Raw genomic sequence first — 57,671 nt, 5'->3', positions numbered from 1 at the left:
AGAGCTGTTGGTGAGCTTGACGCCGTTGAACGCGCCGGGCCGCCAGGTCTCCATCGCGTCGTTGGTCGTCCCGGACAGGTTCCAGAAGTACGCGCGTGCGGCCAGGTTGTAGATCGGTAAGTCCGTGGGCAGTTTGGCCAGTGCCTCCGGCGTGACGTCGCCGAATCCGACGCCGTCGAGCATCACCACGCCGGCGAGTTTGCCGATTGTGCCGTTCTCGGTCATGTAACCGGCAGCGCCCGCCGACAGTCCGCCGCCGGCGGAATGCCCGATCAGCGCCACCTTCTGCACGCCGTCGAGCAGCGTGCTGCTGTAGCCCGCCGCCAACGCACTCTCGGCGAGCGCACTGTTGCCGTCGACGAACAGGTCGGCGACGGCCTTGTGCATCGGTGAGCCGCCGACCCAGCAGCCGTCGCACGACAGGAAGTTCGATGTCAGCGTCGTCGAGACGACGATGCTGTGGGTCGCCTCGGCGAGCCGGGCCGCGGTGTAGCTGTAGAAGGGACCTGCCGCCATGAAGCCATGCTGGAAGTAGATCAGCCGGGTCGGGGTCACACCTTCGGGGACGTACCAGTCGGCGGGGACCTCGTAGCCGTCGCCGCAGTCGATTTCCAGCTTGGCGGTCTTGACCGTGACGGTGCTGTTCGGTGGCAGGATCGGCGGGCCGCCGAGGACGCGGATGGCGACCGAGTAGATGTTGAAGATGACGGTGCCGATGAGGCTCAGGAGTGTCTGCCTGCGCGGCGTTGCCGCGGCCTCCTGGACGGCCCCCTGATGGGCCTCAGTGGCGGTGTCGAGCGCGGTGACCGTGGCGAGGCGTTCGGCGGTGACGGCCGATTCGGGATCGGCCTCCTGGGCCTCGGCTTCGACGACGGGCGGCGCGTGAACGACGGGCGGCGCCTCTACTGTCTCGTTCACCGGTTCTTCTTCGGTGATGGCTTCTTCTTCGACGACGGCTTCGTCGGTTACTTCTTCTGTGACGACTTCTTCTTCTGTGGCGACTTCGGTGACGTCTTCGTCGACGACGGTCGAGCCGTCGGCGTCCTCGTCGTCAGCCGACTCTTCGGGCTCGGCGGCGGTGTCGTCGTCAGCCGTTTCGCCGGTACCGGTTTCGGCGGCGGCCTCGTCGTCGTCTCGCCGGTCGGACGGCTTGACGGACTCGGACTTCGTCGTCGCACCGCCGCCCGACGTCGAGTCCGGCGATGCGACTGCGACGCCGGCACCGGCCAGCAGCGCCGCCGACACCCCGGCCGTGACCACGCCCGCACCAAGAAGCACCGATAGCCGGTCGCCCATTTATTGCCCCTCTGCCCGAAAACCTGGCAAACAATATCGCGGGGATTCGACGGCTAGAGTAATTTTGCCCAAACCAGGGCACGCGCCGTGCGGCGGCACCTACTCGGTTGCCGATTCATACGAAGAGCCGCAACCGTGTGCCGTTCAGCAATACGTGGTCCGAAAACGAACGTGGGGCCTAGGCACGCAGATCGGTTGATCCGCGCACGTAAGCCCCACGCTCGGGAAGTAAGGGTCAGCGCTCCCCGGAGACCGGGATGCGTCCGGTGGGCGCATCGTCCTCGTGGCCTTGGTGCGCGGCGACGTGGCCGGGCTCGTGGCTCGAGTACTGGTGTGTGCCCTCGAGGTCGTCGCGGATGGCTTCCTGGGCGGCCGGGGGTAGCGTGTGCATGATCTCGCGCACTCGGGCCTGGCGACGGGCCACGGCCTTGCGCTCGGGCATACCCGGGGTCGCGGACACCTGCGGCGGCACGCCTTCGATCTCCTCGACACCACCGTCGTGGTGGCCGGCATCGGCGAGGGCCTGCTCCTCGGCCATCGTCGACTCGTCCTTTTCCTCCGACATACCGATCGGGCCGAGACGGCGGCCGTTGAGGAACTGCTTGACGACCGGCTCGTCGGAGGTCAGCAGCACCTCACGAGGGCCGAACATCACCAGATGCTTCCGGAACAGCATGCCCATGTTGTCGGGCACGGTGCGGGCGATGTTGATGTTGTGCGTGACGATCAGGATCGTGCAGTCGATCTGGGCATTGATGTCGATCAGCAGCTGCGACAGGTAGGCGGTACGCACCGGATCCAGACCGGAGTCGGGCTCGTCGCAGAGGATGATCTGCGGGTCGAGCACCAGCGAGCGGGCCAGGCCGGCACGCTTGCGCATACCGCCGGAGATCTCACCGGGGAACTTGCCCTCGTCGCCGCCCAGACCCACCAGGTCCAGCTTCTCCATCACGATCTGACGGATCTCGGATTCCTTCTTCTTCGTGTGCTCACGAAGCGGGAACGCCGTGTTGTCGTAGAGGCTCATCGAGCCGAACAGCGCGCCGTCCTGGAACATGACGCCGAACAGCGTGCGGATCTCGTAGAGCTCCTTGGCCGAGCACTCGATGATGTTGGTGCCGTCGACGATGATCTTGCCGCGCTCAGGCCGCAGCAGACCGATCAGTGACTTCAGGAACACCGATTTGCCGGTACCGGAGGGCCCCAGCAGAACAGACACCTCACCAGCGGGAAGATCGAACGTGACATCTTCCCAGATTCGCTGGGAACCAAAGGACTTGGTCAGCCCCTCAACCTGAATACCGATGCCCACGCGAATTCCTCTCGCCAGTGCCAAAACGTGCACGCCACAGGCTCCCCGCCTGTGGCTTGAGTCACTGTAACCTACCCACCCGCGCCGCCACACAAGGTCTGCGAACACCGCGTAACACATACCTGCAGAAATGACTGTGGGGCCGGTCTGTTTGCCAGACCAGCCCCACAGCTGACGTCGATCGTCACGCTCGCGTCAAATACGACCCGCAAGCCGACGTGACCTTCGTTACGTGACTTACTTGACGGTGACCGAAGCGCCGGCGGCCTCGAGCTTGGCCTTGGCGTCGTCGGCGGCTTCCTTGGTGACCTTCTCCAGCAGCGGCTTGGGGGCGCTGTCGACGAGGTCCTTGGCTTCCTTGAGGCCGAGGCCGGAGACGATCTCGCGGACGACCTTGATGACGCCGATCTTCTTCTCGCCGGCACCTTCGAGGATGACGTCGAATTCCGACTGCTCCTCGGCGGCCTCGGCGGGGGCGCCACCGGCGGGGCCGGCAGCGGCGACGGCGACCGGAGCGGCCGCGGTGACGTCGAAGGTCTCCTCGAACTGCTTCACGAACTCGGAGAGCTCGAGCAGGGTCATTTCCTTGAACGCGTCGAGCAGGTCATCGGTGGACAGCTTGGCCATGTGAATGGTCCTTTCCTAATTACTTCTTTGGGTGGTTTGTCAGGCGGCGTTTTCTTCGCCGGCCTTCTTCTCTTGCAGAGCTGCGGCCAGACGGGCGATCTGGGACGCGGGCGCCACGAACAGCGCCGCGGTCTGGGACTGCTTCGCCTTCATCGCGCCGGCCAGCTTGGACAGCAGGACCTCGCGCGATTCGAGGTCGGCGATCTTGTCGACCTCGGCGACGGACAGCGCTTTGCCGTCCATGTAGCCGCCCTTGACGATCAGCGCCTTGTTGTCCTTGGCGAACTTCTTGATCGCCTTGGCGGCGTCGACCGGCTCACCCTCGATGAACGCGATGGCGGTCGGGCCGGCGAAGAGCTCGTCGAGCCCCTCGATGCCGGCTTCGGCCGCCGCACGCTTCACCAGGGTGTTCTTGGCGACGGTGTAGGTCGTGGACGAACCCAGCGACCTGCGCAGCTCGGCAAGGTTGGCCACTGACAGGCCGCGGTACTCGGTGACGACGGCGGCCGTCGCCTCCTTGAACTTCTCGGCGATGTCGGCGACCGCGGTGGCCTTTTCAGCATTGGCCATGCTTGCCTCCTCGTGATGGTTGGGATGTCCACCAACCGACGGTCACGAGGGACCGGAAATGACGAACGCCCCGACGCAGACAGGTCGGGGCGCACTTTGCAACAAGTGAAGCACGTGGAACACGCACTAGCCTCGTCCTCCTGCGTGGGCCGCCCGGAAATCCGGGACCTTCAACCGATGCTCAAACGCTCATCGGTGACCGACGGTCTTCGGTGGAACCGGGAAAGAATAGCGTGTCGTACCCAGATCAGCCAAAACGCATCAGGGCGGCCGCTCCGACCAGACCCGCGTCACCACCGAGTTCGGCGGCCTCGACCCGCAACCCGCGGATGAAGTCGAGGCCGGCGTACGTGGTCAGCGCTTCCCGCAGCGGATCGAACAGCAGCGCGCCCGCCTTCGCGACGCCGCCTCCGACGACGACGAGATCGAGGTCGCACACCGCTGCCACCGATGCGATCATGCGCGCGATCGCGTCGGCGCCCCGGCCGAACGCCCGCAGCGCCACGTCGTCGCCGCGTCCCGCGGCTCCGGACAGTTCTTTGGCATCGGCACCTGACCAGCCGTGATTCCGTGCCCACTGGGCCAGGTGCGGACCCGACGCCACCGTTTCTATGCAACCGCGTCCACCGCACGTGCACAGCGCACCGTCGGGTTCGACGACGACGTGCCCGACGTGCCCGGCGTTCCCGGAGCGCCCGTGGAACGGCGCCCCGTCGAGAACGAGCCCGCCGCCGATGCCCGTCGACACCACAATTCCGAGCATGAACCGGGCCCCGCGGCCGGCACCGCGCCACCACTCCCCCAGCGCCATGCACAATCCGTCGCCGCCCAGGCGTACCGGGAGCCCGGTGGCAGCAGCCACCCGATCGACGATCGGGAAGGCCATCCACTCGGTGATGTTGATGGGGCTGACCGTTCCTCCGGGAACGTCGATGGGTCCTGCTGAGGCGATGCCGGCCGCCGACACCGGGCCGTCGGCGGCGGCCAGCGTCTCGGACAGCAGCGACCGGACCGCCGCCCACACGGTTTCGGCATCACCGTCGGGGGTGGGTCGCTGGGCGCGGTGCACCAGCGTGCCGTCGGCGTCGACCAGTCCGGCGGCGATCTTGGTTCCGCCGACGTCCAGCGCGAGGATCAGTTCGCTCATCAGTGCCTGTGGGTGTTGTCGGGCTGGCGTGGATCACCGGGATGCTCGTACCCGGCGGCCAGGGTGGTGAGCTCGGCGCAACGCGCGTCGAGCCAGCGGCGGTAGTGACGGCGCCGCGCGGCGGCGAGCAGATGCGAAGCGATGTCGGCCCGCACGGCGAACCGGTGCGGGTTGCGGGCGTGGTAGTCGGCGACTTCCGTGTCGGTGACGGCGATGTCCGCGGTGATGGCGGCGAACACGGCCCTGCCGTGCGGGTCGGACAGGGTCGCCGCGGCGACGCTGCCGAGCTCCATGCGCGCGACGACATCGGGCAGGACGTCGGCTTCGGACGGGACCTGGCCTTCGCCGCGCGAGGACATCGCGACCACCCGCTCGGCGACGAGGACCTGCGTGAGCCAGCGGCGCATCTGCCGGGCCTCGCTGGTGCCGGGCCGGGGCAGCGCATGCCGGCGGTCGCCGGTCCTGAGCACTTGTTCGCGGGCGTCGACGTCGGCGACGGTAACGACCTCCGAGCCGACGTGGGCCGCGATCGCCGTCATCGCACGGTCACCGGGACGGCCTCGGAGTACACCAGCGCCCCAGCGCACGCCACCCGGATCAGGGCCCACCACTGGCCAGGCTCAGTGCCGTGCGGCGGCGCGACGTCGAAGGTCAGCTCCAGCGTCCCCCTCGCGGGAACGATTCCGCCAACGATGTTGGGGCTCAACCACTCCCAGGTTCCCCACGGGGAGATGGCGTGTGCTTCGACGGTGAGGTCGGCCTGGGCGTCGGTGCCGACTTCGACGCTCAGCCTCGCGGTGTCGCCGGCTGCGACGTCGACGGCTGCGGGCTCACCCACCAGTGTGAGCAACCGGTCGTCGTGGTGTCCGACCGAGATCACGGCGACGTCTTCGACCGTCTGGTGCCACGACGCCGGGATGGCGCCGCCGGTGGCGGCCAGTTCGGCGCGCACCGGATACACCCCGGGTGCGGCGGAGCCGGGGACGCTCACGTCGATCGCCGACTCCAGATACTCACCGGGCGGCAGCATGAACGGCAGTTCCGTCACGCCGATGTCCCAGCCGGGTGGTGCAACGAGGCGCACCCTGCCGTGCAGCGTGGCGTCGGTGGCGTCACTGGCCGCGGTGAGGCGCAGCGTGACGACATCGCCGGGCTCGGCCCGAAGCCGGTGGGGATGCAGGTGGGCGACGGCGGGTAGCCCGCCGAGCGGCGCCGGGCCCCGATTGTGCAGCCAGTACCGGGCATAGAGGGGCTGGACCGGTTCGGCCTCGGGTGCCAGCGACACCTGCTGGGCGTCGAGTACCCGCGGGAGGTTGAGTTCGGTTCGCAGCGTGGATATTTCGTAGCCCTGCAGAGTGACGCCGGCGATGTCCGCATCGAGCTCGCCTTCGACGAGGTCGAGCCGCCGCGGCGCCGTGAGGTGGCGCAGTCCGGATTGCACGGAGACCTCGGCGGGCCGGCCCAGGGTCTCGACCAGACGGACGGTGACGCCGACGGCCGGATCGGCGTGGTGTGCGCTGCCCCGGGCGGTCGGGTTGCCGAAAGCCTTGAGCGCGCCGACGCGCACGGCGCGTTCGGGTTGGACCTCCAGCAGTGAGCCCCAGGGTGGCAGCCCGCCACCGGCCGTGTCGTGGTGGGCCCGGACGGGCAGTAGCGGCTGGTTGAACTCTGCGCTCCGGGAGGGCATGTGGGTGTCCCGCCAGTCGCCGGGGCCCGTGACGACGGCGTAGTCGAAGGTGTGGGTCCAGTGCTGGAGTTGGAAGTTGGACCCGTCGGGATGGGTGCGCCGCGGCGGGTCGATCCACGTCCCGGACGGCCAGCCCGTGCAAGACCGCATCAGGGACATGTGCAGGGTGCCGTCGGCCTCGACCGCGAATCCTGGTACGCCCTTGTTGATTACCGCGACCGTGTGGGATTCGAACGGCGCCTCGACATCCTGGTCGACGGAGATCTCCGCGTCGGCGAGATCGTCGATCAGCGCGGCCAGTTCCTCTGCCGCGACCACGAGGACGGGAAGCGCCACCGGGCCGCGCAGATCGGCGCCGGGCACCCACACCTCGCGCAGCGGCCGGGCAGCGGGCACCCAGGTGCGCGATCCGGCGGCAGATCCGGCGAGAACCGCTGTCGTGAAGGAGCTCTCACCGACGCTGATCCGGACGTCCGGAAGGTTCGAGTCGACGGAAAGGTCGCCGTAGCGGGGCGCGTCGGCAGCCGTGCAGGTGACGGTGACACCGGCCCGTGCCAGGGCGGCGACGAGCTCACGCACCTCGGGTTCGGCGCCGGTGGGTGAGATCACCTCGGCCACCGAGACCGCTCGGACCGCTCCTGCGCGGAAGCGGATCCGCAGCGCCGACGACAGGCCGAACCAGCCGTAGGCGGGGTTGTCCAACGTGTACGGAAAGTTGGCGGTGTCAATCGATTCCGAAGAACCAGGGTGGTGCAGCAGCGCGAACCCGCGTCCGATCACGGCGTTGCCGACCTCGCTGACGGGCATCGCGCCGGGCACCGGACACGGCCACCTCAGCCGCAGCAGCTGGTCGGCGCCGGTGAACTCGTCGATCGTGGTGCGGCAGTCCACCCGGTCCACCCCGTGCCACAACGTCAGGGTCTGGGTGTACCGCATCAAACCCGGGATCTCACCGGACACTTCCAGCCGTTGGCCGAGGGCGCTGCGGTATCCGGACACCGCAGTCGCCGAGTGCTGCGACGATGTGACCACCGGTCCTTTGGGCAGCAGGTGCCAGGGCCCCTCTCCGACGGTGGGGTGCGCCGGGTACTCCTCGTATACGGCGAGCTCGTTGCCCAACTGCCCGTCGGCGATCAGTTCACGCCCGCCCACCGACATCGAGCTCACCCCGCCTCCGCGGGCCGGGGCGACCCGGAGACGACAGTGTTCGTTCGCGATTTCATTGCCGGGCAACGATTCCCATCCGGATGCCGGGTCTCCGGGGACCAGCCGGTAGGACCGCCAGCCCAGCGACGGCACGTCACAGGCCAGCCAGGTCAGCGTCCGCCCGCCGTGTTCGGCGAGCACCGCCACGTCGTGGCCGTCGTGGTCGACCATACGTCCCTCGAACGGGTCATCCAGGTGCAGCGTTACGACGTCGGTTCTGTTGTGTGACAACGGGTTCCATACGGCGACCGAGGCGTCGACCGCCCGCGACAGCAGGTTCAGGGCGGTATCGCGTGCATCGCGGCCGAGCTGCCATGCATCGCGCCAGCCCGTGAGCAGGTCGAGGTACACCTGGTCGGATTCCGATCCGGTGATCGCGTCGTGGTGGGCGCCGTAGGCAAGTTGCACCCAGGATTTGGCCAGCGCGGCCTCCGGATAGGTGGCGCCGGTCAGTACGCCCGCGAACACCGCGAACTGTTCGGCCTCCAGTGTCGCGTTCTCCGCCGCGCGGTTGGCCTGCTTGGTGTCGATGTAGGAGACGTCCTTGCCGGTGTAGATGGGGTTCATGTCCCGGGTCTGCGGCGAGGCCGCCGTGCCGCGTCCGGCGAGTTCGGCACGCACTGCGGCGAAGAACTCGCGGGGCAGCGCGCAGACGAACCGCGGCCACGTGTAGCGGGCGTTCCAGTCGCGGTGGATGTCGGTGACCCACTTGTTGGGCGGCGTGTAGTCGGTGCCGACGGGCAGCAGCACGTTGCGGGTCAGCGCGACCTTCTTCATCCTTGTGAAGAGCTCGAACGTCGCGGCTTCGGCTTCCTGCAGCGACGCCGCGGAATCCATCCACCATCCGGCCGCGTAGTGCGCGGGCATGTAGTGGGTGAGCAGGCCGCGCCCCGAGGGCGCCATCCACTCGAATTCGCTGGCGAACTGCATGCGTTCGGGCTCGCCGTCGTCCGCCATCGGTCCCCACTGGTGGTGCGGCCCGCGCGCCCACGAACTCGACGTCAGGCCCGCATCGGCGGCCATGCCGGGGAACTGCGGATCGTGCCCGAACACGTCGAGCTGCCAGGCGGTGTGCGGGTCGGCCCCCAGGACGTCACGCTGAAACCCGATGCCGTGCACGAAGTTCCGTATCGCGGTCTCCGGGCTGGTCAGATTGGTGTTGGGCTCGTTGTAGGTGCCGCCCATGATCTCGACTCGGCCGTCGGCGATCATCGTGCGCAGGTCCGCGCGCTCCCACGGGTGGGTGTCCCAGAATGGCTTGAGGTAATCGACTTCGGCCAACACGAACTTGTAAACCGGTTCCCGCCTTGCCATCTCGAGGTGCGCGCTGACGAGTTCGAAGCCGTTGGTCTGGCGGCAGCGGCCAGGTGGCTCTTCGGTCCACACACTGGTGTAGGCCGCCTGCGTGTTCCACCACACCGGGTCATAGTGGAAATGGCTGATCATGTACATGGTCCAGCCGGGTTCGGCGACGACGAAATCGAACTCGAGGGTGCTGCCGGAGGCCGAGGCGGCAGCGCGAAACCGCTGTCCGGGGACAGGTTCGGTGACGGACACGGCCACCTCGACGACGCCGTCGCCGACAACAGCGATGTGTTCTCCGGAAGTCCGCAGCCCCGCAACCTCGACGCGGACCGGCGTCGGCGCGATGCATCCGCGGTAATGCACTCGCACCACCTGCGACGGCGCATTTGACGGGCCAGTAAACAGCTCCGTCGACTCGGCGGAGGTGATGTCCACCCCAAAACCCTACGGCGTCACACCCCACAAATGTCGGCGATCGGATTGTCCTGTCGCCCACGGAAAGGCTCCTGCAGGTCACGGGCGCCGGCAGGTGTTGCGGTGCAGCCGGGTGCGAATCGGGAGCTCTTGCGCGAGCCGAGAACTGTGACAGCATCGCCAACCGCAAGCAACGAAACGCTGAATGACCCGTGACTGAAGGAGATTGCCGATGAGCGCCCCCACCCGAGCCCTCGCCCGTAGTGCGAAAGCATTGGGCATTGCGGGAATCGGCGCCGTCGGTGCGGCCGCTTCGATAGGTCTTGGCGCGGGCGTGGCGGCTGCCGAGGTCGAAGAGGTCGCCCCCGGGCCGATCGTGACGAGCCGTCAGGCCTCGGAGAACTCGGTGATCCGCATCAACGATTTCGGTGTCGCGCGAGGAACCTCGGAGGCGCGCCTGGGTGATGCGGGAGTGGTCAGCGCCCAGGGCGACGTCCGCGACAGCGTGAAGGCGGTGCCCGGCAGTTCCGCGGCAGACTTCGAGGGCAGCTTCCCCACCGGCCCGGCCATCGGCGACTGGTGATCTGACGTCAGCGCGCGCCCGCCTTGGCGATCCGTTCGCCGACGGCGCGCACGGCGTCGACAACCTCCTGCGGTTCCAGAACCTGGAAGTCACATCCGGGCATCGCCAGCCACGGCACCATCCGTTCGGGGTCGTCTGCGCCGACGGTGACGATGCACGCGTCCGGGCCGTCGGGCTCGATGTCCGCCGATGCCGCTGAAAACGTCTGTGCCACAACGTCAGCCGAGGCGAAGTACCTGACGCGGGCGACGTAGGGGTACGGCGACGACGTGATCGCTCTGCGCACGTACGCCGCCGCATCGGGCGCGTCGCGCGGCGCGAACGTCGTTCCGACGGCCGCCACCTGCGACATGCGGTCCAGCCGCAGGCTTCGCCAGTCGTCGCGGTCACGGTCGAAACACATCAGATACCAGCGGCGTCCCGTCGTCACCAGCTGGTAGGGCTCCAGCCGACGCTGCGTGACGTTGCCGCGGATGTCGGTGTATCCGGCGGTGACGTGCTCGTGGTCTCGACTGGCGCGGGCCAGCGTCATCAGCACGTCCGGTTCCACGGGGGTGTCGGTCGCCGCACCCAAGGTGACCGTCGCCTCGTGTACCGCCGTCACCTGCGACCGCAATCGCGCAGGCATGACCTGGTCAAGCTTGCTCAGCGCCCGTAGCGCGGACTCCCCGACGCCCGCCACGCTGCCGCCGGCTGCGACGCGCAGGCAGACGGCCATCGCGACGGCCTCCTCAGGGTCGAGCAGCAGCGGAGGCAGCGCAGCTCCGGCGCCGAGCTGGTAGCCGCCGCCGTGGCCGACGCTGGCGTGTACCGGATAGCCGAGCTCACGTAGCCGGTCGACGTCGCGGCGCACGCTCCGCGTCGTCACGCCGAGCCGTTCGGCGAGTTCCTCTCCGCTCCACACGCGTCTGGACTGCAGCAGGCCGAGGAGTTGGAGCACCCGGCCGGTGGTTTCGGACATGACAACAGTCTCCCTCGGTTTTAGGACGGGAACTGTCCTAAATAGGTGGAAGAGTGACGTTCATGAGCAACGAACTGGTTTCTCACCTGGCAGAACAGCTCGACTTCCACTGGATCAACCAACTGCGCCCGCGGCTCGACGGCCTCACCGACGAGGAGTACTTCTGGGAACCCGTAGCCGATTGCTGGACGGTGCACCGCGACGGAGCGATCGACTTCTCGATGCCGCCGCCGCAGCCCGAGCCGGTGACGACGATCGCGTGGCGGCTCGCGCACGTCATCGTCGGCGTGCTGGCGATGCGGACACACTCGCACTTCGGCGGGCCGCCCGCCGACTACCTGAGTTGGGACTATGCGACCGACGCAGCGTCCGCCCTCGCGCAACTCGACGCGGCGTACGCCGGCTGGATCAAGGGCGTGCGCGGTCTCGATGACGCCGACCTGTCCAAGCCTTGCGGACCTGCCGAAGGCCCGTACGCCGCGGAACCGATGACCGTCCTGGTCTTGCACATCAACCGCGAAATGATCCACCACGGAGCCGAAATCGCTTTGCTCCGTGACCTTTACCTGCACACCACCAACAATCCGGAAGGACACTGACACCATGGCCGCAATGCCCCCTCCCATCGCCGACGAACGCGCCGGGCTCAAGGAGTATCTGAAGGCGCAGCAGTACGCGTTCCACGCGATCGCGTTCGGACTCACCGACGATCAGGCCCGGTCGACGCCGTCGGTGAGCGCGCTGTCCATCGGCGGCCTCATCAAGCATGTGACGCACTGCCAGCACGGCTGGATGGAGCGGGTCTCCGCGGCGCCCGACCTGTGCGAGAGCGACAAGCGGCCGATGGAGGATCAAGCCGCCGACTACGGCGACGAGTTCGTGATGCGCGTCGACGAGACCCTCGCCGATGTCCTGGCGGCGTTCGATCGGCAGAACGCCGAGACGATCCGGTTGGTGGAGACGACGGATCTGAGTGCGGCAGTGCCGATTCCGCAGCACGTGCCGTGGTTCCCGAAGGACGTCCCCGCATGGTCGGTGCGGTGGGTGCTGTTCCACATGATCGAGGAGCTCGCCCGGCACGCGGGTCAGGGCGACATCATCCGAGAAAGCATCGACGGCGCAACGCTTTACGAGTTGCTGGCCGGGCTGGAGGGATGGCCCGAGACGGAGTGGCTCAAGCCTTTCAGCCCGGCCGGAGCGTGACTACCTCAGCACCAGTTGCAGTGCGTGGTCGACGACGGTGTCGAGGTCGTCTCCGAGGCTGCCCGCCAGCCACTGCTGCGCCACTTCGGCCATTGCACCCGTGTACATCGCGGCGCCGACGACGGCGGCGACGGGATCGGATCCGGGTTGAAGGCGCCAGCCTTCGGTGAGGACGGCCTCCCTGAGCAGGTCCTGGGTCGCGGCGCGGCGCTCGTTCAGTACCGGGTTGGACCGCGCGTCGGTGAACAGCACCCGGCCGCGACGCGGGTCGGCGGAGCTGAAGTGCAGGACGGCGGTCATACCGGCACGGGTGCGTGCGCGCAGTGAATCGCCCGCCCGCGTCATCGCGTCCTCGACGACCTCGGCCAGTTCGGCGCTGATCCTGTCGTAGACGGCTCCGAGCAGGTCGTCGGTGCCGGTGAAGCTCTCGTAGAAGTAGCGGGTGTTCAGGCCGCTCTCCCGGGACACCGACCGGACGGACAGCGCCGCTTCGCCTCCGTCACCGAACAGCCGGTAGGCGGCGGCGACGAGCAGGGCGCGGCGTTCGGTGCGGCGGTCGGTCAGCGGTACGCCGGCCCACCGGGTCGGGGTCGACGCCGCGCTGGACATCGTTACAGCCTAGGCGGTTCTCCTGTGGTTCTGGCCACATCCGTACCCAAGAGCTATTCTGGTGACGGCCGTAACCACTTTTGGGAGGCACCGTGTATCTGCCACATCAGATCGTCGGAAACGAACTGAACAAGCAGTTCGACGCCCGCGTGCGTAAGTACTTCTTCAAGGGCATGGACTTCGCGGGCCCCGCCGGCGACCCAGGCTGGTTCGGTCCGGGCAGCGCGGTGTGGCACGTGCACTCCCACGTGGAGGCGCTGATCTTCGGTCTGCAGTGCGCCGCGTTCATCGAACGGCTCGACCCGTCGATCTACTGGATGGGCGTCCATCACTCACGCCTTGTGAAGCCCGAGACCAAGAACGATCCGATGCCCGAACTCGACCCAGCGGGCTTCGGCGCGCGGCTCGGACACTCCGTCGCGTTCTTCACCGGCACCGCGTACGGCTCGACCCCGACGGCCGAGCGGCTTGCGCTGGCCGTGCGCTCAATGCACCACACCATCAAGGGCACGCGTCCCGATGGCGCCCGCTACGACGCCGACGACCCCGAGTGGCTGCGCTGGAACTACGCCACCGTGGTGTGGGGTATCGCCACCGCGCACGAGCTGTATCACCCGAACCCGTTGCGCGGCAAGAAGCTTGACGCCTACTACGGCGAGTTCGTGCGCGTCGGCCATGCTCTGGGCGGCACCGATCTGCCCACCACCAAGCAGGAGACGCTGGACTGCCTGAAGTCGTATCTGCCGAAACTCGCCGTCACCTACGGCGCCGCGATGGCGACGGGCCCAGGGCTGCCGCTGCCGCTGGCGGCGCTCAACTGGGCGGTCCGCGACACGATGCCGAACTGGGCCAAGGGGATGATCCAGCATCGCGACCCCAACATCGTCGAGCGCACCGCGCGCCGCGCCACGGTGTGGTCGGTGATCAACGGCATCCACGCCGCGTCAGGTCCGTTGCCGGAGTACGAGCAGGCCAAAGCCCGGGTCGCCGGCGGCCTGGACCCGGCCCTGGCACCGCACACACTGCCCACCTACACGCCGGGAAGCGACCCGGTGCGCACCCGGTCCGAGCTCGAGGACGCCTTCGCGTGAGGCTGTGAGCTGGTGCACAGCTTTTCCGCCCACGCGCGGCTTTTTGAGACACTGCGTCTATGAGTGCACCACGCAAGACACCACACCGCGAGGTTGCCAGGCTGGATCGGGTACCACTTCCGGTCGAGGCAGCCCGCATCGGAGTGACCGGCTGGCAGATCACCCGTACAGGTGCCCGCGTCCTGTCCAAGCTCACCGGGCGCGGCTCGCTGCAGCAGAAAGTCGTCAAGCAGATCCCGCAGACGTTCGCCGACCTGGGGCCCACCTACGTCAAGTTCGGGCAGATCATCGCGTCCAGCCCCGGCGCCTTCGGCGAACCGCTGAGCAAGGAGTTCCGCGGCCTGCTGGACCGGGTGCCGCCCGCTGACACCGACGCCGTCCACAAGCTCTTCCGTGAGGACCTCGGCGACGAGCCGCAGAACCTGTTCAAGTCGTTCGACGAGAAGCCGTTCGCGTCCGCGTCGATCGCCCAGGTGCACTATGCGACGCTGCACTCGGGTGAGGAGGTCGTGGTCAAGATCCAGCGGCCGGGCATCCGGCGGCGGGTCGCCGCCGACCTGCAGATCCTCAAGCGCGGTGCGCAGCTGGTGGAACTGGCCAAGATGGGCCGGCGCCTGTCCGCGCAGGACGTCGTCGCCGACTTCGCCGACAACCTGGCCGAGGAGCTCGACTTCCGGCTCGAAGCACAGTCCATGGACGCGTGGGTGGCGCACATGCACGCGTCGCCGTTGGGCGAGAACATCCGTGTGCCGCAGGTCTACTGGGATCTGACCAGCGAGCGGGTGCTGACGATGGAGCGCATCACCGGTGTGCGCATCGACGATGTGGCCGCGATCCGCAAGAAGGGCTTCGACGGCACCGAGTTGGTGAAGGCGTTGCTGTTCAGCGTGTTCGAGGGCGGCCTGCGCCACGGGCTGTTCCACGGCGACCTGCACGCGGGCAACCTCTACGTCGACGACGACGGCAAGATCGTGTTCTTCGATTTCGGCATCATGGGCCGCATCGATCCGCGCACCCGGTGGCTGCTGCGCGAACTCGTGTACGCGCTTCTGGTGAAGAAGGACCACGCCGCGGCGGGCAAGATCGTGGTGCTGATGGGCGCGGTCGGGACCGTCCGGCCCGAGGCCCAAGCCGCCAAGGATCTGGAGAAGTTCGCCGAGCCGTTGACGCTGAAGTCGTTGGGCGACTTGAGTTATGCCGAGATCGGTAAGCAACTGTCGACGCTGGCCGACGCGTACGACGTAAAGCTGCCGCGCGAACTCGTGCTGATCGGCAAGCAGTTCCTCTATGTGGAGCGCTACATGAAGCTGCTGGCGCCGAAGTGGCAGATGATGAGCGATCCCGCGTTGACCGGTTACTTCGCGAACTTCATGGTCGAGGTGTCCCGCGAGCATAAAGACGAGCTGGACGCGTAGTGCAGGTCCGCACCGGCACCGCGCCGTCGGGTGATCTGGAGATCTACTACGAGGACATGGGCGACCCGAACGACCCGGCCGTCCTGCTGATCATGGGCCTGGGCGCGCAATTGGTGTTCTGGCGCAACGGTTTCTGCGAGAAGTTGATCAATCAGGGCTTGCGGGTGATCAGGTTCGACAACCGCGATGTGGGCCTGTCGAGCAAGCTGCCCGGCCATTCTTCGGGCGCGCCGCTGCTGCCCCGGATGGCGCGGTCGTTCGTCGGAATGGCCAGCCCGGCCGCGTACACGCTCGAAGACATGAGCGACGACGCAGCGGCGTTGCTCGACCACCTCGGCATCGAGAATGCCCACGTGGTCGGCGGTTCGATGGGCGGCATGATCGCGCAGATCTTCGCGGCGCGCCACCGCGCCCGCACCAAGACGCTCGGGGTGATCTTCTCGAGCAATAACCGGGCAGTCTTGCCCCCGCCGGGTCCCCAGCAGCTGCTGGCGATCCTTCGGAAGCCCAACGGCGCGTCCCGCGAAGCGATCATCGACAACGCAGTGCGCGTCACCAGGATCATCGGCAGCCCGGGCTACCCCGTCCCGGAGGACACAGTTCGCGCCGACGCGGTCGAAGGCTATGACCGCAGCTACTACCCCGCCGGCGTCGGCCGACACTTCGCGGCGATTCTCGGCAGCGGCAGTCTGCGTCGTTACGACCGTCAGATCGTCGCGCCTACGGTGGTGATCCACGGCAAGGCGGACAAATTGATGCGTCCCTCGGGCGGGCGCGCCATCGCACGTGCCATTCCGAACTCCCGGCTGGTCCTGTTCGACGGGATGGGACACGAGCTTCCCGAGCCGCTGTGGGACGACATTGTCGGCGAGTTGAAGACCACGTTCTCCGAAGTTCTTTGACATACATGTCAATTCACAGTTGGGCCAATGCGCGTATTGTTCGCGCCATGGGCATGATCGCCGACTAACAGGAGATCCTCTTCGGGCTGTGTCCGCAGGAAGGCCTCCACGTGGCCTCACAACAAAACCGCGATCTCACACCTCATTTCGACGACGTTCAGGCGCATTACGACCTGTCGGATGAATTCTTCCGACTGTTCCTCGACCCGTCCCAGACCTACAGTTGCGCGTACTTCGAGCGCGACGACATGACACTGGAAGAAGCGCAGTCCGCCAAGGTCGATCTGGCTCTCGGAAAATTGGGGCTGCAGCCGGGAATGACGCTGCTCGACATCGGGTGCGGCTGGGGCGCCACGATGATGCGGGCGGTGGAACGCTACGACGTCGACACCATCGGGTTGACACTGAGCGAGAACCAGAAGTCCCATGTCGAAAAGGTTTTCGCGGGTTCAACCGATTCCCGAAGCAAAGAGATTCTGTTGCAAGGCTGGGAGCAGTTCGACCGTCCGGTCGACCGCATCGTGTCGATCGGCGCGTTCGAACACTTCGGACGGGATCGTTGGGACGACTTCTTCACAATGGCCTACCGGGCGCTGCCCGACGACGGCGTGATGCTGCTGCACACCATCACGGCGCTGACCTTGCCTCAGATGTCCGAGCGCGGGATGCCGCTGACGATCTCGGTGGCGCGGTTCGTGAAGTTCATCCTCAGCGAGATCTTCCCTGGCGGCTACCTGCCGACCATCGAGCTGGTCGGCGAGCATGCAGAGAAGGCCGGATTCACGCTGACCAGGACACAGTCTCTACAGCCCCATTACGCCCGGACCCTGGACTGCTGGGCGCAGGCCCTAGAAGCCCACCGCGATGAGGCGATCGCCGTGCAGTCAGAAGAGGTCTACGACCGTTACATGCGCTACCTGACGGGATGCGCCGACGGATTCCGCATCGGCTACATCGACGTCAACCAGTTCACGCTCACGAAGTAACGGCGCCGAGCGGATTACATCGTTCGACAGGCAGGACGCTAGGCTGTTTCCCTCAAGGCGCGTGTTTGCAGAAGGTCGAGCGGCGTCTTCGGTACGGTCGTGGACATCTCTATCGGGGTGATGTCCAACTGCACGGAAACAGAGGAACTATGTCTGACCAATCCACCGGCACAAAGGATATGACGCCTCATTTTGAGGACATCCAGGCTCATTACGACCTGTCAGACGACTTTTTCGGGGTGTTTCAGGATCCGACCCGCAAGTACAGCAGCGGCTTCTTCACCGGCCCGAACTGCACACTCTCCGAAGCGCAGATCGCCAACGTCGACCAGCATCTCGACAAGCTCGACCTCAAGCCCGGCATGACGCTGCTCGAAGTCGGCTGCGGTTGGGGTCTGACCATGCAGCGCGCGATGGAGAAGTACGACGTCAATGTCATCGGACTGACCCTGTCGAAGAACCAACAGGCCTACTGCGAACAACTGCTGGGCAAGCTGGACTCCGGACGCACGTTCGATGTTCGACTGGAGGGCTGGGAGCAGTTCGGCAGTTCGGTTGACAGGATCGTGTCGATCGAGGCCTTCGAGCATTTCGGGTTCGAGCGCTACGACGACTTCTTCAAGATGTGTTACGACGTGCTGCCCGAAGACGGCCGGATGACGATTCAGAGCAGCGTCGGCTACCACCCGTATGACCTGGCCGAGCGCGGTAAGAAACTGACCTTCGAGTTGGCCCGCTTCATCAAGTTCATGATCACCGAGATCTTCCCGGGCGGGCGCCTGCCGACCACCGAGATGATGGTGGAGCACGGTGAGAAGGCCGGCTTCGTCGTTCCGGAAACCTTGTCGCTGCGCAACCACTACATCAAGACGCTCGGCATCTGGGCCGACCGCCTGGAGGCCCACAAGGACCAGGCGATCGCGGCGACCGACGAGGAGAACTACGAGCGGTACATGCGCTACCTCAAAGGCTGCCAGTACTACTTCATCGACGAGGCGATCGACGTGAGCCTGGTGACATACCTGAAGCAGGCCGCCGCCGCGTAGGCCGCGCTTCAGAAGGAAGAATCCCCCGCACGCCTGAATGCGGGGGATTCTCCATACCGGCCCAGGGGCCGCGGCTCTCGGATGCCACTGCTCGTGATTGCCACCGCCAGTATCGCCGGAAAAGTTTAGGGAAACACCCGATTCGTCAAAGCTGCGCCGTGGCTACCGTCGGGGAATGGGCGATGTCGGTGGCACGATGAGCTTCCTCGCGGAGTGGTACCTACCCGACCTGGCCGAGGCGACCGTCGACCACATCGTCACGCAGCTCCACACCGCTGCGGCGGCGCTCACCGGGGAGGGCGCATCGGTGCGTCTGGTGGCGACGCTGTCGGTGCCGACGGACGAGGTTCTGTACGGGGTCTTCGAGGCTGCCTCGAAGGACTTGGTCGAGACCACCTGTGAGCGCGCGGGCTTCCCGCAACAGCGCCTGTCCGAGGACGTCGTCGCGCGCTTCGTATCTGGCGCGGCGTGAAGAGTTTGCTATCCCGAGCAAGTTGCCCAACTAAGCCTGTGAAAACTGGGGCCACAGCGATGCCTGCGACAATGTTCACCATTCAACGACGGAATTGACGGGCTCGGTGCTATGTTGCTGCGCGAGGGTGCTTCTCGGTCGCCGCGTCGCGGTTCACCAGGGGGATACCGTCGACATCTGACCGTCGCGCCTGGTCCGCCGTTCGTGGGGGACAAAGGATCGGGCGAGGCCAGGACGGCGACCGAGGAGCACTCACATTCGCTCGAATGCAAGAAACCCCGCACCGATGGTGCGGGGTTTCTTGTTGGGGTGACGGCTTACGCCGACTCCTCCGTGAAGTTGCGGGTCACCGCCGGATCCACCGGGATGCCGGGGCCGGTGGTCGTGGAGACGACGACCTTCTTCAGGTAGCGGCCCTTCGACGACGACGGCTTGGCCCGAAGGATCTCGTCGAGCGCGGCGCCGTAGTTCTCGGCGAGCGCCTTCTCGTCGAACGATGCCTTGCCGATGACGAAGTGCAGGTTGGCCTGCTTGTCGACACGGAAGTTGATCTTGCCGCCCTTGATGTCGTTCACAGCCTTCGCGACATCGGGGGTGACCGTTCCGGTCTTCGGGTTCGGCATCAGGCCACGCGGGCCGAGGATGCGGGCGATGCGGCCGACCTTGGCCATCTGGTCGGGCGTCGCGATCGCGGCGTCGAAGTCGAGGAACCCTCCCTGGATCTTCTCGATCAGGTCGTCGCTGCCGACGATGTCGGCGCCGGCGGCCTCGGCGGCCTCGGCCTTGTCACCGACGGCGAAGACGGCAACGCGCGCGGTCTTGCCGGTGCCGTTGGGCAGGTTCACGGTGCCGCGGACCATCTGGTCGGCCTTGCGCGGGTCGACGCCCAGCCGGATCGCGACCTCGACGGTGGCGTCCTGCTTCTTCGACGACGTCTCCTTGGCCAGCTTCGCGGCCTCCAGCGGCGAGTAGAGACGGGCCTTGTCGACCTTCTCGGCCGCTTCCTTGTATGCCTTGCTGTTCTTGCTCATTGGTTTCTCCTGAGTGATGAGTTCGTGGTTCCCGAGCCGAGCCGGCTCTCCCACGCGTTCGGGTACTGCGTACTACTCGACTGCGGTCTGGTCGATCCGCAAGCTACTCGACCGTGATGCCCATGGACCGGGCAGTGCCGGCGATGATCTTGGCGGCCTGATCGATGTCGTTGGCGTTGAGATCTTCCTTCTTGGTCTCGGCGATCTCGCGCACCTGATCCCAGGTCACCTTGGCGACCTTGGTCTTGTGCGGCTCGCCGGAACCCTTCGGCACGCCGGCGGCCTTGAGCAGCAGCTTGGCGGCGGGCGGGGTCTTCAGCGCGAACGTGAAGCTGCGGTCCTCGTAGACGGTGATCTCCACGGGGATGACGTTGCCGCGCTGCGACTCGGTCGCGGCGTTGTACGCCTTGCAGAACTCCATGATGTTGACGCCGTGCTGGCCGAGCGCGGGACCGACCGGCGGGGCGGGGTTGGCCTGCCCGGCCTGGATCTGCAGCTTGATCAGCCCGACGACCTTCTTCTTCGGGGGCATGGCTGTGCTTTCTCTTTCTCTTCCTGGTGGGCTCGGGGCCCGTCTTAAATCTTGGCGACCTGGTTGAAGGTCAGTTCGACCGGCGTTTCACGTCCAAAGATGGACACCAGCACCTTGAGCTTCTGTTGCTCGGCGTTGACCTCGCTGATGGACGCGGGGAGCGTCGCGAACGGGCCGTCCATGACGGTGACCGACTCGCCGACCTCGAAGTCCACCAGGATGACCGGGCGCTCGATGCCGCCGGCTTCCGATGTCGCAGCCGCGGCGGCCGCGGTGGACTTGCCAGGCTTCTTGGCCGCGGCGGGCGGAAGCAGGAACTTCACCACGTCGTCCAGCGACAGCGGCGACGGACGCGAGGTCGCGCCGACGAAGCCCGTCACGCCGGGGGTGTTGCGCACCGCGCCCCACGACTCGTCGATGAGTTCCATGCGGACGAGGATGTAGCCGGGCAGCACCTTGCGGTTGACCTGCTTGCGCTGGCCGTTCTTGATCTCGGTGACCTCTTCGGTGGGCACCTCGACCTGGAAGATGTAGTCGCCGACGTCGAGGTTCTGCACGCGGGTCTCGAGGTTGGCCTTCACCTTGTTCTCGTAGCCGGCGTAGGAGTGGATGACGTACCACTCGCCGGGCAGGAGCCGCAGTTCCTTCTTGAGCGCAACGGCCGGGTCTTCGTCTTCCTCGGCGTCTGCTGCTTCCGCGATCTCGGTGCTCTCGCCGGCATCGCTGCCCTCGATGACGTCAGTCACGTCCGTGGGTGCGGCGTCGTCAACGGCCTCGGCCGGGGTGCTGCTCTCGAGATGCTCGGCAGCCTCGTCAGCGATCACGACCGCCGGGTCTGCGGCCTCAACGCGCGCCTCGGACACGCTCGCGGCTGTCTCGCCGTCGAAGCTAGTCACAGGTCAGTCCTCTCTCAATGTCTTTCGTGCCGGTCAGGCGAAGATCCAGGTCACGAGCTTGGCAAGGCCCAGGTCGACCCCGCCGATCAACGCCACCATGAAGATCAGGAACAGGAGCACGACGGTCGTGTAGCTAACCATCTGCTTGCGGTTCGGCCAGATGACCTTCCGCAGCTCACCGACAACTTCCTTCAGGTAGTTGATGATGTAGGTGATCGGGTTGCGCGACGGCCCGTCCTTGGGCTTCTTGGCCGTCTTCTTCTTGCGCTTCGGACCGTCGCCGTCGTCCTTGGACCCCGAACTGTCCGTGTCGGGCGCGTCGTCGGTGTCGTCGGCGTCGTCGACGGCGCGCCTCGACCGCTTGCCGGTCGGCCGCAGCGGCCGCGTCACCACCGCGGTCTGCCCGCGGTTGTCACCGTCGTCGGTCTCCGCGCCGCTGTCGGTGTCCGCGGAGCTGACACCGTCGCGCTCGTCGCTCACCGCATGCCTTTCGTTCGTTGCCGGATGTTCACTTCCAGTATGACAACCGGGGGATCCAGTTGAGCAGGGGCGACAGGACTTGAACCTGCAACCTGCGGTTTTGGAGACCGCTGCTCTGCCAGTTGAGCTACGCCCCTTCAGTGATGCATTTCAGGGCTCACACAATTCGCGCGCTCCCCGTTCGGTCGATCAGAGCCGACGGACAGCGCGCTTAACTGGGAAAACCCCGAAGCCCGAGTGTAGCGCGACCCGGGTCTGTCTTACTAATCCGTTCCCGTCGCGGCAGGCTCGTCGTGGCGCACGGGAGTCCGCACGACCTGGCCGGTCTCGGGGTCCCAACCGGCCGAGATGGAGTTGTCACCTTCGTGGCCCATCAGCGTGGTGAACGCTTCCATGACGACCTCGCCGTGCTGGTCGGTCAGGATGTTCCGCGTCGTGACGATGTCGGCACCGAAGCGCTCGTCGACCGTCTCGATGTGCATGACACCGGTGAGGCTGTCCCCTTCCCTGATCGGCCGGTGGAAGAGGAACTTCTGGTCGACCTGAACGATCTGCATGGTCTCCATGCCGATGTCGACGTTCTGGAAGAAGTGCCGCTGGATCATCACGGCGAAGATCGACAGGAACGTCGGGCCGGCGACCAGCCCCTCGTGCCCGAGCGCGCTGGCGGCGTCGACGTCCAGCGATGCGGGATCGGTCGCTTTGACCGAGTGCGCGTACTGCCGGATCTGTTCGCGTCCGACGACGAAAGGGTCGGGGTACTTGTAGACCATCCCGCGGATGTCTGTCTTGAGGGCCATGCCTGGGTCCTTATGCCAGCTTGGCGACCGCGATCGCGCGGCCGAAGATCTTCTTGCCGCCCGAGGTTGCGCTCAGGGCGATCGTCACGGACTTCGCGTCGGCGTCGACGGACTTCACCCGTCCGCTGAACACGATCTCGGCACCCTTGCCGTCGTTGGGGACGGGCACGACGGCGGTGAAGCGGACGTTGTATTCGGTCACGGCGGCCGGGTCGCCGACCCACTCGGTGATGAATCCTCCGCCGAGGCCCATGGTCAGCATGCCGTGGGCGATCGCGGTGTCGAGGCCGACCTGCTTGGCGATCTCGTCGTCCCAGTGGATCGGGTTGAGGTCACCGGATACGCCGGCGTAGTTGACCAGGTCGGCCCGCGTCAGCGGGATGACTTTCTCGGGCAGTTGGTCGCCGACAGTGACCGAACTGAACTCACGAAGTGCCATCTGTGAAGCCACTCTCTCCGTCTTCTTCGCTACGCCCGGCCAGGGTGGTGTAGCTCTCCTGGACGACGTCGCCGTTTTCTCTGCTGACGATGTTCTTGGTGACGATGATGTCGGTGCCGTGCGCCTTGCGGACCGAGTCGATCCACACATCGCACACGAGGATGTCGCCGGCCTTGATCGGCTGGATGAACTTCAGCGCCTGGTCGACCTGGACGATCTGCGCGTCGGCGATGCCGATTCCGGCGGCCGCGAACATCGCGGATTGGGCTTGATAGCCGAAGATCGAGATGAAGGTCAAGGGTGCAGGCAGCGAGTCGTGCCCCAGGTCGGCGGCGACGGCCTCGTCGAAGAATTCGGCGCCGTCGTTCTTGACCGCGACGGCATACTCGCGAATCTTCTCGCGGCCCACCGAGTAGTGGTCGGGAAAGCGGAAATGCGTTCCGACGTAGTCAGCCAGCGACGACACGAGAGTTGAACCTACCTAGTAGGCCTCAGCGCGACTCTTTGTGGGCCTGGTGCTTGCCGCAGTTCGGGCAGAACTTCTTGATCTCGAGGCGATCGGGATCGTTACGGCGGTTCTTCTTGGTGATGTAGTTGCGGTGCTTGCACACCTCGCAGGCCAAGGTGATCTTGGGCCGTACGTCTGTACTGGAGGCCACGTCAGTCGTCTCTTTCTTTCACGTCATTCACGCATTGCACGGTCTTGTAGCGGTGGGGAGGCTCGATCTCCCGACCTCACGATTATGAGTCGTGCGCTCTAACCAGCTGAGCTACACCGCCCCGGCTCCCGGGCCACAGCCCGTTTCCACCGAGCCCCCTAACGGAATCGAACCGTTGACCTTTTCCTTACCATGGAAACGCTCTACCGACTGAGCTAAGGGGGCCTGCGCTCGCGCAAGTGCCGCAAGCCTTAAAGAGGGTACATTCTCACCGTTTCCGGCGCCAAACCGCTGGTCATCGCGGGCCTTTCGAGGCCGAAACCACCGTACGCGCTATTAAGGCGATCTGTTGTCTGCCTACGCTGACGGGTATGGCCGACACCGACCGCCTCTATTTCAAGCAGCTGCTCTCCGGACGTGACTTCGCGGCAAGCGACATGATCGCCCAGCAGATGCGCAATTTCGCCTATCTGATCGGGGACCGGGAGACCGGTGACACCGTGGTCGTGGATCCTGCGTATGCGGCACAGGATCTGGTGGATGCGCTGGAAGCCGACGGCATGCATCTGTCCGGGGTTCTCGTCACCCACCACCACCCCGACCACGTCGGCGGGTCGATGATGGGGTTCACCCTCGCCGGGCTGGCCGAACTGCTGGAACGGGTCAGTGTGCCGGTGCACGTCAACGCCCATGAGGCCGACTGGGTTTCGCGGGTCACCGGCATCGCCGAAAGCGAGTTGACCTCGCACCAGCACGGCGACAAGGTCTCGGTCGGTGCCATCGACATCGAGTTGCTGCACACTCCGGGGCACACCCCGGGCAGCCAGTGCTTCCTGCTCGACGGTCGCCTGGTCGCCGGCGACACCCTGTTCCTGGAGGGTTGCGGGCGGACCGACTTCCCCGGCGGCGACGTCGACGAGATGTTCCGCAGCCTGCAGGCGCTGGCGCAGCTGCCCGGCGATCCCACGGTCTTCCCCGGCCACTGGTATTCGGCCGAGCCGAGCGCGTCGCTGTCCGATGTGCGCAACACCAACTACGTCTATCGGGCGAGCAATCTGGACCAGTGGCGGATGCTGATGGGCGGCTGACGGTGGCGGCACCGCCGCCGGCGGACGGCTCCGGGGGTCTGCTGGTCCGCTATCTCTCTGTATGCGCCGCGCTGTTCGTGGTCCTGATCGGCGTGGTCATCTACAGCGTTGTGAGTGCGGGAAGCGGAGACGTCACGATCAGCGCGGCCGACGGTTCGACGACGCAGGTCACGGAGCCGACCGGGCCGGCATCTCCCCCTCCGGCCGGCGGCACGACGGACGGGCCGATGGAGTTCTCGGTGTCCTCTGCCGAATTCCGGCCGACGGTCACCTCGCCCGACGCTCCGGTCGAGAAGACAGCGGCCGGCATGTTCATCGTCGTGCAGCTGACCGTCACGAACACCAGCGACGCCCCGACGACATTCCTCGGGACCTTCCAGAAGCTCAGGGCCTCGGGAGAGGTGTTCTCGATCGACGATGAGGCCACTTTCTATGCCGGCGGCGGCAGCGCCGAACTCAATGCCGGTGATTCGGTCGACGTCGGGCTGGTCTTCGATGTGCCGCCCGGCACGGTCCCCGAATCGGTCGAGCTGCATGCCGACCCGACGAGCCGCGGCGTCGAGATGTCGCTGCTGCCGTAACCACGCCAGAACAATCCGTAAACCGCGGACGCCCACCGGCAGTTCTGGCAAACTCAATGGTCAGCGCTATCCGCCACTCACGTCGGGGGTCTTCGTGAAGAACATCGCGCTGTGCTTCGACCATGCCCGTGGCCTTCGCGGTGTCGGGGGAACCACCAACGCCACGGTGCTGGCAGACCTGATGCGCCCGGATGACGGGCAGATCGTGTGGTCGCCGTCCGGCATCGGCCGCACCCGCCTGAGCCGGCTCCATCGTCGACACATCCAGGCGAACGCGGCCAGGACAGCCGTCACCGAAGCGTATGGCTTCCTGGTTGCCGAATGGTCGCCCGGCGACCGACTTTTCCTGCTGGGCGCCGGTCTCGGCGCCGCCTGCGCGCGGGCGCTGGCCCGATTGCTCGGCACGGTCGGCGTCATCGACGCCGACGTGCCCGGTTGGACGGCCGCGGAGTTCCGGGAGTACGTGCTGGCCAACTATGTCCTGCCCCGCACCGGTCGCGACGACACGGACTGGGAGCGGTTCGGCCGGTTGGCCGTCGCTTTGTCGGGCGGCGACGACGTGGCGGTCGACGTAAATTTCCTCGGGCTGTGGGACACGGTCGCGGTACCCGGGTCTGGGTGCGCAGCACCGGTGCTCGGCAACGTTCTGGCGGCCCGGCACGCCGTCGCGATCGACGGCGGTTCCCGCGACGCGCAGCTGACGGGAAACGCCGGCGAGGCGGTGCAGGAGGTGTGGTTCCGCGGCGCGCACTGCGATGTCGCCGGCGATCACCACGCCTGTCAGGCGCTGTCGGGCATCGCGTTGGACTGGGTCCTCGACGGTGCCGTCCGGGCCGGGGCCCGGGTCCGCCAATCCCCGCAGCGGCATGCGCCGAACGCCGTCGACGCCCTCGCGGGCAGCGCGCACACGGTGTCGCTACGCACGTTGCCCGCGGACGCGGTGGTGCACGCGAGCGTGGAGAGCTACCTGCGTGCACATCCGTCGTATTGGCGACGCCTGCCCGCGCGGGTGGAATGGGCCGACCCGGACTGGGTGGCCCGCGCGGAACGACTCGTGCCGGGCTCTCCGCCGAACTCTGCGACCGCCCCCACCGTCGCCACGGAAAACCCGGCACCAGCCGTCCCCGAATTACTTCCAGGCTGAGCCGACCCCGCACTCCCACAGGCTCAGCTTCGGGACCCCGCTGCGCGAGCGGGTGCGACGGCGTTTGGCGCTGCGTTCGGATTCCAGATGTTCGGCAGAGCGTTTCCGTTTCGCACGCATGGCGTCCCCTTCGGTCGAGGCGCGATACCCCCTCGTGTACCGCGCACTGATGACGCTATGAACGCCCAGGCTCGACGTCGCGAGTAGTCGACTACCTCTTCTCGGACCGCCGCGCCAAACCCGGCTAGGTAGTCCCGCGGACGGCGCTGTTACGTTCGTCCCATGACCAGCACCGTCTCCTATGAGCTCGCTGATTCCGTGGCCACGATCACCCTCGACGACGGCAAGGTGAACGTGCTCGGGCCCGCCATGCAGGCCGCGATCAACGAGGCCCTCGACCGCGCCGAGGCGGACAAGGCCAAGGCTGTCGTGCTCGCCGGTAACTCCCGGGTGTTCAGCGGCGGGTTCGACCTCGCGGTGTTCCAGTCCGGCGACGCGGCCGCGGCGCTCGGCATGCTGGCCGGCGGGTTCAAGCTTTCCCTGCGGACGCTGACGTTCCCGGTGCCGGTGATCATCGCTGCGACGGGTCCTGCGATCGCGATGGGTTCGTTCCTGCTGCTGTCGGCCGATCACCGCGTGGGTCAGCCGAAGTCGCGCTGCCAGGCGATCGAGGTCGCGATCGGCATGACGATCCCGATCTCGGCACTGGAGATCATGCGGGCCCGGTTGACCCCTGCGGCGTTCGAGCGTGGAGCGGCGCTGGCGGCGACGTTCGTCGGCGACGAGGCGATCGCCGGCGGCTGGCTCGACGAGATCGTCGAGGCCGATCAGGTGCTGGCCCGCGCGCAGCAGGTGGCTGCCGAGGCAGCGGCCACGCTCAATGCGGGTGCCCATCTGGCGACCAAGCTGAAGGCGCGCAAGGGTGCGCTCGAGGCCATCCAGGCCGGAATCGACGGCCTGGCAACCGAGTTCACCCTCGGCTGACGCCGCCCGCGGTGTCATGATGGTCGGGTGACTCACGTCCGGGGCCGGATCTGGCGCGACGGCAAGCCGACTGACGATTTCGAGTTCTCGAAGATCTCGGACTGTCTGGCCTCCGACGACACCCTGGTGTGGTGCGACATCTACGATCCCGACCACGCCATCCTCAAGGATCTCGCCCAGGAGCTCGGACTGAACGTTTGGGCTGTCGAGGATGCGATCGCCGAATCCGAGCGCACCAAGGCTGTCGTGTACAAGACCCACACGTTCTTCACGGTGTACGAGGTGTCCGTCAAGGATCCCCCGCCCGTCGACGTCTCCGAGCCGACCCTCGAGATCCACCGCATCTCGGGCTTCGTGCTGCCGCGCGGTCTGATCACGGTCCGCCTGTCCCCCCATTTCGACATGGACGAGGTGTCGCAACGGTTCGACGAGCTCGGCGGCCAGGAGTACGGCGTCGGGTCGCTGGTGCACGGCCTGCTCGACGTGGTGGTCGACGGACACTTTGCCGCTGTCCAGGCTCTCGATGACGGTATCGAAAGCTTGGAGGACGAGCTGTTCGCCGAGCGTCCCACCCGGGGTGGCCTGCAGCGCAAGACTTTTCAGCTGCGCAAGGATCTGGTGGCGCTGCGCCGCGTGGTGCTGCCGATGCGCGAGGTGGTGACGACCATCCAGCACCGCAGGATGGACGCCAAGACTGCGGCGGAACTCGATCCGGTGTACGCCGACCTGTACGACCATGTGCTGCGGGTGTCGGAGTGGACGGAATCGTTGCGCGACATGGTGACCACGGTGTTCGAGACGAACCTGTCACTTCAGGACGCACGCCTGAACACGGTGATGAAGAAGCTGACGGGGTGGGCGGCGATCATCGCCGTCCCCACCGCGATCACCGGCTTCTACGGACAGAACGTGAGCTATCCCGGGATCGACACCGTCGGCGGTTTCGTGACGAGCACATCGGTGATCGTGGTCATGGTGATCGTGCTGTTCTGGGCGTTCAAGGCACGGGACTGGCTGTGACGTCCAACGTTCCGACGACGCGACCGCCTGAGCGGTAGGTCACGAAGAACCCGGTATCCCGCTCGGCGAGGGTCGACGAGTCGTAACCGCCGCCCCAGCCACGGTAGCTGAGCACGAATCGCCCTACCGTGCAGGTGAATCCGGGGATCTTGTTCCACACCGCGGTCGCTCCGGCGGCGGTGAGGCCGGCGACGAGTCCCTGCTGCGCCGCGTCCCGCCAGTGCTCCGAGATGACCGGACGGCCGGCGGCGACATTGTGGGCCATCGCGACATCGCCTGCGGCATAGATGTTCCGGGCCGATGTCCGCATGCGTTCGTCGACGACGACGCGGCCGCCCTCCGTTGCGAGACCGGCATCGGTGGCCAGCTGGATGTCGGGGCGCACCCCGGTGGCCGCGACGACGACGTCTCCGCCGACCGTGTCGCCCGTCGCCAGGGTGACACCGGTGTCACCGACGGTGTCGACGATGGCGTCGGCCACGACGCGCACGCCCGCGTCGCTCAGCATGTCGGCCACCCGCAGGCCGACGTCCGCCCCGAAACGCCGGCACAGCGGCGCGGCTTCAGGGAACACGAGGGTGGTGGTCAGCCCGAGCCGCGTCAGGCAGCTCGCGGTCTCGCAGCCGATCAGACCTCCGCCGATCACGACGGCGGTGTCGGCGAAGCGCGCCGCCATCCGCAGGGCGACGGCATCGGCGAAGGACCGCAGCGGTTGCGCGGCGCCACCACCGGGCACGCCGAGCGGCACCGCCGCCGACCCCGACGCCAGCACCAGGTGCCAGTACGGGTACCGGGCGCCACCCACGGTGACGACCTCCTGCGCGTCGACGTCGATGCGCTCGACGGTGACGCCGAGCAGGAGATCGATGTCGTGGCGGGCGAACCAGCCCGCGCTGTGCAGGTCGAGGTTCGTGTGACCGCCGCCAAGGAACTCCTTGTTCAGCGGTGGCTTGGCGTAGGGAAGGGCGGGGTCGGCGGAGAGGATCCGGACAGGGATGTGCGGGTGCCTGCGACGGAACGTCTCAGCTGCGCTGACGCCCGCGGGACCACTGCCGATGGCGAGAAAACCCGGTGCCGCCATGGTCTGTGGATACCACCACCCGGTCCGCGCGAACCCTGGGGCCGGGGTCCCCGTCAGGCTTTGGTCAGATTCGCTGTTGCAACCCGTTGAGCACGGGCGTTGCGGTGTGCAAACATCTGCGCATGGAGCCGTACGGGGATCCCGAAGCCCGCATCCGGGATCTTGAGCGTCCGCTCGCGGGTCGCGCCCAGTCCAACGAGCTGGGCACCCAGCCCTACGACGTCGCACCGCCGCCCACGGTGCCGGTTCCGCCGTACCAGTACGCGCCCCCACCTCCCCCGCCACCGCCGCTGGACCCGTACCAGGCTGCGCCGTACGGTCAGTACGACTCCCAGTACGGCACGCCGCAGTACACGTCGCCGTACTACGCAGCCCCGCAACACGTGGTGCAGAAGCGGTCGTCGACGACGTTGCTGTGGGTGATCCCGCTCGTCGTGGCCGGGATCCTCGCCGCGGGAACGATTGCGATCGTCGTCTACTTCAACGCGGCGAGCCCCGACAGCTACACCTACGACCCCAGCCCGCCGATCTCGGGCGGCGGCGGACCGCTCGACCCGCCGCGGATCCCGCAGGTCGATCCCATCGCCCCCGAGGAACAGGTCATCACGGTGGAGCCGGGCGGCTCGGTCAGCGTCAGCGGTGTCGACAAGACCCAGACCATCGTCTGTAACGGCGGCACGGTGAGCGTCAGCGGCGTGGAGAACACTGTCGAGGTCCAGGGCCAGTGTGCGGTTGTGTCGGTCTCCGGCATGAAGAACCGCGTCACCGTCGAGACGGCGGGCGCGATCAGCACGTCGGGTTTCGAGAACCGCGTGACGTACCGCACCGGCACTCCGGACATCAACAACTCGGGCCCGGACAACGTCGTCGAGCAAGGATGAGCGAAAAGACCACGGCACCAATACTTTCGGGGCAGTTCTCGAAAGCGATGGTGTACGCCGAGCTCAAACACCACAACCAGGTCCGCAAAGGCGGGGACGTCCCCTACGTCGGCCATCTGCTGTCGGTGACGAGCCTGGTCATCAACGACGGCGGATCCGAGGACCAGGGCGGTCCGCCGATCATCTCTGGTATTACGGCGGGCTCATCGCGGCCTATCGCAGACGCGGCCTGGACAGCTGGATGGTCGACGAATTGACCAGGGTTGTCGACGAACTCTCCGGAGCCGTCGTAGTCTGACCGCCGATGGCGCTGTACCTCCATCGGGCCGACCGCACCGATCTGCTCGCCGACGGCCTCGGCGCGATGCTGGCCACCCCGCCCCCCGACCCGTTCGCCGAGGACCTGGTCCTGGTGTCGGCGCGGGGCACCGAGCGATGGCTCAGCCAGCGGCTCTCGCACGTCCTCGGGGCGACCGGTCAGGACGGGATCTGTGCGGGGGTGACGTTCCGTCATCCGAGGTCGCTGATCGCGGAACTCAGTCACGCCGGGCAGGACGACCCGTGGTCGCCGGACGCGATGGTGTGGCCACTGCTCGACACCATCGACAGCAGTCTCGATCAACCGTGGTGCCGGACTCTGGCGACGCATCTCGGCCATGACGCAGCCGGTGAGGAGAAGGAGCTGCGCCAGGGCCGCCGTTACGCGGTCGCGCGCCGCCTGGCGGGTCTGTTCGCCTCCTACGCCGCTCAGCGCCCACAGCTGCTCGCCGACTGGGCCGAGGGGCGCACCGGCGATCTCGACGCCGATCTGAGGTGGCAATCCGCGCTGTATCGGGCACTACTGGCGAACGTCGACGCCGATCCACCGCACGTGCGGCACGCGAGAACCGTTGCCCGGCTGCAGGAGTCGGGTACCGATCTGCCGGATCGGATGTCGCTGTTCGGGCACACCCGGTTGCCGGTCACCGACATCGAACTGCTCTCCGCCCTGAGCACTCATCACGAGCTGCATCTGTGGCTCCCGCACCCCAGCGACGCGCTGTGGAACTCGTTGCGCGACGTGCACGGAACCGTCGCGCGGCGCACGGACACCTCGCACCGCGACGTGGGGCATCCCCTGCTGGCCACCCTCGGCCGCGACCTGCGTGAGCTGCAGCGCGGGCTTCCGCCGTCGGTCGTGACGGATGAGTGCCTGGGTACCGCAGACCGCCCGGCCACGCTTCTCGGCTGGCTGCAGTCCGATATCGCCGCCAATGTCGCACGGCCGCAGGGCCGTTCACACACAAAAGCAGACCGCTCCGTTCAGGTACACAGCTGCCACGGCCCCGCGCGCCAGATCGACGTGCTGCGGGAGGTACTGCTGGGGTTGCTCGCCGACGATCCGTCGCTGGAGCCGCGCGACATCCTCGTCATGTGCCCCGACATCGAGACGTACGCGCCGCTGATCGTGGCGGGCTTCGGCCTCGGCGATGTCGTCGAGGGTGTGCACCCCGCCCATCAGCTGCGGGTCAAGCTCGCCGATCGCGCACTGACACAGACCAATCCGCTGCTGGGCGTCGCCCACGACCTGCTCGGGCTGGCGGACAGCCGGGCCACCGCCAGCGAGGTACTCAACCTCGCCGAGGCGGCCCCCGTGCGGTTCCGGTTCGGATTCTCCGACGACGACCTCGACGCGATCGGCGACTGGGTGCGTGAGGCCAACATCCGCTGGGGCTTCGATCGCGACCACCGCCACCCGTACAACGTGGATTTCGTGCAGAACACCTGGCGTTTCGGCATCGACCGGGTGCTGGCAGGCGTCGCGATGTCCGACGACTCCCGCGCCTGGCTGGACACCACGCTTCCGCTCGACGACGTCAGCAGCAACCGGGTCGAGCTCGCGGGCCGCCTCGCCGAGTTCGTCGAGTTGCTGCGCACTGCTGTCACAGCACTGTCCGGCGCGAAACCGTTGGGCGCCTGGCTGGCTGCGCTGTCCGCGGGCGTGGCCGCCCTGACGGGCGTATCGGATGCCGATCTGTGGCAGGTCAGCCAGATGGAACGCGAGCTCAACGACATCGCGGCCGCCGCAGATACCCACCGCGACATCGTGTTACGCCTGCCCGATGTCAAGGCGCTACTGGATCGCCATCTCGCGGGCAGGCCAACCCGGGCCAATTTCCGGACCGGCACATTGACGGTGTGCACGATGGTGCCGATGCGGTCGGTGCCCCATCGCGTGGTGTGTCTGGTAGGTCTCGACGACGGGGTCTTCCCCCGGCTCGGTGCCGTCGACGGCGACGACGTCCTGGCTCGTGAGCCGATGACGGGCGAGCGCGACATCCGTTCGGAGGAACGCCAATTGCTGCTGGATGCCATCGGCGCGGCCACCGAGCAGCTGGTGATCACCTACACGGGCACCAACGAGTACAGCGGGCAACGCAAACCGCCCGCGGTGCCGGTGGTCGAGCTGCTCGACGCCCTCGACGTGACCACGCAGTCGCCCGTCAGTGGACGCGTACACATCACACATCCGTTGCAGCCCTTCGACGTCGACAACGTCACGCCCGGGGCGCTCGGAATGCCCGACGGTCAACCGTTCTCGTTCGACCCGACCGCCCTGACTGCTGCGAAAGTGGCTGCGGGACATCGCGCGGAGCGGCCCCGCCTGCTCGGTGAGCCGCTTCCCGCGCAGCCGCCCGGTGACGTGGCGCTCGACGAACTCGTCGCCTTCTTCAAGGACCCGGTGAAGGGCTTCTTCCGGGCGCTGGACTACACGCTGCCGTGGGATGTCGATGCGGTCGAGGATTCGATGCCGGTCGACATCGATGCGTTGAGCGAGTGGAAGATCGGCGACCGCATGCTCGACGACATGGTGCGCGGGATGACTCCCGCCGATGCGCAGCAGGCGGAGTGGCGCCGCGGGTCGCTCCCGCCGGGGCGTCTCGGCTGGCGCAGGGCGCAGGAGATCGCCGCGCGTTCCGCCGCGCTGGCGGCCGCGGCACACCAGCACCGTCGCCAGAAGCCCACGGCGGTCGACGTCGACGTCGTCATCGCCCCGAGACGGCGGGTGACGGGGACGGTTCCGCAGCTCTACGGCGACCGCCTGGTCGACGTCACGTACTCGAAGCTGGACGGCAGGCACCTGCTCACATCGTGGATCCGGTTGGTGGCGTTGACCGCCCAGGATTCAGGCACGGAGTGGCTGGCGGTGTGCATCGGCAGAGGCCGGAAGGGTGACCAGACCAGGGAGCGGCTGCTCGGGCCGCCCGAGTCCGCCGCGGACGTGTTGCGCGACCTGGTCGCGATCTACGACGCGGGCCGGCGCGAACCGATCCCGTTGCCGCTCAAGACCTCCTACGCGTGGGCGGAGGCCAGGTACAGCCGTGGATGGCCGGAACGTGAGTCCCGCTACAAGTGGGCATCGGGCAAGTTCCCCGGCGAGGGTGAGCAACCCGCGCACGAACTCGTCTGGGGTAGACGCTCCCCGGTGGAGGTGCTGATGACGCCGGTCAAGCCGGGCGAGGAATGTGACGACGAGAAGACCCGCCTGGGCGCCTACGCCGCGCGACTGTGGCTACCGCTGCTGCACGCCGAGAGGGGCGGGCAGTGATGGAACCCTTCGATCTGCTGGGCCCCCTGCCTGCGCCGCGCACCACGACGGTATTGGAGGCCAGCGCGGGCACCGGCAAGACGTTCGCGCTCGCCGGGCTCGTCACCCGCTACGTCGCCGAGGGCGTGGCCACCCTCGATCAGATGCTGCTGATCACATTCGGGCGTGCTGCCAGCCAGGAGTTGCGGGAGCGGGTGCGTGGGCAGATCCGCGACGCACTAAGGGCTTTCGACGATCCGACGGTTGCTATCGACAATGAGATCATCGCCCATCTCCTCGACGGCACCCCCGAGGAACGGGCCGAGCGCCGGCTGCGGCTGCGCGACGCGCTGGCCGGTTTCGATGCCGCGACGATCGCCACCACGCATCAGTTCTGTCAACTGGTGCTGCGTTCGCTCGGGGTGGCCGGTGACTCCGACTCCGGCGTGGAGCTGGTGGAGAGCCTCGACGATCTGGTGACCGAGATCGTCGACGACCTGTATCTCGCGCATTTCGGGCAGGAACGCGACGAGCCGCTGCTGTCCTACGACGACGCTCTCGGTCTCGCCCGCGAGGTCGTCGGTAACGCGCATACCGAGTTGCGCCCCGAAAACCCTGCCCCGGGTTTCGATCCCGCGGTCCGGGTGCACTTCGCGAGGGCGGTCTGCGCCGAGCTGGAAACGCGCAAACGCAAGCTCGGCATCCTGCATTACGACGATCTGCTGTCGCGGCTGGCCGATGCGCTCGAGGCTCCGGACTCACCGGCCCGCGCCCGCATGCAGCGCAGGTGGTCGATCGTGATGGTCGACGAGTTCCAGGACACCGACCCCGTGCAGTGGCAGGTGATCGACCGCGCGTTCAGCGGACAGTCGACCGTGATCCTGATCGGTGACCCGAAGCAGGCGATCTATGCGTTCCGCGGCGGCGACATCGTCACGTATCTGCACGCCGCGTCCACTGCCGGAGCGCAGAGAACCCTTGGCACCAACTACCGCAGCGACGGCCCGCTCGTCGAGCGCCTGCAGGTCGTCATGCGCGACGCCCAGCTCGGCGACCCGCGGATCGTCGTGCGCAAGGTCGAGGCACGGCACGCCGAGCATCGCCTCAAGGGCGCACCGCACAACGACCCGTTCCGACTGCGGGTCGTCAACCGCGACCAGTTCGGTACGCGACCCAACCGTGTCATCCCGATCGACACTCTGCGCCAACACATCCCGAAGGATCTCGCCACCGACGTCGCGGCACTGCTGGCGAGCGGTGCGACGTTCTGCGATAACCCCCTCGCACCCGGGGACATCGCGGTGATCGTGGAAAGCCACCGCGATGGGCACGCCTGCTTCGACGCGCTGGCCGACGCCGGTGTGCCCGCCGTGTACACCGGCGATTCGGACGTCTTCACCTCCCCCGCAGCCGACGACTGGCTGTGCCTGCTCGAGGCGTTCGACCAACCGCACCGGTCCGGGCTGGTGCGGGCTGCGGCCACGACGATGTTCTTCGGTGCCACCGCAGAAGACCTTGCCGGTCAGGGTGATTCGCTGACCGACGACGTCGCCGAGACAGTGCGCCGGTGGGCCGGTTTCGCCCGCGAGCGCGGCGTGGCGGCCGTCTTCGCGGCCGCCCAGCTCGCCGGTATGGGCGACCGCGTGCTGTCGTGGGTGGACGGCGAACGCCACATGACCGACCTCGCGCACCTCACCCAGATCCTGCACGACACCGCTCATCGCGAGCATTTCGGCCTGCCTGCGCTGCGGGACTGGTTGCGCACCCAGCGCGAGGAGCGCGGAGGTACGACGGAACGCAACCGCCGCCTCGACAGCGATGCCGCGGCAGTCCAGATCATGACGGTCTGGGTGAGCAAGGGATTGCAGTTCCCGGTGGTGTATCTGCCGTTCGCATTCAACCGCAACGTCCAGAGCCGCGACGTCGTGATGTACCACGACAACGACACCCGTTGCCTGCACATCGGCGGAGAGCTCAGCCCCGACTTCGCCGCGGTCCAGCAGCAGGGCCGGCGGGAGGCCGCCGGCGACGACGTCCGGCTCACCTACGTCGCACTGACACGCGCGCAGTCGCAGGTGGTGGCCTGGTGGGCGCCGTCCAACGACGAACCCAACGGCGGCCTGTCCCGGTTGTTGCGGGGCCGCGCGCCGGGTGACCCGATCGTGCCGGACCGCTGCGATCCGCCGCGGATCGACGACCCCGAAGCGATGGCGCTGCTTCGCGCGTGGGCCGACCGGGGCGGTCCGGTCCTGGAGGATTCGATCGTGGCGGCCGGCACTGATATCGAATTGCCCGGTCCCCCAGATGATCTCGAGGTACGACATTTCCACCGGCGCATCGACACGTCCTGGCGGCGCACGTCGTATTCGGGGCTCATCCGGGCCGCCGAGCAGCCCCGCGGCGTCAGCAGTGAGCCCGAGGTCGCCGAGCTCGACGACGAGGCGGGCGAGGTGACTCTGCACGAGCGGGTCCCCGTGGGCGAGGATGTGCCGTCGCCGATGGGTGAGATGCCGATGGGCGCCACGTTCGGAACGCTCGTGCACGCCGTCCTCGAGACGGCCGACCCGCACTCCGCCGACCTCGCCGCCGAACTGGAGGTCTCGATCGCCGAGCACTCGGTGTGGTGGCCGGTCGATGTGGCGGCCACCGACCTCGCCGCGGCGATGGTGCCGATGCACGACACTCCGTTGGGCCCGCTGCTGCCCGGCGTGACGCTGCGCGCCATCGGCCTACGGGACCGGTTGCGGGAGTTGGACTTCGAGTTTCCGTTGGCCGGCGGGGACCGCCGCGGTGCGGCGCCGGCCATCTCGCTCGCCGACGTCGGACGTCTGCTCCGCGCGCATCTTCCCGGCGGAGATCCGTTGGCGCCCTATGCCGACCGGCTGACCGGCAGCGTGCTGGCCGCTCAGTCGCTGAAGGGCTATCTGAACGGGTCGCTGGACGCGGTGCTCCGGGTCGGTGACCGCTACGTCGTCGTCGACTACAAGACCAATTGGCTCGGTGAGCCCGGCGTGCCGCTGACCGCCGCGGATTACGGGCAGGCCCGGATGGCCGAGGCGATGCTGCACTCCGATTACCCGCTCCAGGCTCTGCTGTATTGCGTTGTACTGCACCGCTTCCTGCGATGGAGGCTTCCGGGATACTCCGCGCAGCGCCACATCGGCGGGGTGTTGTACCTGTTCGTGCGCGGCATGTGCGGTGCACAGACGCCGGTGGTCGACGGACACCCGGCGGGCGTCTTCAGCTGGCAACCACCGCCGGCGCTGATCGAGGCGTTGTCCGACCTGCTCGACAGCGGAGCGGGGGCACAGTGACTCTGGAAGCTTTCGTGGAGTTGTTCGAGCCGGCGGATCTCCATGTGGCACAACGGCTCACCACGCTTGCCAAGGACGAGGACCCCAGCGTGGCGCTGGCGGTCGCACTGGCCGTGCGCGCGCTGCGTGGCGGCTCGGTGTGTGTGGACCTGCGGTCGGTCGCCGATCAGACCGGAGTTCCCGACCTGCCCTGGCCTGCGCCCGACCAGTGGCTCGCCACGGTGCAGGCCAGCCCGCTGGCCGCGGAGAAGGTGCTTCGCGTGCAGGGCGACCTGCTCTATCTGGACCGCTACTGGCGCGAAGAACAGCAGGTGTGTGACGACATCCTTGCGCTGCTCTCGGCGCCTCCGCGACCGGTGGTACCCGCTGCCGAGCGCCTGTTCCCCGCAGGGTGGGAGGAGCAGCGCGCGGCGGCCGAGGTCGCGCTGCGGCAGTCGCTCACGGTGCTCACGGGCGGGCCGGGCACCGGCAAGACGACGACGGTCGCGCGGCTGCTCGCCGCGATCGCCGACCAGGCCGACGGCGCGCCGCCGCGGATGGCGCTGGCGGCGCCGACCGGTAAGGCGGCCGCCCGGCTGCAGGACGCGGTGGCGGCCGAAGTCGGCAGGCTGGACGCGGTCGACCAGGCCCGGCTGGCCGGCCTGACCGCGACGACGCTGCACCGGCTGCTCGGCAGCCTTCCGGACACGTCGTCCCGGTTCCGGCATCACCGGGGCAACCGGTTGCCGCACGACGTCATCGTCGTGGACGAGACGTCGATGGTGTCGCTGACGATGATGGCCCGGCTGCTCGAGGCGGTGCGCCCCGATGTCCGGTTGTTGTTCGTCGGCGACCCCGACCAGCTGGCATCGGTCGATGCGGGCGCCGTGCTGGCAGACCTCGTCGACGGGCTGGGCGACCCTGGCGTCGTGGAGCTGAGAACGTCGCACCGGTTCGGGGAGACGATCGGGGCGCTGGCGCAGGCCATCCGCAGCGGCGATGCCGACGCCACGGTGGATCTGCTGCGCGAGGGCGGCGACGCGGTCGCGTGGCTCGACACCGACGACCCGGCCGAGGAGCTGCGCCCGGCGCTGGTCGCCCGTGCGGCGGAACTGCGGGAGGCCGCGCTGCTGGGCGACGCGGCGTCCGCGCTGGCCGTCCTCGACGGGCACCGGTTGCTGTGCGCGCACCGGTCGGGCCCGTACGGGGTGGCGCACTGGAACCGCCGCATCGAGCGCTGGCTGGCCGACAAGACGGGGCAGGCCATGTGGTCGCAGTGGTACCCGGGCAGGCCGCTTCTGGTGACCGCCAACGACTACGGTCTCGGCGTCTACAACGGCGACACCGGCGTCGTCGTGGCCGCACGCGACGGGCTGCGGGCCCACATCGGGTCGGCGCGGGGTTCGCTGCAGTTCGCGCCCGGACGTCTCGGCGAGGTCGAGACGATGTTCGCGATGACGATCCACAAAAGCCAGGGCAGCCAGGCCGACGAGGTGACGGTGTTGATGCCGCCCGAGGATTCGCGGTTGTTGACCCGCGAGCTGTTCTACACGGCCGTCACGCGCGCCAAGAAACGCATTCAGGTGGTCGGCACCGAGGCGTCTGTGCGCGCGGCGGTGGGGCATCGCGCCGTCCGGGCGTCGGGGCTGGCCCGGCGCCTGCGCGACCACGGGAAGGTCACGATTACCGCAGGCTGAAATGAATTGGCCCGGTTGACGGTTTTACCTATCGCACAAGTCAGAACCGCGCGATTCGCTCCACGGCTCCGACCCGTTTCAGGGAAGAGCAGGAAAGTCACAATGAAGAACCTCACCGTCGCTACCGGCCTGGCCGCCGGACTCGCTGCCGCCGCCCTCGGGCTAGCCGGTACCGCGAGCGCCGGGCCTGCAGGACCCGGCAGCGCGAGCGAGACCATCAGCCAGCTGGAGAAGCTGGGCAACACGGTGATCGTCGACAGGTTGTCGGACGCGCCGCTGTCGGACGCCTCCGTGGTGTCCGTCCGCACGGACGCCGACATCCGCCAGATGTCGTGGGACTCCGGCCAGGGCGCCGGCGCAGGACAGGTCGTCTACGTCACCATCCGCTGACACACCGAGAAAGGGGCACTCCGCGTGGCGCGGGGTGCCCCTTTTTTTCATGATTCCAGCCGGGAGAAACAGTCCGGACCTATCCGCGTAACGAAACTGTGGTCAGAGGACACCACTGTCCAGATGTCCCACACACAGAAAGCGCAGGACCCGCCATGATCTCCACCAACACCGTCGCCACTGTCGTCGCCGGCCTGACCGCCGCAGCCATCGGGTTCGCCGGCCCGGCGGCCGCCGCCCCCATGGGTGACGGCGATGCCGCCGCCACGATCAGCATGCTCGAGGCCGAAGGCAATCGCGTCGTCGTCAACCGACTCTCGGACGTTCCGCTCGATCAGGCGGACGTCCTCAGCGTCAACCGCGGAACGGCACTTCGCAGCACCGTGATGGACGAGTTCGGCGACCGCACGTTCCAGCAGACGATCACGGGCTACGTCTACTACGTCAACGTCGGCTGAGCTGATCTTCGCCGAAACTGCATTCCAGCATGTCGTCACTCGACTTTTCGCTGCGCCGATGCAGTTTCGGCGGATTGCTATTTTGTTTCCTGTGCGAGTTGACGGGCGGGACGTTGCTGTTTCGGGCAGCCTGCTCCAGCCGTTGACCCGACGCACCAACGACATCTTCCGCCTGTCGCTGGCCGGGATCTTCCTCGTCGTCATCGTCACCAGCTCGCTGATCACGCGAAATGAGTGGGATGCGCTGGAGCGGTCGATCTCGGGGATCGTCGGCGTGCTGAGCCCGACGCAGTCCAACACCGTCTACTTGATCTACGGCATCGTGATTCTGGCGTTGCCGTTCTTCATCCTCATCGGTCTCGTCCTGGAGCGGCAGTGGAAGCTGCTCGGCGCGTACGCCGCGGCCGGTGTCCTGGCTATTCTCGCGCTGTCCATCACGGGCAACGGCATCGCTGCGCCTCGCTGGCATTTCGACCTGTCCGAGCGGCTCGACACCTTGCTGTCGCAGTTCCTCGACGATCCGCGGTGGATCGCGATGCTGGCGGCGGTGCTGACGGTGTCGGGCCCGTGGTTGCCGGCCCGGTGGCGGCACTGGTGGTGGGCTCTGCTGCTGGCGTTCGTCCCGATCCATCTGGTCGTCAGCGCCGTCATCCCGGCCCGGTCGCTGCTGGGTCTGGCGGTCGGCTGGTTTGTCGGCGCGCTGGTCGTCCTCGTCAGCGGCACACCGGCGCTGGAGGTACCGCTCGACGGTGCCGTGCGCGCGATCACGCGACGCGGGTTCGAGGTCGCGGCGCTGCGGGTGATCCGTCCGGCGGGTCAGGGCCCGATGGTGCTGACGGCGACCGACAGCGCGACCGATCCCGAGACGGCGGTGGTCGAGCTCTACGGGCCGCACCAGCGCGGCGGCGGCTTCCTACGGCAGTTCTGGCGCAAGCTGCGACTGCGTGACAGCGAGACGGCGCCGATCCAGCCGTCGCTGCGCCGCGCCGTGGAGCATCGGGCGTTGATGGCGCTGGCCGTCGGCAACCTCGGCATGGCGAACACGGCACCGATCGCGGTGGCGACATTGGACCGCGGGTGGACGGTGTACGCGCACAAGCCGGCCCGCGGCACCGCGCTGATCCGCTGCCACGTCGACACCCCGGTGAGCCGGGTGTGGGATTCGCTGGGCGTGTTGCACAGTCAGCAGATCTCGCACGGTGATCTGCGCACCACCGAGATCACGGTTGTCGACGGCACTCCGATGTTCGGCGGTTTCGCCTACGCCGAGTACGGCGCCTCCGATGCACACCTGCACACCGACATCGCCCAGCTGTTGATCACGACGGCGGACCTGTACGGCGCCCCCAAGGCTGTCGCCGCGGCCATCACCGTCTTCGGCAATGACGTGGTGCTGGCGGCGTCCCGGCGGCTGACCAAAGCGGCTGTGCCGAAACGTGTCCGGGATTCGGTGCGCGACGCGGGCACCGCGATGTCGACTTTGCGGGACGAGGTGAAGCAGCAGACGGGCGCCGATCAGATCAAGGCGGCGACGATAACGCGGTTCACCCGCGGTCAGCTGATCCAGATCGCGCTGCTGGTCGCGCTGGTCTATGTCGCGTATCCGTTCATCAGTTCGGCTCCGGTGTTCTTCTCCGAGTTGCAGTCGGCGAACTGGTGGTGGGCGCTGGCCGGGTTGTTGGTGTCGGTGCTGAAGTACATGGGCGCGGCGGCGGCGTTGTGGGCGTGCGCCGACGGCATGGTCAAGTACTGGACGCTGACGATCATGCAGGTCGCCAACACGTTCGCCGCGACGACGACTCCGGCCGGCGTCGGGGGTCTCGCGCTGAGCACCCGCTTCCTTCAGAAGGGCGGGCTGGGGGCGTTGCGGGCGACGACCGCGGTGGCGATGCAGCAGTCGGTTCAGGTGATCACCCACATCACGTTGCTCATCGTGTTCAGTACGGTTGCGGGTGCGTCGGCGAATCTGTCGCGTTTCGTGCCGAATGCGACGGTGCTGTATCTGATCGCGGGCATCGTGCTGGGTGCCATCGGGGTGTCGCTGTTCGTGCCGAAGCTGCGGCACTGGCTGGGTACGGCGGTGCGGCCGAAGCTCAAGGAGGTTCTGGACGACCTCATCCTGCTCGCGCGCGAACCGAAGCGACTGGCGATCATCATTTTGGGTTGTGCGACAACGACTCTCGGATCGGCGCTGGCGTTGTGGGCGAGTATCGAGGCATTCGGCGGGGATGCCAGCTTCATCACCGTCACGATCGTGACGATGGTCGGCGGCACGCTGGCGTCGGCCGCCCCGACCCCCGGCGGCGTCGGCGCGGTGGAGGCGGCGCTGATCGGTGGGCTCGCGGCGTTCGGGGTGCCCGCCGCCGTGGCGGTGCCGGCCGTGCTGCTGTACCGGATCCTGACGTGCTGGCTGCCGGTGTTCCTCGGCTGGCCGATCATGCGGTGGCTCACCCAGCGGGAGATGGTCTAGCCCAGTCCGTGGTCGACTCGCACCGCGAGCGCGCATGTCTGGACACCGACACGCCGCCAAAACTGGCATTTAGCGCGCGGTCGTCGCACCCGAAACTCAGCCGCTACCGGCAGTAATCTCCCCGAAACCCACCTATGGTTTCCTCCTGTAAGACGTTGTTTCACCGCAGAGATCGCCCTGGAGGCTCCATGACGAGTACCGTCCCCGCTCCGTTCCTGGTCACGTCCGGCTTCTGGCAGAAGCTCCCGCAGATGTCGCTCGAGAAGTACCCGGGCACCGAGGGATTCATCGACGACGTCTACGCCACCCCGAACGGCGTGCCGATGTGCTCGGGGTATTTCGAGCTGCGCAACACCGATGCGCCGCTGGACTACTACTACGACTACGACGAGATGAAGGTCGTCCTCGAAGGCGAATTCCGGTTGGAGAACGTCGACACCGGCCAGGTCGAGATCGCCAGGGAGAAGGATGCGATCTTCTTCCCCAAGGGTTCTCGCATTCTGTTCTCCACACCGACGCGCGCCCTCGCGTTCTACGTCGGCTACCGCTCCTTCGCGCCCTGACCCCGGTCTCCATGGAGCGTTTCCGCGTCGCCCCCGGCTCGGTGACCGCGGTGAAGGTCTTCGGCGGCGACCGGCTGGAGATCATCGACCACTACGGTCGCCAGCCCGCCGAGCTCACCGTGCTGGCGACCGACCCGCGGGCGGTCGCCGACGCCAGACCCGACACCGCGGCCACCGTGCTGCGTCATCTCGTGCCCGGCCCGGACGAAAACGGCTACGCCGCAGGCAGAATCCTGTCCCTGCTGTCTGAGCACCGCGTCGATCAGCACGACTCCGTGGCCACCCGCCTCTTCGGGGAGTGGTCCCCGGCCGGGTCCCGGGCCCGCTTCGCGGTGGCGGGGGATGCCGTCGTCCTCGTCGCCGCGCCGGCATCGCCGATGAGCCTCACCGGCGACGAACCCAACCCACCGTCGGAAGTCCGCGTCGAGGTGCACCGCGCCGACCTCCGTCGCCCCGAGATCTGCGACGAACTCCCCGCACCGCTGGCCGAGCCGTTGTTCGACATGCGCATCGACGCCGCGACGGCATCGTCGTACGACGTCAAGGAGGGCCAGTTCATACAGGTGATCGACGTTGCGGGACAACAGTGTTCGGACTTTCTCGCGTTCGAAGCACGCTCACTCGGTGACGGGCGCGAGTACGGACTCGACGCAACCACCACCCGCACCATCGGCGGCGGTGCGTATCCGCAGCCCGGCCTGTCGGGGAAGTTCTTCGACGCCCGGGCCCGCCCGCTGGTCGAGGTGGTGCGCGACACCGTCGGCAGGCACGACACGTTCGCGCTGGCATGCAACGCGAAGTTCTACGCGGACATGGGTTATCCCGGCCACGTCAACTGCACGGACAACTTCAACGCCGCACTGTCACGCTTCGGCATCGGGCAACGTCAGGGTTGGCCCGCGCTGAACCTGTTCTACAACACAGCATTCGACGCGCAGCACCAGCTGATCTCCGAGGAACCCTGGTCCCGGCCCGGCGACTACGTGCTGTTCCGCGCGTGCGCCGATCTGGTCTGCGCGTCGTCGGCGTGCCCGGACGACATCGACCCCGCCAACGGCTGGAACCTGACCGACATCCACGTCCGCGTCTACGACTCCACCAGGAGGTTCTCTGTGGCGGTGGGACACCGGCTGACGCCGGACTCCGAGCCCGTGCTGACCAAGCACACCGCATTCGCATCCCGGACGGGCGCCCTCACCACCAATGTCACCGAGTACAAGGGGTATTGGCTGCCGAACAGCTACGACAACCACGGCCCGCACCAGGAGTACTGGGCGTGTCGCGAACGGGTCGCGGTCATGGACCTGTCGGCGTTGCGCAAATTCGAGGTTCTCGGCCCGGACGCCGAGGCACTGCTGCAGACCACGCTGACCCGCGACATCCGCAGGCTCGCCCGCGGCCAGGTCGTCTACTCGGCGATGTGCACCGACACCGGCGGGGTGATCGACGACTGCACAGTCCTGAGGCTGGGCGACAACAACTTCCGATTCATCGGCGGCGATCCGTACGACGGCATCTGGCTGCGCACCCAAGCCGAGAAGCTCGGTCTGGAACAGGTGTGGATCAAGGATTCCACCGATCAGATGCACAACCTCGCGGTGCAGGGCCCCTCCAGCCGAGACCTGCTGGGCGCCATGATCTGGAGCCCGCCGGGACAGCCCGCGTTGCGTGACCTCGGCTGGTTCCGTTTCCTGATCGGCAGGCTCGACGGCCCTCACGGTGCGCCGCTGGTGGTGTCACGGACGGGCTACTCGGGCGAACTCGGCTACGAACTGTGGGTCCATCCCGACGACGCCGAAACGGTGTGGGACCGGGTGTGGGAAGCCGGCCTGCCGTTCGGTCTGACGCCGTTGGGCCTGGAGGCTCTGGAGATGCTGCGGGTGGAATCGGGCCTGATCGCCGCAGGCAACGAATTCGACGAGCAGACAGACCCGTTCGAAGCCGGAATCGGTTTCGCGGTACCGCTGAAGAGCAAGACTGACGACTTCGTCGGCCGTGACGCGCTGCTCGAGCGCAAGGCCCACCCACAGCGCACGCTGGTCGGGTTGCGGCTGGACAGCAACGAGGTCGCCGGGCACGGGGATTGCGTGCACATCGGCCGCTCCCAGGTGGGGGTCGTCACGAGTGGAACCCGCTCCCCGATTCTGAACGCCAGTATCGCGTTGTGCCGCATGGCGGTTCAGCATGCCGAACCCGGCACCCGGGTCGAGGTCGGCAAGCTCGACGGGCACCGCAAGCGAATCCCCGCCACCGTCACGACGTTCCCGTTCTACGACCCCGACAAGACCCGTCCCCGTTCATGAGGAGAGAGATATGACGCGCACCGCGGTGATCGGCGCAGGCCCGTGCGGCCTGGCGCAGCTGCACGCCTTCGAACTGGCCCGCCAAGACGGCGTCGACGTCGGCGAGGTCGTGTGCTTCGAGAAGCAGAGCGACTGGGGTGGGCTGTGGAACTACACGTGGCGCACCGGGCTCGACTGCCATGGAGATCCCGTGCACGGCAGCATGTATCGCTACCTCTGGTCGAACGGACCCAAGGAATGCCTGGAGTTCGCCGACTACACCTTCGACGAGCACTTCGGCGGACCCATCCCGTCGTTCCCGCCGCGCGAGGTGCTCTACGACTACATCACCGGGCGCGCCAAGAAGAGCAACGTGCGCCAGTTCATCCAGTTCGACACCGCGGTGCGCGGTGTGACGCAAGACGACGCGAGCGGGTCGTTCGCCGTCACCGTCGAATCGTGGCAGGACGGCGAAAGCTCGCTCCGGACAGAATCTTTCGACAACGTTGTGGTGGCTACCGGCCATTTCTCGACGCCGAACGTCCCGGAGTATCCCGGGTTCGAGTCGTTCCCCGGCCGGATCCTGCATTCCCACGATTTCCGCGACGCCGTCGAGTTCGCAGGCAAGAATCTGCTTATCCTGGGCAGCAGCTACTCGGCTGAGGACATCGCCCTGCAGTCGCTCAAGTACGGTGCGGCTTCGATCACGATCGCCTACCGCAACGCCCCCATGGGTTTCGGCTGGCCTGACGGCATCAGCGAAGTCCCGGCGCTGCAGCATGTCGAAGGACGCACCGCACACTTCGCCGACGGCACCGCCCGCGACGTCGACGCCATCATCATGTGCACGGGATATCAGCATCACTTCCCGTTCATCGACACCGCGCTGCAGCTGAAGACGACGAACAACCTCTACCCCGACGGCCTCTACAAGGGCGTGGTCTCACTGGCCAACCCGAAGCTGATGTACCTCGGTATGCAGGACCAGTTCTATACGTTCAACATGTTCGACGCGCAGGCCTTCTTCGCGCGCGATGTCGCACTGGGCACGTTCGCCCTGCCCGACGCCGAGGCGATGGCTGCCGATGTGGCCGCCTGGCGCGCGAAGTACGCCGACGTCGACTCAGTCGCAGGCCAGATCGACTTCCAAACCGACTACGTCCGCGATCTGATGCCGCTCAGCGACTACGCCGCGTTCGACATCGACATGGTCCATCGGCACTTCTTCACCTGGGAGCACGATAAGGAGGTCAGCATCACCGGCTATCGAGACAAGTGTTTCGCCTCGCCGTGCACCGGGACCGTCGGCCCGCCGGCGCACACGACGTGGTGGGACGAGCTCGATGACAGCCTGGCCCGCTTCCTCAAGCGGTAGACCACCCCAAGAATCGCCGTGAGATAAACCCTGGACCGGCCCGCGGCTGCCGGGGAGAATTCCGTGGTGACTCCTGCGATCAAATTGCACTGGTTCCTCCCGACCTACGGCGACAGCCGGCTGATCGTCGGAGGCGGTCACGGCACCCCCGCCGGCGCCGCGCACAGCGACCGGGACGCATCGATCGACTATCTCGCCTCGATCGTGCGCGCCGCTGAGACGTTCGGTTTCACCGGGGCGCTGATCCCGACGGGCGCCTGGTGCGAGGACGCGTTCGTCACCGCTGCACTGCTGGCCAGGGAGACGACGTCTCTCGGTTTTCTCGTCGCGTTCCGGCCCGGTCTCGTCAGCCCCACGCTGTCGGCCCAGATGGCCGCGACGTTCGCGCGGCATGCACCGGGCCGGATCCTGCTCAACGTGGTGATCGGCGGTGAGGCGCACGAGCAGCGTGCCTTCGGCGATCATCTCGACAAGGACAGCCGCTATGCCCGCGCCGACGAGTTCCTCGACGTGGTGCGACGACTGTGGGACGGGCAGACGGTGTCGCTGGCGGGCGAGCACATCCAGGTCGAGGACGCCGCGATCCCGACGCTGCCGAATCCGGTGCCGCCCTTCTACTTCGGCGGGAGTTCCGCTGCTGCGGGGCCGGTGGCGGCACGCCACGCCGACGTCTATCTGACGTGGGGTGAGCCGCCCGCCGCTGTCGCCGAGAAGGTCGACTGGATCCGCAGGCTTGCGGCCAAGCAGGGCAGGAAGCCACGCTTCGGCATCCGCCTGCACGTCATCACCCGCGACACCGCCGACGAAGCCTGGACTCAGGCGGACAAGCTGGTCGCGGCGCTCGACGAGGACACTGTCCGCAACGCCCAGAAAGGCCTTGGCCGTAGCGAATCCGAGGGGCAGAAACGCATGCTCGCGTTGCACGAGCAGCATCGGGCGAACGGCAGCTGGCATGATGCGCGCTCGCTGGAGATCGCACCGAATCTGTGGGCCGGTGTCGGCCTGGTGCGCGGTGGGGCGGGTACCGCGCTGGTCGGCAGCCACACCGAGGTCGCCGATCGCATCGCCGAGTACGCCGAGGTGGGCATCGACGAGTTCATCTTCTCCGGCTATCCGCATCTGGAGGAGCTGTACTGGCTCGGCGAGGGCGTGGTGCCGCTGCTGCGGGAACGCGGCCTGTTCAACCCGGACACGAAAGCTGCTGCGCCCGCGTCGATTCCGTTCGTGGGCGCCGCACGGTGACGCTCGCGTCCACCGACGAGGCGCTGGCCGTCGCCGCGGAGCTGGCACAGAACTTCGCCGCTGAGGCGTCACAGCGCGACGCCGACCGCGTCTTGCCGCACGATCAGGTCAAGGCGCTCAAGGAGTCCGGCCTACTTGCGCTGCCGGTGCCGCACAAGTACGGCGGCCTCGACGCGCCGGCCACCGTCATCGCCGAGGTGTTCCGGTTGATCGCGCACGCCGATCCCTCGCTGGCCCAGATCCCGCATTCGCATTTCGTGTTCCTGGAGGCGGTGCGCCTGCAGGGTACCGAGGCTCAGCAGGCGTTCTTCTACGGCGAGGTGACCGAGGGGAAGCTGTTCGCCAACGCGCAGAACGAGCGCGGCCCCCATCCCGTCAACGTCGACAGCACCACTTTGGTGGAGCAGGACGGCTACCGCCTCAACGGCCGCAAGTTCTATTCGACGGGTGCGCTGTTCGCCGACTGGGTGATCGTGCGAGCCTCATTGTCCGACGGGTCCGGCGAGGTGCCGACCGCGTCGACGCCGAAGGCGCTGGCATTCGTCCCGCGCGATGCTCGCGGACTCGGCGTCGTCGACGACTGGGACGGGATGGGTCAGCGCACGACCGCGTCGGGGACGGTGACGCTCGACGATGTCGCGGTGCCTGCCGAGCACGTGGTGCCGTTCTCGCCGATCTTCTCGGGTCCGACGACGTACGGGGCCCGGGCGCAGTTGTGGCATTCCGCGCTCGATGTCGGCATCGCGACCGGCGCGCTGGAGGCCGGGGTGCGTCAGGCCGAACGGGCGCGGGCGCATTTCGAGGCGGACGTGAACAAGGCGCAGGACGATCCGACGCTGATCACGATCGCCGGTGAACTGACGGTGACGGTGCGCGGGGCGCAGGCGTTGCTTGCCGAGGCAGCCCGTCACGTCGACGCCGCGACGGCGGACCTCACCGACGAGTCGACCGCGCAGGCCTCGATCGCGGTGGCGGTGGCGAAGGTCGCCGCCGTGCGCGCGTCATTGGACGCGTCGAATGTGCTGTTCGAGCTCGGCGGCACCCGGAGCGCGTCGGCGTCGGGGAATCTCTCACGGTACTGGCGTGATGCGCGCACGCACACGCTGCACGACCCCACGCGGTGGAAACTGCAGCACATCGGCCGCCATACATTGTCAGGGATCAACCCGCCCCGACACGGCCAGATCTAGCAGGCCTGCTGGTGGTCGGCGTCAGTCGATCGCGCAGGGCAGAGTCTTGATTCCGTGGACGAACACCGACCGCAGCGGATCCGGCTCGGCCGTGGTGTGCAGATTCGGGAATGCTGCCAGTAGTTTGCCAAGGACAACCCGGATCTCCATCCGCGCCAGACCGGCGCCTAGACAGAAGTGCGGTCCGCCTGCGCCGAAGGCGACGTGGTCACGGGAGTTCTCGCGGTAGATATCGAAGCGCGTCGGTTCGGCGAAGAGGCCGGGATCGTGGTTCGCGGCCAGGTACCACACAACGACTTTGTCCCCGGCGCGGATAACGTACTCGCCGAAAGGGACATCGACGGTCGCGGTACGGCGCATGTGCAGCACCGGTGAGGACCACCGCAGCACCTCCTCGATGGCATTGGTGGCACGGCCCTCGAAGTCATCGGCCAACGCGGCCTTCTGATCGGGATGTCGGCTGAGCAGATGCATCGCCCACGACAATCCGGTTCGCGTGGTGTCGTTGCCCGCTGCTGCCAGCAAGATGACGAACGATCCGAATTCTGCTGCGGTCAGTCGCTTTCCGTCGACTTCGGCCTGCATCAGGTGAGAGGTGATGTCGTCACCAGGATTCTGCCGCCGGCTCCGGCCCAGGTCGATGGTGTACTCGAAGAATTCGGCGACCGCGCGCAGGCTGGTGTCGACGTCGCTAACCTGTCCGTCGTTGACGCCAAGGATGAGGTCGATCAGTTCCCGCAGCCTGGGACGGTCGACTACGGGGATGCCCAGCAGGTCGGCGATCACCTGGAAAGGCAGATTGGCGCCAACGGTCTCCACGAAATCGAATTCCCGACGCTCCCTGATTGTTTCGACGATCGCAGTGGCGAGCTCGGCGACATAGTCCGTCATCTGCCGGATTGCCCTCGGTGAGAACGCGACTTGGACCAGACGTCTGTACTGCCGGTGCTTGGGATCGTCCATCGTGATGATCGAGCCGAGCATCTCCAGCAATTCGGGGGGCATGTCGTCCAGCGAAAACCCACGCGTACTGGTGAAACTCGCCGGATCGCGGGTCACCGCGCTGACGGCGGCATGGGAAGTCATCGACCAGAAGCCGGCCCCCGAGCGCTGCGGAATGAACTCGACGCCATCGCTGCGCTCGCGCATCGCGGCGAATTCCGCAAGGCGCGTGTCGATGTCGCTGTCCCAGAATGAGCTGAGAATCGAAGGATCGGAGGGATGTTCGACCCGCGGCGCAGATTCCATACTTTAAAGTATGGCATATGCGATGTGATACAGCCGAGGGTGTCTCGTCGGGCGGAAACCCGCATTTAGTGAGCGCAGCCGTCAATAACTACTGTTTGCCGAAATCGGATTTCTATACGAAAAAGTATGTTGTACTGGGGCGACGGATTCAGCGCACTGATCGAGGGGCAGCCATGCAGTCCACCACGCGAACAGGCCGGCCGTGACCCGGTCCTACCGGGCGGCAGGCACATTGCTCGTCGCGCTGGCCGTCGCGGTTGTGACGCTGGTCTACCTTCAATTCCGGGGATCGTTGACGCCGTCGGTTCAGTTGACGGTGCTCGCACCGCGCGCAGGTCTGGTGCTCGACCCCGGGTCCAAGGTCACCCTCGACGGCGTCCCGATTGGGCGGGTCTCGCGGGTTCAGCTGATCAGCGACGAAGACGTCCCGTCCGCACGCATCCTGGTCGACATCGAACCCAGGTACCTCCCTGTGCTTCCCGTCAACGTCGAGACGACGATCACCGCGTCGACGGTCTTCGGCAACAAGTACGTCGCGTTCCGTTCGCCCCGCAATCCGCAACGGCCCGTCACGTCGTCGGACGTGCTACATGTCGCTGCTGACGGAGCGGTGACCACCGAGTTCAACACGCTCTTCGAGGCGGTGACCGACATCGCCGAGAAGGTGGATCCCATCCAGCTCAATATGACGTTGAAGTCAACGGCCACTGCCCTGACGGGGCTCGGCGACGACTTCGGCCGGTCCCTCGTCGATGCGAATTCGGTTCTCGGCAGGGTCAATCCGAGAATGCCGCAGCTGCGCCAGGACATCGATCGGCTCGCCGACCTCGCCGACATCTACCGGGGAGCCGCGCAACCCCTGCTAGACGGGCTCCGGGACGCGGTGGTCACTGCGCGCACACTCACCGACGAGCGCGATAATCTCGACGCCGCACTGCTGGCGGCGGTGGGGTTCGCGGAACCGGGTGCAGATACGATCGAGCGGTCCACGCCGTTTCTGGTGCGAGGTCAGGCGGACCTCACACCCACCGCCCAACTTCTGGACGAGTATTCGCCCGCCTTGCTGTGCACCATACGCAACTATCACGATGTTGCGCCGAAAGTCTCTGCCGCACTGGGAAAGAACGGATATGCCGCAGTGACGTCCACGGAACTGCTCGGCGGCGCCGCGCCGTACGTCTACCCCGACAACCTTCCCCGCACCAACGCGAGGGGCGGGCCGGGCGGCGCCCCCGGCTGCTGGCAGCCCATCACACGCGAGTTGTGGCCGGCACCCGCACTAGTGATGGACACCGGCGCGTCGCTGGCCCCCTACAACCACTTCGAACTGGGACAGCCTCTGCTCAACGAGTATGTGTGGGGCCGCCAGGTCGGTGAGTACACGGTGAATCCATGATGATTCGACAGACCGCCGTCAAGCTCGGCGCCGCCTCGCTCATCCTGCTGACGTTCACCGCGCTCATCATCGTGGTGTTCGGCCAGCTCCGCTTCGATCGCACGCATACCTATCTCGCAAAGTTCAGCAATGCTAGCGGAATCCGGCCGGGACAGTTCGTACGCGCTGCGGGAGTGGAGGTCGGTAAGGTCGAGGACATCCGTCTCGACGCCGACGGCCACACCATCGTCGTCGCGTTCGACGTCGACCAGTCCCTGCAACTCGAACAGGGCACACGCGCCCGCATCCGCTACGCCGACCTCATCGGCAACCGGTTCCTCGAGCTCGAGCAGAGCAGCATCAACGCACCGGCAGGGTTGCTGATGCCCGGCGGCACCATCCCTGTGGAACGTACCGAGCCCGCGCTGGACCTCGACGCGCTCATCGGTGGCTTCGAGCCCCTCTTCGAGTCTCTCGACCCCGACAAGGTCAACACCATCGCTCAGTCATTGATCACCGTCTTCCAGGGGCAGGGCGGCACCATCAACGACATCCTGACCCAGGCGGCGCAGCTGACGCAGACGCTCGCGCACCGCGATCGCGTCATCGGCGAGGTCATCTCCAACCTCAATGTGCTGCTCCAGACCACGGCGCGACACCAGAGGGAACTCGACGGAATGGTCGTCAATCTCCGCAATCTCGTTGTCGGACTGAATGAACGAGGCGACGCCATCGCGGCCGGAGTCGCCGATATCGGCAGCACCGCCGGAACCCTGGCCGACCTGCTCGCAGACAATCGCCCAGTCCTGCAGAGCACCGTGTCGAAGCTTCAGACAGTGCAACAGCCACTCGTCAGCCAGGAGGCACAGTTCGCTGATCTCCTGAACAAGTTGCCCGATGCACTGGCGATACTGGCCAGGTCCGGCGGGATCTACGGCGACTTCTTCAATTTCTACCTCTGCGACGCCAGCCTCAAACTCAACGGTCTGCAACCCGGCGGCCCCGTCCGGACCGTCAAGCTGCTCAGTCAACCCTCGGGCCGGTGTACCCCGAAATGAGGGCACTCACCTCCGGCAAACTCGTCCGCAATGGGTTCATGGGCATCGTGATCACCGCGATGGTGACCGGAGTCGGTCAGAGCCTGACCACCGTGCCGATGTTGTTCGCCACCCCGGAGTACTACGGGCAGTTCAGCGAAAGCGGCGGGCTCCACGCCGGGGATACGGTGCGGCTCAACGGAATGGATGTCGGATCAGTGGTGTCGATCAAGGTTGACGGCGACCGGGTCCGTGTCGGGTTCACGTTGGGCGCGACAACTGTGGGCACCGACAGCCGCGTGAGCATCCGCACCGACACCATCCTGGGAAAGAAGACCCTGGAGATCGAGCCGCGCGGCTCGACCAGGCTCAGAGCAAACGAGACACTGCCGCTGGACCAGAGCACCACGCCCTACCAGATCTACGACGCATTCGACGACCTCACTCGCTCGACGGCCGGCTGGGACATCGACAGCCTCAGAGAATCGCTGAACGTGCTGTCAGAGACCATCACCGCCACCGCGCCCGAATTGTCTGCCGCACTGACGGGCGTCGCCGAATTCTCCGACACCATCGGCACCCGCGACGAGCAGCTCAACGACCTGCTGTCCAACGCTGACCAGGTCGCCACAGTCCTCGGCAATCGGAGCGACAACATCAACCAGCTGGTCCTCAACGCACAGGCACTGTTGGCGAAATTCAATGCCCGCCAAGCCGATATCGACACGCTGCTGGGCAACGTCACCGCCGTGTCGACACAGGTGGCCGGTTTCATCGATGACAACCCCAATCTCAACGCGGTGTTGACACAGCTGCGGACCCTGTCCCAGACCCTGGTCGAGAACAAGGCGAAGCTGACGCAGACCTTGGCGACTGTCGACCGCTTCGTCGGGGCGATCTCCGAGGCGGTGGCGTCGGGCCCATACTTCAAGGTGATGGTGGCCAATCTGATGCCGGGCCAGGTCCTGCAGCCGTTCATCGACGCCGCCTTCAAGAAGCGCGGAATAGACCCGCAGAAGTTCTGGGGCGATGCGGGCCTGCCCGCCTTCCGGTTTCCCGAACCCAACGGCCAGGGCTTCCCCAACGGCGCGCCACCTCCTGCTCCGGCGCCGCTGGAGGGAACCCCCCAGTTCCCCGGGCCGGCGGTCGAGAAGGGCTCACCGTGCTCGTACACCCCGGGACCCGGCGCGCTGCCGGCCCCCGGCGATCCACTGCCCTGCAGTCGGGAGACATTGGGCCCCTTCGGAGACAACCCGTACGGCCCGAATTACGGACCGCCCCGAGTCGCGGTATCAGATCCGCAACCGGGCGGTGCGCCTGCGCCGGGCATTCCGGCCGCCGCGGCGCCCGGCCAGGCGCCTCCGCCCGTACCCGGCGCGCCCATGCCACTTCCCGACGCACTCCCCGGGGCGCGTACGGTACCCACCGCACCGCCGCCCTCCCAGGTCGGGCAGTGACATGATGCGACTTCCGGCGAAGACATCCCATCGAATAGGTGTACTGGTGGCGGTTGGCCTCGTGGCCGCGGCCGCGATCCTGGGCGCGGCCGTCTTCGGCCACAAGATCTACCGCAACCTGACAACGACCACGGTCACCGCCTACTTCCCCAGCACCATCGCGCTGTACCCAGGCGACCAGGTCCTGGTGATGGGTGTCCGGGTAGGCACCATCGACTCCATCGAACCCGGTGGGGGACAGTCGAAAGTCGTTCTCCACTTCGATGAGTCCGTCAAGGTGCCCGCCGACGCCACGGCGTCCATCATCAACCCCAGCCTCGTCGCCTCCCGGGCGATCCAGCTGTCGCCGCCCTACCGTGGCGGTCAGACGCTCGACGACGGCGCGGTGATCCCGCTCAACCGCACGAGGATTCCCGTCGAATGGGACGATCTTCGACAACAGCTCGCCGCCGTCCTCGATGGGCTCGGTCCGACGCCGGAGCAACCCCGGGGGCCCGTCGGTGAGGTCGTGTCGGCATTCGCCGACGGCCTCGCCGGGAAGGGTGACCAGCTCAACACCACCTTCACCAGCTTGTCGAATGCGTTGTCTGCGTTGAACAAAGGCCGTGGTGACCTGTTTTCCGTGGTCCGCAACCTCGCCTTGTTCGTCAGCACGCTGCGCACCAGCGATCAGCAGTTCAGCGCGTTCAACACCGACCTGGCCACACTGACCGGAGCCCTCGACAACTCCGATGAGGAACTCGCGCGAGGCGTCGAGGAGTTCCGGCAGCTCCTCAACCGGACGAGTGACTTCCTCGCGCGCAACGGCGACGTCGCCGTCACCGACGTCAACAACCTGCGCGAGGTCACCGACGCGCTGCTGCAGCCGGAAGCGCGCCAGGGCCTGGAGAACACCCTGCATGTGCTGCCATCGTTCGGCGGCAACTTCGTCAACATCTACTCCCCGGTGAACGGCGCACTGACCGCCGTTCCGGTCATCAACAACTTCGCCAACCCACTTCAGTTGATGTGCAGTTCAATTCAGGCAGGAAGCCGGCTGGGTTACCAGGAATCCGCCGAACTGTGCGCGCAGTACCTGGCCCCCATCCTCGACGCGATCAAATTCAACTACCTTCCCTTCGGCGTGCAGCCGTTCACCACCGCCAGCACACTGCCGAAGTACGTCGCGTATTCCGAGGACCGGCTACGTCCCCCGCCGGGCTTCAAGGACACGACAGTTCCCGGGCTGTGGGCCCGTGATACGCCGTTCTCCCACGGCAATCACGAACCGGGCTGGGTGGTGGCCCCCGGTATGCAGGGACTCGACGTCCAGGCCCTGACACGCCTGATGGTGGCGCCCGATTCGCTGGCCGCGCTACTCGGGGGCCCCGACCCGGTACCGCCACAGCCAGGAGTGCGCGGTGGCGCACCCCCCAACGCCTACGACCAGAGCAATCCGCTTCCGCCCCCGTGGTATCCGCAGCCTGCCCCGACGCCGGCTCCGCAGCCTCCGACACCACCCTTGGCCGCCGAAGTGGGAGGACAGCCGTGACCGACCGAGTGAAACGCATCGCTGTGAAGGTGGTCGGTCTGCTGTGCTGCCTGCTGCTCGTCACCGGTTGCGGCTCGTGGCGCGGACTGGCCAACGTGCCCATGCCCGGCGGGCCTGGAACCGGGCCCGACCATTCGACCATCTATGTGGAGCTACGAAATTCGTTGGCGCTCAATGTCAACAGCCGCGTCCGCGTCGCCGATGTGTTCGTCGGCCGGGTGTCGAACATCGAATTCCGGCCGTGGAAGGCGCTGCTGACGTTGGACCTGGACGCAGGGGTGAGGCTGCCCCGCAATGCGACAGCGAAGGTCGGCCAGACCAGCGTGCTCGGCAGCCAGCACGTCGAGTTGGCAGCTCCACCCGACCCGTCCCCGCAGTCGCTGCTTTCCGGCGACACCATTCCGCTGGAGCGCACAGCAGCCTTCCCGACGACGGAGAGGACGCTCGCCAGCATCGCCACCGTCCTGCGCGGCGGCGGCATCTCCAACCTCGACACCATTTCCACCGAACTCGACAAGTTGTTCACCGGCCGCGCCGAGCAGATCAGGGAGTTCCTCAACCAACTCGACACCTTCGTCACCGAGCTCAACGCCCAGCGTGACGGCATCACCCGTGCCCTCGACGCCACCAACGGCCTGCTGAAGATCCTGGCCGCAGGCAACGACGTCGTCGATGCCGCACTCACCGAATTGCCACCGCTGATCGCCCATTTCGATGCCAAGCGCGACGTGTTCGCCGATGCGACCTCCGCCCTCGGACGGCTGTCCAGGGTCACCGACGATGCCATCGAAGCCTCCCGCGCCGACCTGGAAACCAATTTGGCCCTGTTGCAGCGGCCACTCACCCAGCTCGGCTACGCGGCCCCGTATGTGCTCGGCGCTCTGAAGGTCCTCCTCACCGCACCGTTCAACATCGACGATGTGCCCAAAGTGGTGCGGGGAGACTATGTGAACATCTCGGCGACACTCGATTTCACCCTCAGCGCGATCGACAACGCCCTGCTGAGCGGCACCGGATTCTCCGGGGCGCTGCGCGCGCTCGAGCAGGCGTGGGGCCGCGACCCCGCCACGATGATCCCCGACGTCCGCTACACGCCGAACCCCGCCGACCTTCCCCCTGAGCGGGGGCAATAGCGATGCTCAGCAGAGGCCGCCGCATCCAGCTCGTCGTGTTCGCAATCCTGACGGTCATTTCGGTGGGGATCCTGGCGATCTACTACCTACGGGTGCCCGCTCTGGTCGGTGTCGGAAGGTACACGCTGAACGTCGAGCTGGAGTCCTCGGGTGGGCTGTACCCGACCGCCAACGTCACCTATCGCGGCACCACGATCGGCAGGGTCACGTCGGTGGAACCCATCGGTGGCCGCGTGCGGGCCACGCTCTCGGTCGACGACGAGTACCGGGTGCCAGTCGACGTGGTCGCGAACGTGCACTCTGTCTCGGCGGTCGGAGAACAGTTCCTCGATCTCGTCGACGACGGACCGAGCAACGAATTCCTCGCCGACGGCCAGACGATCGTCAGAAGCACCGTGCCACAACCCATCGGCCCGCTCATCGATGCAGCCAACGAAGCCGTCGACGCCCTTCCTCAGGACAAGCTGGCCGCTCTTCTGCAGGAAACATCTACGGCGGTGGGAGGTCTCGGTCCGTCGCTGCAACGGCTGGTCGACTCGGCGCAGGCACTCGGCGGCGACTTCGCGGCCAACGCAGACTCCCTCGATGCGCTCATCGACGACTCCGGGCCCCTGCTCGAGAGCCAGGTTTCAACCGGCGCGGCAATCAACCGGTGGGCCCGCAACGTGCGCGACCTCGCCCGCCAGAGCGCGCAGGAGGATCAGGCGGTGCGCGCGATCCTGCAGACCGCGGCGCCGACCGCGGATCAGCTGGGTGCCGTGTTCGGTGGCGTGCAGGAGGCACTCCCCCAGGTGCTCGCCAACACCGCAGTCGTCTTCGACATGCTGAAGCGCTACAACGCCGGCGTGGAGCAGGGCCTCGTGTTCCTCCCTCAGGGTGCGTCGATCGCCCAGACGGTCGTCGCCCCGTTCACC

52 protein-coding genes and 3 tRNA genes (2 of these 55 only partly in view) are annotated in these 57,671 nt (G+C 67.0%); 33 read left to right on the top strand and 22 right to left on the bottom strand.

The features are described 5' to 3' along the window. The 7 genes from P9A17_RS04685 to P9A17_RS04655 all read right to left on the bottom strand — a co-directional run. A protein-coding gene (locus tag P9A17_RS04685; protein WP_278037431.1) for a hypothetical protein crosses the window boundary here: on the bottom strand, positions 1-1,296 show its 5' portion. The gene continues 420 nt to the left of window position 1, outside the view; only the first 1,296 of its 1,716 coding nucleotides appear in the window; its start codon is at positions 1,294-1,296; the stop codon falls past the left edge of the window. Between the two features lie 235 nt (positions 1,297-1,531). Beyond that, positions 1,532-2,608, bottom strand: a complete 1,077-nt coding sequence (locus tag P9A17_RS04680; protein ID WP_278037430.1) for an ATP-binding cassette domain-containing protein — start codon at positions 2,606-2,608, stop codon at positions 1,532-1,534. Between the two features lie 237 nt (positions 2,609-2,845). Then, complete coding sequence (rplL, locus tag P9A17_RS04675) at positions 2,846-3,235, bottom strand: 50S ribosomal protein L7/L12 (RefSeq protein WP_278037429.1); 390 nt, start codon at positions 3,233-3,235, stop codon at positions 2,846-2,848. Between the two features lie 39 nt (positions 3,236-3,274). Then, entirely contained in the window at positions 3,275-3,805 is a 531-nt protein-coding gene (rplJ, locus tag P9A17_RS04670) for a 50S ribosomal protein L10 (RefSeq protein ID WP_278037428.1), read from the bottom strand. A gap of 247 nt (positions 3,806-4,052) precedes the next feature. Then, the gene (locus P9A17_RS04665; RefSeq protein WP_278037427.1) at positions 4,053-4,952 is read right to left on the bottom strand and encodes an ROK family protein; all 900 of its coding nucleotides are present in this window, start codon (positions 4,950-4,952) and stop codon (positions 4,053-4,055) included. Further along, entirely contained in the window at positions 4,952-5,491 is a 540-nt protein-coding gene (locus P9A17_RS04660; RefSeq protein ID WP_278037426.1) for a malonyl CoA-ACP transacylase, read from the bottom strand. The genes P9A17_RS04665 and P9A17_RS04660 overlap by 1 nt, the downstream gene beginning before the upstream one ends. Beyond that, entirely contained in the window at positions 5,488-9,585 is a 4,098-nt protein-coding gene (locus P9A17_RS04655) for an NEW3 domain-containing protein (protein ID WP_278037425.1), read from the bottom strand. The genes P9A17_RS04660 and P9A17_RS04655 overlap by 4 nt, the downstream gene beginning before the upstream one ends. A gap of 211 nt (positions 9,586-9,796) precedes the next feature. Here P9A17_RS04655 and P9A17_RS04650 point away from each other — a divergent pair, with 211 nt between their 5' ends. Further along, positions 9,797-10,147: a hypothetical protein gene (locus P9A17_RS04650; RefSeq protein WP_278037424.1), complete on the top strand. Its 351-nt coding sequence runs from the start codon at positions 9,797-9,799 to the stop codon at positions 10,145-10,147. Between the two features lie 7 nt (positions 10,148-10,154). Here P9A17_RS04650 and P9A17_RS04645 read toward each other — a convergent pair whose 3' ends face one another. Next, positions 10,155-11,108, bottom strand: a complete 954-nt coding sequence (locus P9A17_RS04645; RefSeq protein WP_278037423.1) for a YafY family protein — start codon at positions 11,106-11,108, stop codon at positions 10,155-10,157. Positions 11,109-11,170: 62 nt separating this feature from the next. Here P9A17_RS04645 and P9A17_RS04640 point away from each other — a divergent pair, with 62 nt between their 5' ends. Together P9A17_RS04640 and P9A17_RS04635 are read left to right on the top strand one after the other, a co-directional pair. Beyond that, positions 11,171-11,707, top strand: a complete 537-nt coding sequence (locus tag P9A17_RS04640) for a DinB family protein (protein WP_278037422.1) — start codon at positions 11,171-11,173, stop codon at positions 11,705-11,707. A gap of 4 nt (positions 11,708-11,711) precedes the next feature. Continuing rightward, complete coding sequence (locus P9A17_RS04635) at positions 11,712-12,311, top strand: DinB family protein (protein ID WP_278037421.1); 600 nt, start codon at positions 11,712-11,714, stop codon at positions 12,309-12,311. On the opposite strand, the gene P9A17_RS04630 is transcribed toward P9A17_RS04635, so the two are convergent. Further along, the gene (locus P9A17_RS04630) at positions 12,312-12,920 is read right to left on the bottom strand and encodes a helix-turn-helix domain containing protein (RefSeq protein WP_278037420.1); all 609 of its coding nucleotides are present in this window, start codon (positions 12,918-12,920) and stop codon (positions 12,312-12,314) included. A gap of 92 nt (positions 12,921-13,012) precedes the next feature. On the opposite strand from P9A17_RS04630, the gene P9A17_RS04625 reads away from it, so the two are divergent. The 6 genes from P9A17_RS04625 (at position 13,013) to P9A17_RS04600 (ending at position 18,832) form a co-directional block, all read left to right on the top strand. Further along, the gene (locus P9A17_RS04625) at positions 13,013-14,011 is read left to right on the top strand and encodes an oxygenase MpaB family protein (protein ID WP_278037419.1); all 999 of its coding nucleotides are present in this window, start codon (positions 13,013-13,015) and stop codon (positions 14,009-14,011) included. Between the two features lie 59 nt (positions 14,012-14,070). After that, positions 14,071-15,426, top strand: coding sequence for an AarF/ABC1/UbiB kinase family protein (locus P9A17_RS04620; protein ID WP_278037418.1), 1,356 nt, complete (start codon positions 14,071-14,073; stop codon positions 15,424-15,426). After that, on the top strand, positions 15,426-16,328 hold the full coding sequence (locus P9A17_RS04615; protein ID WP_278037417.1) for an alpha/beta hydrolase: 903 nt from the start codon (positions 15,426-15,428) through the stop codon (positions 16,326-16,328). The genes P9A17_RS04620 and P9A17_RS04615 overlap by 1 nt, the downstream gene beginning before the upstream one ends. Before the next feature lie 110 nt (positions 16,329-16,438). After that, complete coding sequence (locus tag P9A17_RS04610) at positions 16,439-17,314, top strand: cyclopropane mycolic acid synthase family methyltransferase (protein WP_278037416.1); 876 nt, start codon at positions 16,439-16,441, stop codon at positions 17,312-17,314. A gap of 149 nt (positions 17,315-17,463) precedes the next feature. Continuing rightward, positions 17,464-18,360 carry a cyclopropane mycolic acid synthase family methyltransferase gene (locus P9A17_RS04605; RefSeq protein WP_278037415.1) on the top strand — a complete coding sequence of 299 codons (897 nt, stop codon included), beginning with the start codon at positions 17,464-17,466 and terminating at the stop codon, positions 18,358-18,360. Between the two features lie 175 nt (positions 18,361-18,535). Continuing rightward, entirely contained in the window at positions 18,536-18,832 is a 297-nt protein-coding gene (locus tag P9A17_RS04600; RefSeq protein WP_278037414.1) for a hypothetical protein, read from the top strand. Between the two features lie 317 nt (positions 18,833-19,149). On the opposite strand, the gene rplA is transcribed toward P9A17_RS04600, so the two are convergent. From rplA to P9A17_RS04545, 11 genes are all read right to left on the bottom strand, one after another. Next, a complete protein-coding gene (rplA, locus tag P9A17_RS04595) occupies positions 19,150-19,863 on the bottom strand; it encodes a 50S ribosomal protein L1 (protein WP_278037413.1) in 714 nt (237 codons plus the stop codon). 103 nt (positions 19,864-19,966) lie between these two features. Next, complete coding sequence (rplK, locus tag P9A17_RS04590; RefSeq protein WP_024444644.1) at positions 19,967-20,395, bottom strand: 50S ribosomal protein L11; 429 nt, start codon at positions 20,393-20,395, stop codon at positions 19,967-19,969. Between the two features lie 44 nt (positions 20,396-20,439). Then, on the bottom strand, positions 20,440-21,129 hold the full coding sequence (gene nusG, locus P9A17_RS04585) for a transcription termination/antitermination protein NusG (protein WP_278038604.1): 690 nt from the start codon (positions 21,127-21,129) through the stop codon (positions 20,440-20,442). 195 nt (positions 21,130-21,324) lie between these two features. Further along, positions 21,325-21,771 carry a preprotein translocase subunit SecE gene (gene secE, locus P9A17_RS04580; protein WP_278037412.1) on the bottom strand — a complete coding sequence of 149 codons (447 nt, stop codon included), beginning with the start codon at positions 21,769-21,771 and terminating at the stop codon, positions 21,325-21,327. A 64-nt stretch (positions 21,772-21,835) separates the two neighbouring features. Next, positions 21,836-21,908, bottom strand: a tRNA-Trp gene (locus tag P9A17_RS04575). A gap of 126 nt (positions 21,909-22,034) precedes the next feature. Then, positions 22,035-22,571 carry a (3R)-hydroxyacyl-ACP dehydratase subunit HadC gene (gene hadC, locus P9A17_RS04570; RefSeq protein WP_278037411.1) on the bottom strand — a complete coding sequence of 179 codons (537 nt, stop codon included), beginning with the start codon at positions 22,569-22,571 and terminating at the stop codon, positions 22,035-22,037. A gap of 10 nt (positions 22,572-22,581) precedes the next feature. Beyond that, positions 22,582-23,010, bottom strand: coding sequence for a (3R)-hydroxyacyl-ACP dehydratase subunit HadB (gene hadB / locus P9A17_RS04565; RefSeq protein WP_278037410.1), 429 nt, complete (start codon positions 23,008-23,010; stop codon positions 22,582-22,584). Continuing rightward, positions 22,997-23,476: a (3R)-hydroxyacyl-ACP dehydratase subunit HadA gene (hadA, locus tag P9A17_RS04560; protein ID WP_278037409.1), complete on the bottom strand. Its 480-nt coding sequence runs from the start codon at positions 23,474-23,476 to the stop codon at positions 22,997-22,999. The genes hadB and hadA overlap by 14 nt, the downstream gene beginning before the upstream one ends. Positions 23,477-23,501: 25 nt before the next feature. Then, positions 23,502-23,669, bottom strand: a complete 168-nt coding sequence (rpmG, locus tag P9A17_RS04555) for a 50S ribosomal protein L33 (protein ID WP_003929651.1) — start codon at positions 23,667-23,669, stop codon at positions 23,502-23,504. 47 nt (positions 23,670-23,716) lie between these two features. Beyond that, a tRNA-Met gene (locus tag P9A17_RS04550) sits at positions 23,717-23,790 on the bottom strand. 31 nt (positions 23,791-23,821) lie between these two features. Then, positions 23,822-23,894 (bottom strand) — tRNA-Thr (locus P9A17_RS04545). Positions 23,895-24,040: 146 nt separating this feature from the next. Here P9A17_RS04545 and P9A17_RS04540 point away from each other — a divergent pair. The 5 genes from P9A17_RS04540 to P9A17_RS04520 all read left to right on the top strand — a co-directional run bounded on the left by P9A17_RS04540 (position 24,041) and on the right by P9A17_RS04520 (position 28,486). Next, positions 24,041-24,757, top strand: coding sequence for an MBL fold metallo-hydrolase (locus P9A17_RS04540; RefSeq protein WP_278037408.1), 717 nt, complete (start codon positions 24,041-24,043; stop codon positions 24,755-24,757). Beyond that, complete coding sequence (locus P9A17_RS04535) at positions 24,733-25,338, top strand: DUF4352 domain-containing protein (RefSeq protein WP_278037407.1); 606 nt, start codon at positions 24,733-24,735, stop codon at positions 25,336-25,338. Before P9A17_RS04540 ends, P9A17_RS04535 begins: the two co-directional genes overlap by 25 nt. Before the next feature lie 94 nt (positions 25,339-25,432). Beyond that, a complete protein-coding gene (locus tag P9A17_RS04530) occupies positions 25,433-26,482 on the top strand; it encodes a DUF2235 domain-containing protein (RefSeq protein ID WP_278037406.1) in 1,050 nt (349 codons plus the stop codon). A 282-nt stretch (positions 26,483-26,764) separates the two neighbouring features. Beyond that, the gene (locus P9A17_RS04525) at positions 26,765-27,466 is read left to right on the top strand and encodes a crotonase/enoyl-CoA hydratase family protein (RefSeq protein WP_278037405.1); all 702 of its coding nucleotides are present in this window, start codon (positions 26,765-26,767) and stop codon (positions 27,464-27,466) included. A 27-nt stretch (positions 27,467-27,493) separates the two neighbouring features. Next, complete coding sequence (locus P9A17_RS04520; protein WP_278037404.1) at positions 27,494-28,486, top strand: magnesium transporter CorA family protein; 993 nt, start codon at positions 27,494-27,496, stop codon at positions 28,484-28,486. On the opposite strand, the gene P9A17_RS04515 is transcribed toward P9A17_RS04520, so the two are convergent. Continuing rightward, positions 28,464-29,567 carry an FAD-dependent oxidoreductase gene (locus P9A17_RS04515; RefSeq protein ID WP_278037403.1) on the bottom strand — a complete coding sequence of 368 codons (1,104 nt, stop codon included), beginning with the start codon at positions 29,565-29,567 and terminating at the stop codon, positions 28,464-28,466. The genes P9A17_RS04520 and P9A17_RS04515 overlap by 23 nt on opposite strands. 122 nt (positions 29,568-29,689) lie before the next feature. Here P9A17_RS04515 and P9A17_RS04510 point away from each other — a divergent pair, with 122 nt between their 5' ends. From P9A17_RS04510 to P9A17_RS04450, 13 genes are all read left to right on the top strand, one after another. Next, a complete protein-coding gene (locus P9A17_RS04510) occupies positions 29,690-30,448 on the top strand; it encodes a DUF3060 domain-containing protein (RefSeq protein ID WP_278037402.1) in 759 nt (252 codons plus the stop codon). After that, entirely contained in the window at positions 30,445-30,705 is a 261-nt protein-coding gene (locus P9A17_RS04505; protein ID WP_278037401.1) for a hypothetical protein, read from the top strand. The genes P9A17_RS04510 and P9A17_RS04505 overlap by 4 nt, the downstream gene beginning before the upstream one ends. Before the next feature lie 47 nt (positions 30,706-30,752). Then, complete coding sequence (recC, locus tag P9A17_RS04500) at positions 30,753-34,037, top strand: exodeoxyribonuclease V subunit gamma (protein ID WP_278037400.1); 3,285 nt, start codon at positions 30,753-30,755, stop codon at positions 34,035-34,037. Further along, positions 34,037-37,330: an exodeoxyribonuclease V subunit beta gene (gene recB, locus P9A17_RS04495; RefSeq protein WP_278038603.1), complete on the top strand. Its 3,294-nt coding sequence runs from the start codon at positions 34,037-34,039 to the stop codon at positions 37,328-37,330. The genes recC and recB overlap by 1 nt, the downstream gene beginning before the upstream one ends. Continuing rightward, positions 37,327-39,006, top strand: a complete 1,680-nt coding sequence (gene recD / locus P9A17_RS04490; RefSeq protein WP_278037399.1) for an exodeoxyribonuclease V subunit alpha — start codon at positions 37,327-37,329, stop codon at positions 39,004-39,006. Before recB ends, recD begins: the two co-directional genes overlap by 4 nt. Positions 39,007-39,108: 102 nt before the next feature. Further along, positions 39,109-39,396 (top strand): hypothetical protein, encoded by a 288-nt coding sequence (locus P9A17_RS04485; RefSeq protein ID WP_278037398.1) that lies wholly within the window; start codon positions 39,109-39,111, stop codon positions 39,394-39,396. Positions 39,397-39,551: 155 nt separating this feature from the next. Continuing rightward, a complete protein-coding gene (locus tag P9A17_RS04480; protein WP_278037397.1) occupies positions 39,552-39,854 on the top strand; it encodes a hypothetical protein in 303 nt (100 codons plus the stop codon). Between the two features lie 91 nt (positions 39,855-39,945). Further along, entirely contained in the window at positions 39,946-42,324 is a 2,379-nt protein-coding gene (locus P9A17_RS04475) for a lysylphosphatidylglycerol synthase transmembrane domain-containing protein (protein ID WP_278037396.1), read from the top strand. Between the two features lie 188 nt (positions 42,325-42,512). After that, positions 42,513-42,887, top strand: coding sequence for an ethanolamine utilization protein (locus tag P9A17_RS04470; protein ID WP_278037395.1), 375 nt, complete (start codon positions 42,513-42,515; stop codon positions 42,885-42,887). A gap of 11 nt (positions 42,888-42,898) precedes the next feature. Beyond that, positions 42,899-45,190: an aminomethyltransferase family protein gene (locus P9A17_RS04465; RefSeq protein WP_278037394.1), complete on the top strand. Its 2,292-nt coding sequence runs from the start codon at positions 42,899-42,901 to the stop codon at positions 45,188-45,190. A gap of 10 nt (positions 45,191-45,200) precedes the next feature. Continuing rightward, a complete protein-coding gene (locus P9A17_RS04460) occupies positions 45,201-46,544 on the top strand; it encodes an NAD(P)/FAD-dependent oxidoreductase (RefSeq protein ID WP_278037393.1) in 1,344 nt (447 codons plus the stop codon). 66 nt (positions 46,545-46,610) lie between these two features. Continuing rightward, positions 46,611-47,786, top strand: coding sequence for an LLM class flavin-dependent oxidoreductase (locus P9A17_RS04455; protein WP_278037392.1), 1,176 nt, complete (start codon positions 46,611-46,613; stop codon positions 47,784-47,786). Continuing rightward, entirely contained in the window at positions 47,783-48,976 is a 1,194-nt protein-coding gene (locus tag P9A17_RS04450; protein WP_278037391.1) for an SfnB family sulfur acquisition oxidoreductase, read from the top strand. The genes P9A17_RS04455 and P9A17_RS04450 overlap by 4 nt, the downstream gene beginning before the upstream one ends. Positions 48,977-48,997: 21 nt before the next feature. On the opposite strand, the gene P9A17_RS04445 is transcribed toward P9A17_RS04450, so the two are convergent. Next, positions 48,998-50,224, bottom strand: coding sequence for a cytochrome P450 (locus P9A17_RS04445; RefSeq protein ID WP_278037390.1), 1,227 nt, complete (start codon positions 50,222-50,224; stop codon positions 48,998-49,000). 202 nt (positions 50,225-50,426) lie between these two features. Between P9A17_RS04445 and P9A17_RS04440 the strand changes: the two genes are divergently transcribed. The 6 genes in view from P9A17_RS04440 to P9A17_RS04415 are tightly spaced (at most 2 nt apart) and all read left to right on the top strand, a layout consistent with a single transcriptional unit that may run on beyond the window. After that, the gene (locus tag P9A17_RS04440; protein WP_278037389.1) at positions 50,427-51,620 is read left to right on the top strand and encodes an MCE family protein; all 1,194 of its coding nucleotides are present in this window, start codon (positions 50,427-50,429) and stop codon (positions 51,618-51,620) included. Then, complete coding sequence (locus P9A17_RS04435) at positions 51,617-52,657, top strand: MCE family protein (RefSeq protein WP_278037388.1); 1,041 nt, start codon at positions 51,617-51,619, stop codon at positions 52,655-52,657. The genes P9A17_RS04440 and P9A17_RS04435 overlap by 4 nt, the downstream gene beginning before the upstream one ends. Next, positions 52,654-54,093, top strand: a complete 1,440-nt coding sequence (locus P9A17_RS04430) for an MCE family protein (protein WP_278037387.1) — start codon at positions 52,654-52,656, stop codon at positions 54,091-54,093. The genes P9A17_RS04435 and P9A17_RS04430 overlap by 4 nt, the downstream gene beginning before the upstream one ends. 1 nt (position 54,094) lies before the next feature. After that, positions 54,095-55,624: an MCE family protein gene (locus P9A17_RS04425; RefSeq protein ID WP_278037386.1), complete on the top strand. Its 1,530-nt coding sequence runs from the start codon at positions 54,095-54,097 to the stop codon at positions 55,622-55,624. Next, on the top strand, positions 55,621-56,757 hold the full coding sequence (locus tag P9A17_RS04420) for an MCE family protein (RefSeq protein ID WP_278037385.1): 1,137 nt from the start codon (positions 55,621-55,623) through the stop codon (positions 56,755-56,757). The genes P9A17_RS04425 and P9A17_RS04420 overlap by 4 nt, the downstream gene beginning before the upstream one ends. Before the next feature lie 2 nt (positions 56,758-56,759). Beyond that, positions 56,760-57,671, top strand: partial view of an MCE family protein gene (locus P9A17_RS04415; RefSeq protein WP_278037384.1) — the 5' portion only. The gene runs 636 nt beyond the window's last position; only the first 912 of its 1,548 coding nucleotides appear in the window; its start codon is at positions 56,760-56,762; its stop codon lies beyond the right edge, outside the window.

It is taken from the genome of Mycobacterium sp. 236(2023) (genome assembly GCF_029623955.1).
GTDB lineage: Bacteria > Actinomycetota > Actinomycetes > Mycobacteriales > Mycobacteriaceae > Mycobacterium.
Note: the sequence above shows the minus strand (reverse complement) of the source record. Positions and strands in the feature narration are given on the sequence as shown.

Coding starts and splice junctions, on each gene's coding strand:
- rplL (WP_278037429.1), bottom strand. CDS start 3,235: ATGGCCAAGCTGTCCACCGATGACCTGCTCGACGCGTTCAAGGAAATG.
- rplJ (WP_278037428.1), bottom strand. CDS start 3,805: ATGGCCAATGCTGAAAAGGCCACCGCGGTCGCCGACATCGCCGAGAAG.
- P9A17_RS04665 (WP_278037427.1), bottom strand. CDS start 4,952: ATGAGCGAACTGATCCTCGCGCTGGACGTCGGCGGAACCAAGATCGCC.
- P9A17_RS04660 (WP_278037426.1), bottom strand. CDS start 5,491: ATGACGGCGATCGCGGCCCACGTCGGCTCGGAGGTCGTTACCGTCGCC.
- P9A17_RS04650 (WP_278037424.1), top strand. CDS start 9,797: ATGAGCGCCCCCACCCGAGCCCTCGCCCGTAGTGCGAAAGCATTGGGC.
- P9A17_RS04645 (WP_278037423.1), bottom strand. CDS start 11,108: ATGTCCGAAACCACCGGCCGGGTGCTCCAACTCCTCGGCCTGCTGCAG.
- P9A17_RS04640 (WP_278037422.1), top strand. CDS start 11,171: ATGAGCAACGAACTGGTTTCTCACCTGGCAGAACAGCTCGACTTCCAC.
- P9A17_RS04635 (WP_278037421.1), top strand. CDS start 11,712: ATGGCCGCAATGCCCCCTCCCATCGCCGACGAACGCGCCGGGCTCAAG.
- P9A17_RS04630 (WP_278037420.1), bottom strand. CDS start 12,920: ATGTCCAGCGCGGCGTCGACCCCGACCCGGTGGGCCGGCGTACCGCTG.
- P9A17_RS04620 (WP_278037418.1), top strand. CDS start 14,071: ATGAGTGCACCACGCAAGACACCACACCGCGAGGTTGCCAGGCTGGAT.
- P9A17_RS04605 (WP_278037415.1), top strand. CDS start 17,464: ATGTCTGACCAATCCACCGGCACAAAGGATATGACGCCTCATTTTGAG.
- P9A17_RS04600 (WP_278037414.1), top strand. CDS start 18,536: ATGGGCGATGTCGGTGGCACGATGAGCTTCCTCGCGGAGTGGTACCTA.
- rplA (WP_278037413.1), bottom strand. CDS start 19,863: ATGAGCAAGAACAGCAAGGCATACAAGGAAGCGGCCGAGAAGGTCGAC.
- rplK (WP_024444644.1), bottom strand. CDS start 20,395: ATGCCCCCGAAGAAGAAGGTCGTCGGGCTGATCAAGCTGCAGATCCAG.
- hadC (WP_278037411.1), bottom strand. CDS start 22,571: ATGGCCCTCAAGACAGACATCCGCGGGATGGTCTACAAGTACCCCGAC.
- hadB (WP_278037410.1), bottom strand. CDS start 23,010: ATGGCACTTCGTGAGTTCAGTTCGGTCACTGTCGGCGACCAACTGCCC.
- P9A17_RS04540 (WP_278037408.1), top strand. CDS start 24,041: ATGGCCGACACCGACCGCCTCTATTTCAAGCAGCTGCTCTCCGGACGT.
- P9A17_RS04525 (WP_278037405.1), top strand. CDS start 26,765: ATGACCAGCACCGTCTCCTATGAGCTCGCTGATTCCGTGGCCACGATC.
- P9A17_RS04515 (WP_278037403.1), bottom strand. CDS start 29,567: ATGGCGGCACCGGGTTTTCTCGCCATCGGCAGTGGTCCCGCGGGCGTC.
- P9A17_RS04510 (WP_278037402.1), top strand. CDS start 29,690: ATGGAGCCGTACGGGGATCCCGAAGCCCGCATCCGGGATCTTGAGCGT.
- P9A17_RS04505 (WP_278037401.1), top strand. CDS start 30,445: ATGAGCGAAAAGACCACGGCACCAATACTTTCGGGGCAGTTCTCGAAA.
- recC (WP_278037400.1), top strand. CDS start 30,753: ATGGCGCTGTACCTCCATCGGGCCGACCGCACCGATCTGCTCGCCGAC.
- recB (WP_278038603.1), top strand. CDS start 34,037: ATGGAACCCTTCGATCTGCTGGGCCCCCTGCCTGCGCCGCGCACCACG.
- P9A17_RS04485 (WP_278037398.1), top strand. CDS start 39,109: ATGAAGAACCTCACCGTCGCTACCGGCCTGGCCGCCGGACTCGCTGCC.
- P9A17_RS04480 (WP_278037397.1), top strand. CDS start 39,552: ATGATCTCCACCAACACCGTCGCCACTGTCGTCGCCGGCCTGACCGCC.
- P9A17_RS04470 (WP_278037395.1), top strand. CDS start 42,513: ATGACGAGTACCGTCCCCGCTCCGTTCCTGGTCACGTCCGGCTTCTGG.
- P9A17_RS04465 (WP_278037394.1), top strand. CDS start 42,899: ATGGAGCGTTTCCGCGTCGCCCCCGGCTCGGTGACCGCGGTGAAGGTC.
- P9A17_RS04460 (WP_278037393.1), top strand. CDS start 45,201: ATGACGCGCACCGCGGTGATCGGCGCAGGCCCGTGCGGCCTGGCGCAG.
- P9A17_RS04445 (WP_278037390.1), bottom strand. CDS start 50,224: ATGGAATCTGCGCCGCGGGTCGAACATCCCTCCGATCCTTCGATTCTC.
- P9A17_RS04435 (WP_278037388.1), top strand. CDS start 51,617: ATGATGATTCGACAGACCGCCGTCAAGCTCGGCGCCGCCTCGCTCATC.
- P9A17_RS04430 (WP_278037387.1), top strand. CDS start 52,654: ATGAGGGCACTCACCTCCGGCAAACTCGTCCGCAATGGGTTCATGGGC.
- P9A17_RS04425 (WP_278037386.1), top strand. CDS start 54,095: ATGATGCGACTTCCGGCGAAGACATCCCATCGAATAGGTGTACTGGTG.